The 48,466-nt window shown below is 72.6% G+C and carries 42 protein-coding genes and 2 pseudogenes; 14 read left to right on the top strand and 30 right to left on the bottom strand.

The genetic code is table 11. The annotated features are described in order from the left end of the window. On the top strand, positions 1 to 506 hold a 506-nt coding region (locus M8J73_RS40635; protein WP_249829759.1), incomplete at its 5' end, for an LAETG motif-containing sortase-dependent surface protein. A 98-nt stretch (positions 507 to 604) separates the two neighbouring features. Here M8J73_RS40635 and M8J73_RS40630 read toward each other — a convergent pair. After that, positions 605 to 1,474 (bottom strand): esterase/lipase family protein, encoded by an 870-nt coding sequence (locus M8J73_RS40630; protein WP_055537096.1) that lies wholly within the window; start codon positions 1,472 to 1,474, stop codon positions 605 to 607. Positions 1,475 to 1,650: 176 nt separating this feature from the next. Beyond that, positions 1,651 to 2,097 (bottom strand): MarR family winged helix-turn-helix transcriptional regulator, encoded by a 447-nt coding sequence (locus M8J73_RS40625; protein WP_055537095.1) that lies wholly within the window; start codon positions 2,095 to 2,097, stop codon positions 1,651 to 1,653. A gap of 93 nt (positions 2,098 to 2,190) precedes the next feature. Here M8J73_RS40625 and M8J73_RS40620 point away from each other — a divergent pair, with 93 nt between their 5' ends. Then, on the top strand, positions 2,191 to 2,565 hold the full coding sequence (locus M8J73_RS40620; protein WP_055537094.1) for a cupin domain-containing protein: 375 nt from the start codon (positions 2,191 to 2,193) through the stop codon (positions 2,563 to 2,565). Positions 2,566 to 2,634: 69 nt separating this feature from the next. Here M8J73_RS40620 and M8J73_RS40615 read toward each other — a convergent pair whose 3' ends face one another. Together M8J73_RS40615 and M8J73_RS40610 are read right to left on the bottom strand one after the other, a co-directional pair. Then, on the bottom strand, positions 2,635 to 3,603 hold the full coding sequence (locus M8J73_RS40615) for a DNA polymerase Y family protein (protein ID WP_055537093.1): 969 nt from the start codon (positions 3,601 to 3,603) through the stop codon (positions 2,635 to 2,637). After that, positions 3,600 to 7,160 carry a DNA polymerase III subunit alpha gene (locus M8J73_RS40610; RefSeq protein ID WP_055537092.1) on the bottom strand — a complete coding sequence of 1,187 codons (3,561 nt, stop codon included), beginning with the start codon at positions 7,158 to 7,160 and terminating at the stop codon, positions 3,600 to 3,602. The genes M8J73_RS40615 and M8J73_RS40610 overlap by 4 nt, the downstream gene beginning before the upstream one ends. 141 nt (positions 7,161 to 7,301) lie before the next feature. Here M8J73_RS40610 and M8J73_RS40605 point away from each other — a divergent pair, with 141 nt between their 5' ends. Then, positions 7,302 to 8,375, top strand: a complete 1,074-nt coding sequence (locus tag M8J73_RS40605) for a DUF3533 domain-containing protein (protein WP_249829758.1) — start codon at positions 7,302 to 7,304, stop codon at positions 8,373 to 8,375. A gap of 91 nt (positions 8,376 to 8,466) precedes the next feature. On the opposite strand, the gene M8J73_RS40600 is transcribed toward M8J73_RS40605, so the two are convergent. The 6 genes from M8J73_RS40600 to M8J73_RS40575 all read right to left on the bottom strand — a co-directional run bounded on the left by M8J73_RS40600 (position 8,467) and on the right by M8J73_RS40575 (position 17,014). Then, on the bottom strand, positions 8,467 to 9,546 hold the full coding sequence (locus M8J73_RS40600) for a S1 family peptidase (RefSeq protein ID WP_079049627.1): 1,080 nt from the start codon (positions 9,544 to 9,546) through the stop codon (positions 8,467 to 8,469). 319 nt (positions 9,547 to 9,865) lie between these two features. Continuing rightward, the gene (locus M8J73_RS40595) at positions 9,866 to 10,708 is read right to left on the bottom strand and encodes a slipin family protein (protein WP_055542220.1); all 843 of its coding nucleotides are present in this window, start codon (positions 10,706 to 10,708) and stop codon (positions 9,866 to 9,868) included. A gap of 241 nt (positions 10,709 to 10,949) precedes the next feature. Next, positions 10,950 to 11,852, bottom strand: a complete 903-nt coding sequence (locus M8J73_RS40590; RefSeq protein ID WP_055542219.1) for a S1 family peptidase — start codon at positions 11,850 to 11,852, stop codon at positions 10,950 to 10,952. Between the two features lie 267 nt (positions 11,853 to 12,119). After that, positions 12,120 to 13,289, bottom strand: a complete 1,170-nt coding sequence (locus tag M8J73_RS40585; RefSeq protein WP_249829757.1) for an LLM class flavin-dependent oxidoreductase — start codon at positions 13,287 to 13,289, stop codon at positions 12,120 to 12,122. 157 nt (positions 13,290 to 13,446) lie between these two features. Then, the gene (locus tag M8J73_RS40580) at positions 13,447 to 15,246 is read right to left on the bottom strand and encodes an FAD/NAD(P)-binding protein (RefSeq protein ID WP_055538120.1); all 1,800 of its coding nucleotides are present in this window, start codon (positions 15,244 to 15,246) and stop codon (positions 13,447 to 13,449) included. Between the two features lie 544 nt (positions 15,247 to 15,790). After that, positions 15,791 to 17,014 (bottom strand): DUF5685 family protein, encoded by a 1,224-nt coding sequence (locus tag M8J73_RS40575; protein ID WP_079054756.1) that lies wholly within the window; start codon positions 17,012 to 17,014, stop codon positions 15,791 to 15,793. A gap of 313 nt (positions 17,015 to 17,327) precedes the next feature. On the opposite strand from M8J73_RS40575, the gene M8J73_RS40570 reads away from it, so the two are divergent. Further along, complete coding sequence (locus tag M8J73_RS40570) at positions 17,328 to 17,771, top strand: cell division protein SepF (protein WP_055538119.1); 444 nt, start codon at positions 17,328 to 17,330, stop codon at positions 17,769 to 17,771. Positions 17,772 to 17,810: 39 nt separating this feature from the next. On the opposite strand, the gene M8J73_RS40565 is transcribed toward M8J73_RS40570, so the two are convergent. Continuing rightward, a complete protein-coding gene (locus M8J73_RS40565; protein WP_055538118.1) occupies positions 17,811 to 19,001 on the bottom strand; it encodes an acyl-CoA dehydrogenase family protein in 1,191 nt (396 codons plus the stop codon). A gap of 276 nt (positions 19,002 to 19,277) precedes the next feature. Further along, positions 19,278 to 20,879 (bottom strand): MFS transporter, encoded by a 1,602-nt coding sequence (locus tag M8J73_RS40560; protein WP_249829756.1) that lies wholly within the window; start codon positions 20,877 to 20,879, stop codon positions 19,278 to 19,280. A gap of 323 nt (positions 20,880 to 21,202) precedes the next feature. Between M8J73_RS40560 and M8J73_RS40555 the strand changes: the two genes are divergently transcribed. Both M8J73_RS40555 and M8J73_RS40550 read left to right on the top strand, forming a co-directional pair. Next, positions 21,203 to 22,432 (top strand): putative hexosyltransferase, encoded by a 1,230-nt coding sequence (locus tag M8J73_RS40555; protein WP_249829755.1) that lies wholly within the window; start codon positions 21,203 to 21,205, stop codon positions 22,430 to 22,432. Positions 22,433 to 22,670: 238 nt separating this feature from the next. Further along, positions 22,671 to 23,696: a phosphatase PAP2 family protein gene (locus M8J73_RS40550; protein ID WP_055541017.1), complete on the top strand. Its 1,026-nt coding sequence runs from the start codon at positions 22,671 to 22,673 to the stop codon at positions 23,694 to 23,696. Between the two features lie 140 nt (positions 23,697 to 23,836). Here the strand turns inward: M8J73_RS40550 and M8J73_RS40545 are convergent, their stop codons facing one another. Continuing rightward, a complete protein-coding gene (locus M8J73_RS40545) occupies positions 23,837 to 24,052 on the bottom strand; it encodes an I78 family peptidase inhibitor (protein ID WP_055512626.1) in 216 nt (71 codons plus the stop codon). A 378-nt stretch (positions 24,053 to 24,430) separates the two neighbouring features. Here M8J73_RS40545 and ctaD point away from each other — a divergent pair, with 378 nt between their 5' ends. Then, a complete protein-coding gene (gene ctaD, locus M8J73_RS40540; protein ID WP_055541018.1) occupies positions 24,431 to 26,164 on the top strand; it encodes an aa3-type cytochrome oxidase subunit I in 1,734 nt (577 codons plus the stop codon). Here ctaD and M8J73_RS40535 read toward each other — a convergent pair. From M8J73_RS40535 to M8J73_RS40520, 4 genes and pseudogenes are all read right to left on the bottom strand, one after another. After that, on the bottom strand, positions 26,073 to 27,083 hold the full coding sequence (locus tag M8J73_RS40535; protein WP_055541019.1) for a helix-turn-helix transcriptional regulator: 1,011 nt from the start codon (positions 27,081 to 27,083) through the stop codon (positions 26,073 to 26,075). The two genes, ctaD and M8J73_RS40535, sit on opposite strands and share 92 nt — an antisense overlap. A gap of 110 nt (positions 27,084 to 27,193) precedes the next feature. Beyond that, positions 27,194 to 27,448 (bottom strand): annotated as a pseudogene (locus tag M8J73_RS40530) (glycosyltransferase family 4 protein); the annotation flags it as partial. Between the two features lie 90 nt (positions 27,449 to 27,538). Continuing rightward, positions 27,539 to 28,837 carry an ABC transporter substrate-binding protein gene (locus M8J73_RS40525; protein ID WP_055541020.1) on the bottom strand — a complete coding sequence of 433 codons (1,299 nt, stop codon included), beginning with the start codon at positions 28,835 to 28,837 and terminating at the stop codon, positions 27,539 to 27,541. Further along, a complete protein-coding gene (locus M8J73_RS40520) occupies positions 28,812 to 29,390 on the bottom strand; it encodes an MTB12 C-terminal domain-containing protein (RefSeq protein WP_055541022.1) in 579 nt (192 codons plus the stop codon). The genes M8J73_RS40525 and M8J73_RS40520 overlap by 26 nt, the downstream gene beginning before the upstream one ends. Positions 29,391 to 29,519: 129 nt before the next feature. On the opposite strand from M8J73_RS40520, the gene M8J73_RS40515 reads away from it, so the two are divergent. From M8J73_RS40515 to M8J73_RS40505, 3 genes are read left to right on the top strand one after another with little or no spacing between them, the layout of a single operon-like run. Further along, a complete protein-coding gene (locus tag M8J73_RS40515; protein ID WP_055541021.1) occupies positions 29,520 to 30,017 on the top strand; it encodes a hypothetical protein in 498 nt (165 codons plus the stop codon). Next, positions 30,017 to 32,890, top strand: a complete 2,874-nt coding sequence (locus M8J73_RS40510; RefSeq protein ID WP_249829754.1) for an ABC transporter permease subunit — start codon at positions 30,017 to 30,019, stop codon at positions 32,888 to 32,890. Before M8J73_RS40515 ends, M8J73_RS40510 begins: the two co-directional genes overlap by 1 nt. Continuing rightward, a complete protein-coding gene (locus tag M8J73_RS40505; protein ID WP_055542518.1) occupies positions 32,887 to 33,525 on the top strand; it encodes an ABC transporter ATP-binding protein in 639 nt (212 codons plus the stop codon). The genes M8J73_RS40510 and M8J73_RS40505 overlap by 4 nt, the downstream gene beginning before the upstream one ends. 75 nt (positions 33,526 to 33,600) lie before the next feature. Here the strand turns inward: M8J73_RS40505 and M8J73_RS40500 are convergent, their stop codons facing one another. Then, on the bottom strand, positions 33,601 to 34,311 hold the full coding sequence (locus M8J73_RS40500; RefSeq protein ID WP_055542519.1) for a transglycosylase family protein: 711 nt from the start codon (positions 34,309 to 34,311) through the stop codon (positions 33,601 to 33,603). Between the two features lie 539 nt (positions 34,312 to 34,850). On the opposite strand from M8J73_RS40500, the gene M8J73_RS40495 reads away from it, so the two are divergent. Together M8J73_RS40495 and M8J73_RS40490 are read left to right on the top strand one after the other, a co-directional pair. Beyond that, positions 34,851 to 35,621 carry a DUF8842 C-terminal domain-containing protein gene (locus M8J73_RS40495; RefSeq protein WP_055542520.1) on the top strand — a complete coding sequence of 257 codons (771 nt, stop codon included), beginning with the start codon at positions 34,851 to 34,853 and terminating at the stop codon, positions 35,619 to 35,621. Between the two features lie 168 nt (positions 35,622 to 35,789). After that, complete coding sequence (locus M8J73_RS40490) at positions 35,790 to 36,140, top strand: hypothetical protein (protein WP_055542521.1); 351 nt, start codon at positions 35,790 to 35,792, stop codon at positions 36,138 to 36,140. A gap of 344 nt (positions 36,141 to 36,484) precedes the next feature. Here the strand turns inward: M8J73_RS40490 and der are convergent, their stop codons facing one another. The 5 genes from der to aroH form a co-directional block, all read right to left on the bottom strand. Next, entirely contained in the window at positions 36,485 to 37,945 is a 1,461-nt protein-coding gene (gene der / locus M8J73_RS40485) for a ribosome biogenesis GTPase Der (RefSeq protein WP_055542522.1), read from the bottom strand. 108 nt (positions 37,946 to 38,053) lie between these two features. Then, positions 38,054 to 38,788, bottom strand: coding sequence for a lysophospholipid acyltransferase family protein (locus M8J73_RS40480; protein ID WP_240501726.1), 735 nt, complete (start codon positions 38,786 to 38,788; stop codon positions 38,054 to 38,056). After that, on the bottom strand, positions 38,746 to 39,423 hold the full coding sequence (gene cmk / locus M8J73_RS40475) for a (d)CMP kinase (protein WP_055542524.1): 678 nt from the start codon (positions 39,421 to 39,423) through the stop codon (positions 38,746 to 38,748). The genes M8J73_RS40480 and cmk overlap by 43 nt, the downstream gene beginning before the upstream one ends. 142 nt (positions 39,424 to 39,565) lie before the next feature. Further along, positions 39,566 to 40,651: a prephenate dehydrogenase gene (locus M8J73_RS40470; RefSeq protein ID WP_055542525.1), complete on the bottom strand. Its 1,086-nt coding sequence runs from the start codon at positions 40,649 to 40,651 to the stop codon at positions 39,566 to 39,568. After that, the gene (gene aroH, locus M8J73_RS40465; protein WP_055514415.1) at positions 40,648 to 41,010 is read right to left on the bottom strand and encodes a chorismate mutase; all 363 of its coding nucleotides are present in this window, start codon (positions 41,008 to 41,010) and stop codon (positions 40,648 to 40,650) included. The genes M8J73_RS40470 and aroH overlap by 4 nt, the downstream gene beginning before the upstream one ends. Positions 41,011 to 41,177: 167 nt before the next feature. Here aroH and M8J73_RS40460 point away from each other — a divergent pair, with 167 nt between their 5' ends. Together M8J73_RS40460 and M8J73_RS40455 are read left to right on the top strand one after the other, a co-directional pair. Next, positions 41,178 to 41,600: a Rieske (2Fe-2S) protein gene (locus tag M8J73_RS40460; RefSeq protein WP_055542526.1), complete on the top strand. Its 423-nt coding sequence runs from the start codon at positions 41,178 to 41,180 to the stop codon at positions 41,598 to 41,600. 22 nt (positions 41,601 to 41,622) lie between these two features. Further along, positions 41,623 to 42,384, top strand: coding sequence for a nucleotidyltransferase domain-containing protein (locus M8J73_RS40455; RefSeq protein WP_055542527.1), 762 nt, complete (start codon positions 41,623 to 41,625; stop codon positions 42,382 to 42,384). On the opposite strand, the gene M8J73_RS40450 is transcribed toward M8J73_RS40455, so the two are convergent. The 7 genes and pseudogenes from M8J73_RS40450 to M8J73_RS40420 all read right to left on the bottom strand — a co-directional run. Further along, on the bottom strand, positions 42,301 to 43,062 hold the full coding sequence (locus M8J73_RS40450) for a nucleotidyltransferase domain-containing protein (RefSeq protein ID WP_055542528.1): 762 nt from the start codon (positions 43,060 to 43,062) through the stop codon (positions 42,301 to 42,303). The two genes, M8J73_RS40455 and M8J73_RS40450, sit on opposite strands and share 84 nt — an antisense overlap. 3 nt (positions 43,063 to 43,065) lie before the next feature. Continuing rightward, entirely contained in the window at positions 43,066 to 44,088 is a 1,023-nt protein-coding gene (locus M8J73_RS40445; protein WP_055542529.1) for an ADP-ribosylglycohydrolase family protein, read from the bottom strand. Further along, complete coding sequence (locus M8J73_RS40440; protein ID WP_249829753.1) at positions 44,085 to 44,813, bottom strand: NUDIX hydrolase; 729 nt, start codon at positions 44,811 to 44,813, stop codon at positions 44,085 to 44,087. The genes M8J73_RS40445 and M8J73_RS40440 overlap by 4 nt, the downstream gene beginning before the upstream one ends. 176 nt (positions 44,814 to 44,989) lie before the next feature. Further along, positions 44,990 to 46,063 (bottom strand): pseudouridine synthase, encoded by a 1,074-nt coding sequence (locus tag M8J73_RS40435; RefSeq protein ID WP_055541894.1) that lies wholly within the window; start codon positions 46,061 to 46,063, stop codon positions 44,990 to 44,992. Beyond that, positions 46,063 to 46,746: an SMC-Scp complex subunit ScpB gene (scpB, locus tag M8J73_RS40430; RefSeq protein WP_055541895.1), complete on the bottom strand. Its 684-nt coding sequence runs from the start codon at positions 46,744 to 46,746 to the stop codon at positions 46,063 to 46,065. Before scpB ends, M8J73_RS40435 begins: the two co-directional genes overlap by 1 nt. Further along, positions 46,743 to 47,735, bottom strand: a complete 993-nt coding sequence (locus M8J73_RS40425) for a segregation and condensation protein A (protein WP_372504096.1) — start codon at positions 47,733 to 47,735, stop codon at positions 46,743 to 46,745. The genes scpB and M8J73_RS40425 overlap by 4 nt, the downstream gene beginning before the upstream one ends. A 420-nt stretch (positions 47,736 to 48,155) precedes the next feature. After that, positions 48,156 to 48,466: pseudogene (locus tag M8J73_RS40420) on the bottom strand (hypothetical protein); the annotation flags it as partial.

Here is a 48,466-nt window from a genome sequence, read left to right as displayed (position 1 = left end):
TGCTGTACACGGTCTGGCAGCGCTCGGACAGCCCCGAGGCGTTCTACTCCTGCTCGGACGTCACCTTCGGCGGCACAGGCACGGGTACGGGCTCCGGTTCCGGCTCCGGCTCCGGCTCCGGCGGCGAGACGTCCGCGCCGCCGAGCGCGCCCTCCGACGAGCAGATCGCGGACGGCGCCGACAAGTCGACCGTCGAGCACGGCGGCCACGGTGACGACGACGCGGCCACGACGACGGACCCGACCCCGGCGAGGTCCGCGAAGTCCTCCCCCGGGACCGACACCGAGGGTACGGCCGCCAGGTCGGCCGACGGACCGGTCGACGGCGGTGACGCCCCCGGCGAGGAGGAGCCCGTCGGCGCCCGGGAAAACCTCGCCGAGACGGGTGGGTACGGCGTGACCCCGTATGTGGCGATCGGCGGCGCGGCGGTCCTGGCGGCGGGTTCCTCGCTGCTGTTCGCCGCGGCCCGCCGCCGTGCGGCCAAGGATGGCCCGCACGGCGGGTGACGGACTCCGGGGCCTGCCCGGCGGCTCAGGTCGGACAGGCCCCGGCGGTGTACGTCCGGGTCACCCGCGCCACGGGTGACCCGGCGTGTGGGCACGTGTCAGCCGACGACCGACAGACAGGTCGTCGGGGTGGCGCGGGCCGGGTCGAGGGCGTTGGTGACCTCGTGGAAGGCAATGCGGTCGAGGAGCCCGATCGCCGCGTGCTCGGAGAGGTCGACGGCGCACAGGTCCTGGATGACGACGTTGCGTACGTTCGGGCCGTCGAGGAACTGGGACCGGTAGGGCGTGACGACCTCGTCGTACTTGGTGGCGAGGACCGTGTAGGTGACGCCGGGCACGGTGTCGCCGCCCGCGTTGAGCTTCGTCAGGAACGGGGAGCCGACGACCTGGTCGGCGAGGGCGGGGGTGGCGGTGGACAGCAGATCGCCCGCGCCGGGGAAGTAGTCGAGGAGTTGGGTGAGGCCGCCCAGGGTGGTGCCGTGGTTGGAGGGGGCGATGCCGATGAGGGCGTTCACCTCCGCCGCCCCGCCGAGGAACTTGAGGTAGTAGCGGGGCATCATGCCGCCCTGCGAGTGGCCGACGAGGTCGACCTCGGCGGCGCCGGTCGAGGCGAGCACCTGGTCGACGAAGGTGTCGAGCTGTCGCGCCGACTTGTCGATCGGGCCGAGACCGTGGAAGAAGGGGACGCCGGGGAGCTGTCCGTAGTCGAGCGAGTAGACGCAGTACCCGCGGTTGACCAGGTACGGGGCGAGGCCCAGCCAGTTGTCGACGGAGTTGGCGAACGTTCCGTGGACGAGGACGACGGGGCGGGGGTGGGCGCTGGAGGGTTTGCACGCATAGTCGTTCCAGCCACGGCTGGAGGTGGCGGCCGTGTCGGCGGCCGCGGCGGAGGTGGCGGGGACGGTGGTCGCCGCGGCGGCGAGGAGCAGGGCGGCCAGCGGTCTGATCAGGCGCTTCCAGGGCAGCATCGGGTGATCTCCTTGCGGCTCAAAGGGGACGTGCGACGGCGTTCGCCCTGTGATCCGGATCACGAGGATGCTGTTCTATCCAGCCAAGTTACGGGTGGGTAGTAAAAGTGGGAAGTTACGCGTCAGTAAAAACTTCAAGCGGTGCCCGTGGATGCTGATAGAGGACGGCGAAACCGTCACCAGGCGGGCCTGATGGGGCCATAGGGGGCGATGCGCGCCAACTGTTCGCGCAGCGCCCGCACTTCCGCCTCCCCGCCGAGCGCGCCGCTCCACCCCTCGACCACCTCGGCCGCCGCCTCCTCCGCGGCCCGGGTGCAGGCCCATCCCCGCTCGGTCAGCACGACCAGCCGGGCGCGGGCGTCACGGGGGTGCGGCCGGCGCTCGACATACCCCTTGGCGACCAGTTCCTCGACGAGCTGACTGGCGCCCTGCTTGGTCACTCCGAGATGACGGGCGAGCTCGGTGACCGTCGCACCGTCCGGGGCGAGCCGGGTGAACGCGAACCCGTACGCGGGCCGCCCCTCGAAGCCGCGGGCGACGACCCCGTCATGGATGCGCTGCGTCAGCTCACCCGCGACGGCGAGCAGGGCGGCGGTGAGCCCGAGGGCCTCGGAGTTCTGCATGCCCGCATTGAAACACTCTTGACGAACTGGTCAAGCGGCTTGACCATCGAGGCATATAGTCAAGCTGCTTGACCATCTTTCCAGGAGGCCCGTATGCCCGTCGTCCGTTCGTCCGACGCCGTCGCCCATGAGATCCACGGCGCCCGCTTCGTCTCGTACGCCACGCCCCGCACCGGCAGCAGGGAACTGGCGGCCTGGCGGGGCGAGATCCCCGCCGGCACCAAGGCGCCCGCCCACACCGTCACCAAGGAGGAGATCCTCCATCTGCTCGACGGGGAGCTGCTGATCACGCTCGACGGCCGCACCGAGCGCGTCGGGGCGGGCGACACCCTGATCGTCAACGCGGGGGCGACCCTCACCGTGGAGAATCCGACGACGGAGACCGCCGTCACCTGGGTCACCACCTCCCTGGGCCTGGAGGCCGAGCTGACCGACGGCACGCGGATCGTGCCGCCGTGGGCCAACTGACGCCTCTCCCGTGGGGATCCCCCGTCGACGTCCCCCGTGGGGCTCCCCCGTCGGTGCCCCCTACGCGTGTCATGCCGCCAGCGTCCCCGGCAGGATCGCGCGTGGGCCGAACTTCGCCCGCGCCCGGTCCGCGACCTCCTCGATCCGGCGGAGCTTGTCGTCGGTGGGGTCGAAGGCGAGCTGGTGGGAGGCCTCCTCGGCGGGGGTGAGCCCCTCGGCGCGCAGGGCGATCGCGCGGACGCGGGCGCGCTGGAGGCCGAGGGCGCCGTACATCCCGTAGGCGGCGCGGGCGAGTTCCGGCGAGTGGGCGGTCGGCTCCGGGAGCGTGCGGGTGCGGGTCGTCGAGGACCGGTCGGCATAGCGGACGGTGAGGGTCAGGGTGCGGCACACCTTGTCCAGGGCGCGCAGCCGGGAGCCCAGCTCCTCGGCGTCGAGGAGCAGCGCGCGGCGGTGCCGGTCCGGGTTCAACTCGTCGTGCGGGAAGGGGTGTTCGGCGGCGAGGGAGCGCGCGACGGCGTTGGGGACGACCCGGCCGCGGTCGACGCCGTTCGCCTTCTCGTGCAGTTCGCGGCCGGTCCGCGCGCCGACCAGGCGCTGGAGTGCGGACAGGGGCGCGGCGGCGACCCGGCCGAGGGTGTCGAGGCCGTACTCGCACAGGGTGCGGGCGGTCGCGGTGCCGACACCGGGCAACGCGGCAACAGGCCGCTCGGCGAGGAAGTCCACGACCAGGTCCTCGGGGACCGCGCACGGTTCGCCGGGCTCGGCCTGGCCCAGGGCCATCCGGGCGAGCAGCGGTCCGGGCCCGGCGCCGATCACACAGTCGATGCCGTAGAGCGCGAGGGCGCGGACCCGGATCAGCCGGGCCAGCTCCTCGGCGCCCCGGCCGAAGTACCGTTCGGCGCCCCGCAGATCGGCCAGCGCGCCGTCGGGCGGCAGCGCCTGGACGACCGGGGTGAAGTCCTCGAGCAGACCGAGCAGCCCGGGCAGGGCGGCCTCGTACTTCGGCGGCAGCTGGAAACGTACGCAGAGGATCGTCATCCCGCACTCCCTGGACTCTGGTGCCACAACTTCCGTACTTTCGAGGGCTCTTCGCCCGCGGGCCGCAGATCGGCCCACGGGTGCATCTCGTAGCCGGTGGGCAGCTGGATACGGCGGCCGTGCGTCGGGTCGCCGCCACTCGTGGGCACCGGCTCCGCCAGTCGCGGGGCGACCGCGTCGAGGCCGCCCTCGCGCCGCAGCTCCACCAGCTCGGCGAGGTTCCAGGCGGCCGACCCCACCACGCTGAGGCTGCGCGGGCCGCGCCGCTGCACCACTCCGCGCACCAGGAGCAGCCAGGAGTGGAAGACGGTGTGGGCGCACGCCTCGTGGGAGTCGTCGAAGAAGGCGAGGTCGACCAGGCCGGTGCCGTCGTCGAGGGTGGTGAAGACGACCCGTTTGCCGGAGCGGATCGGCGGGGTCTGGGTCGCCGCCTTGGCACCCGCGACCAGCACCGTCTCGCCGTGGCGCGCCTCGCGCAGCCGCCGCGCCGACACCACGCCCAGCTCGTCGAGGAACACGCGGTGGTCGTCCATCAGATTGCGGGAGACGTCCATCGACAGCACGCCCAGCTCGGCGCTGAGCCGCTCCGCCGAGGAGAGGTCGGGCAGCCCGGCCGGGGCGGTGCCTCGGCCGCCGGACAGCGGGAGCTGTCCCCCGCCGCCGCCCATGCCCCGGGCGCCCCGGTGCAGTTCGGTGAGGTGGAGCTGCAGATCGCGCCGGTTGGCGCCGAAGGCGTCCAGCGCGCCGACCTGGGCCAGCCGCTGGGCGAGCGGACGGCTCGGCCGGGCCCGCTCCCAGAAGTCCAGCAGCGAGGCGTACGGCTGCCCGTCCGCGATCCGCGCCGCCTCGGCCTCACTGATGCCGTGCACATCGGACAGGGCCAACCGCAGCCCCCAGATTTTCGTGGAAGGCCCCTCCGGGGAAGGCCCTTCCGACCCCCTTGATTCAGACACCAGTTCGATACGGTGGGCGGCCGCCGACCGGTTCACGTCCACCGGGAGGATCGGCACCCCCCGCCGCCGCGCGTCCGCCAGCAGCAGCCGCTTCGGGTACATCCCGGGGTCGTGGGTGAGCAACCCCGCGTAGAACGCCGCCGGATGATGCGTCTTCAGCCACGCCGACTGGTACGTCGGCACCGCGAAGGCCACCGCGTGCGCCTTGCAGAAGCCGTACGAGCCGAAGGCCTCGACGATCTCCCAGGTCCGGGCGATCGTCTCCGCGTCGTACCCCTTCGCCGCGGCGTGCTGCGCGAACCACACCCGGATCCGCCCCTGCGACTCGGGGTCGGAGAGCCCGCGCCGCACCCGGTCCGCCTCGTCCCGGCCGCAGCCGGTCATGAGGTGCACGATGTCGATGACCTGCTCGTGGAAGACGACGACGCCGTACGTCTCCCGCAGCGGCGCCTCCAGATCGGGGTGCGGGTAGCGGACCGGCGCCCGTCCGTGCCGGGCCGCGATGAACGGCCGCACCATGTCGGCGGCGACCGGACCGGGCCGGAACAGGGAGATGTCGACCACGAGATCGTGGAAGGTCGACGGCTGGAGCCGCCCCACGAGGTCCCGCTGGCCGGGCGACTCGATCTGGAAGCAGCCCAGCGTCTCGGTGGACCGGATCAGCCGGTACGTGGCCGGGTCGCCCTCACCGCGCTCGAAGTCGAGCGCGTCCAGGTCGACCCGCTCCCCCGTCGCCCGCTCCACCTCGGCCACCGCGTGCGCCATCGCCGACTGCATCCGCACGCCCAGCACATCGAGCTTGAGCAGCCCGAGGTCCTCGACGTCGTCCTTGTCGAACTGCGACATGGGGAACCCCTCGCCGCTGGTCGGCATCACCGGCGTACGGGCGAGGAGGGAGGAGTCGGAGAGGAGGACCCCGCAGGGATGCATGGCGACCCCGCGCGGCAGGGCGTCGAGGGACTCGACCAGCTCCCACAGCCTGCCGTACTTCTCCTTCTCCCCCGCCAGCTCCCTGAGTTCGGGCAGCTCCTCCAGCGCCGCGCGGGCGTCGCGGGCCCGGATGTGCGGGAAGGACTTGGCGATCCGGTCGATGTCGGCGGGGTCCATGGACAGGGCCGCGCCCACGTCGCGGACGGCGTGGCGGACGCGGTACGTCTCCGGCATCGCCACCGTCGCGACCCGCTCGGCGCCGAAGCGGCCGATGATCGCGCGGTAGACCTCCAGCCGGCGCGCGGACTCCACGTCGATGTCGATGTCGGGCAGCACGACCCGGCGCTTGGACAGGAACCGCTCCATCAGCAGCCCGTGCTCGACGGGGTCGGCGTGCGCGATCCCGAGGAGATGGTTGACGAGGGAACCCGCGCCGGAGCCCCGCGCGGCGACCCGGATGCCCATCCGCCGTACGTCGTCGACGACCTGGGCAACGGTGAGGAAGTAGGAGGCGAAGCCGTGGTGGGCGATGACGTCCAGCTCCTGGTGCACGCGCTCCCAGTAGTCGCGCCGGGTGTCGTAGCCGAGCCGCAGCATGCCCGCCGCCGCCCGCGAGGCGAGGACGCGCTGGGCGGTGCGGCGGCCGGCGCCGACGAGGTGCGGCTCGGGGAAGTGGACGGTGCCGAGGCCGAGGTCGTCCTCCGGGTCGACCAGGCACTCGGCGGCCGTGGCGCGGGTCTGCTCCAGCAGGCGGTACGCGGTGTCCCGGCGGTAGCCCGCGGCCTCGACGATCCGTTCGGCGGCGGCCAGCATGGCACCGGCGTCCTTGAGCCAGGCCTCCCCGGAGTCCAGCTCGCCCCGGGGGTCGACGGGGACCAGCCGGCGGGCCGCGTCCAGCACATCGGCGACGGGACCCATACCGGGGTCGGCGTACCGGACGGCGTTGCTGAGCACCGGGCGGATCCGCTGCTCGGCGGCGAAGCCCACGGTCCGGGCGGCCAGCCGCAGCGAGCCGGGGCCGGTGCCCTGACGGCCGTGCCACATCGTCTCCAGCCGCAGGGCGTCACCGAACCGCTCCCGCCAGGGGCCGAGGAGCTTCGCAGCACGGTCGGGGCGCCCGGCGGCGAGCGCGCGGCCCACATCGGAGGCCGGGCCGAGCAGCACGGTCAGGCCGTCGCCGACGCACTCCGTCCAGGGCAGCAGGGGCGGCCCCTCTCCCCGGCCGGCGGCCGCGCCCCGAACACCGGTCGCGCCCCGTCCACCGGCCGCGCCGCCGCCCGTGCCCCGGCCGCCGTCCTCATCGCTCCCCCCATGCGCCGCAGAAACGATTCTGCACAGCTCGGCCCACCCTTTGGCCCCCTCGCGGGCAAGGAACGTCACCCGGGGAGTCGACTCATCGACAAAGGCACCACCCCGGACGGGAGCCCGGCGTCGCGCCTGCCGCGCGGAGGGCTCGGGTGCCCCCACCGCCAGCTCGGCCCCGAACAGCGGACGGACACCCTCCGCCGCACAGGCCTTGGCGAACCGGACCGCGCCCGCGAGGGTGTCCCGGTCGGTGAGCGCGAGGGCGTCCATGCCGCGCTCGGCGGCGCGCTCGGCCAGCCGCTCCGGGTGCGAGGCGCCGTACCGCAGGGAGAACCCGGAGGCGGTGTGCAGATGCGTGAAGCCTGGCACCGCACCTCCCGCACTCGATCAATCGAACATCAGTTCACAGCCTGCCCGTCTCCACCATAGACCACTTTTCGAACCTCTGTACGACATCCGTTCGGCCCCACCCCACCTGCGCAAACACGCGGCGCCTCGGACCGTGAGGACATGACACAGCCGGCCGACAGCCCCCACCCGTCCCCCGCCCCGGACCCGGCCTCCCCGCCGTCCTTCCTCGACGAGCTGCGGGACGGGGTCACCCCGCGGGCCACCCTGCTGGTCGTCGGCGTCCTCGCCCTCCAGCTGCTTTTCATCGCCTCGTACGTGGGGGCCCTGCACCACCCGAAGCTCCGGGACGTGCCGTTCGGCGTGGTCGCGCCACGGGCGGCCGCCGAACAGACGGTGGCCCGACTGGAGGGGCTGCCGGGCGAGCCGCTGGACCCCCGCACGGTGACCGACACGGCGGCGGCGCGCGAGCTGATCCTGGACCGGGAGATCGACGGCGCCCTGCTGATCGACCCGGCCCGCACCACCGACACCCTGCTGGTCGCCTCCGGCGGCGGCCGTTCCCTCGCAGGCGCGCTGGCCGCCCTCGTCGCCACGTTGGAGCAGTCCGAGGGACGCACCCTGCGGACCGTGGACGTGGCCCCGGCCGGCCTCGGGGACGCCAACGGGCTCACGTCCTTCTATCTGGTCGTCGGCTGGTGCGTCGGCGGCTATCTGTGCGCGTCGGCGCTGGCGATGAGCGCGGGGGCGCGGCCCACCAATCTGCGGCGCGGGGTGATCCGGCTCGCCGCTCTGGCGGTGTTCTCGGTCCTCGGCGGGCTCGGCGGCGCGGTGATCGCCGGGCCGGTGCTGGGCGCCCTGCCCGGAAGCGTGGCGGCGCTGTGGGGTCTGGGGGCACTGGTCGTCCTCGCGGTGGGCGCGGCGACGCTGGCGCTCCAGTGCGCCTTCGGGATCGCCGGTATCGGGGTCGCCGTGCTGCTGGTGGTGGTCGCCGGCAACCCGAGCGCGGGCGGCGCGCTGCCCCCGCCGCTGCTGCCCCCGTTCTGGGCGGCGATCGGTCCGGCGCTCCCGCCGGGCGCGGGCGTATGGGTGGCCCGCTCGATCGCGTACTTCGAGGGCAACGACACCACCGTCCCCCTGCTGGTGCTCTCCGCCTGGGCGACGGCGGGGGCCGCCATCACCTTGGTGATGGCGGCCCTGAAGAGGAAGCCGGAACGCCGGCCCTCCGAGGTGTGAGCCGTGGGCCCCGGTCGTACGGCAGCCCGCCGGCGTGCCGGGCTCTGCACCGATCCGGAGGCCGATCCGGAGGCCCGGCGCGCGCTCGGACTCAGCCGATCTGCGTGCCCGTAGCCGACAGCGCCTCGGTGACCGGCTGGAAGAACGTCTCGCCGCCCGAGGTGCAGTCGCCGCTGCCGCCGGAGGTGAGGCCGACCGCCTTGTCACCCGAGAAGAGGGAGCCGCCGCTGTCGCCGGGCTCGGCGCAGACGTCGGTCTGGATGAGGCCGTTGACGATGTCGCCGTTGCCGTAGTTCACGGTGGCGTCGAGGCCGGTGACCGTGCCGCTGTGGACCTGGGTGGTCGAGCCGCTGCGGGTCACCTTCATGCCGACGGTCGCCTCGGCGGCGCCGCTGATGGCCTGGGTCGAGCCGTTGTAGAGGTTGACCTCGCTGGGGTGGTCGACATCCGCCGTGTACTTGACCAGGCCGTAGTCGTCGCCCGGGAAGCTGGAGTCCGCGTTCTGGCCGATGACCTGGCCGCCGGCCGACCATGTGGAGATGCCCTCGGTGCAGTGACCCGCCGTCAGGAAGAACGGCTCGCCGCCCTTGACCACGTTGAAGCCGAGGGAGCAGCGCCCGCTGCCGCCGGTGATGGCGTCGCCACCCGCGACGAAGGTCCTGAACTCCCCCTTCGTGCGCTTGAGTTCGGCCGTGGCGCCGAGGCCGTCCACGACCTCGGTCAGTCTCGCCAGCTCGGCCTTGGAGACGGTGCGGTCGGCGGTGACGACGACCTTGTTGGTGGTGGGGTCGGTGGCCCAGGACGTGCCGGGGATGGTGGCGTCGTCCTTGAGGGTCGTACGGGCGCTCTTGAGCTCGGCGAGGGAGTTCTCGACGATCCGGGCCTTGGCGCCGGCCGCCTCGACGGTCTCGGCGGCGGCCTCGTCGAGCACGTTCACGACGAGGAGCTTGCTCTTCGCGTCGTAGTACGTTCCCGCCGCGTCGGCGCCGAGGTCCTCACCGAGGGTCGAGGCGAGCTTTCCGGCCGCCAGCACGGAGAGCGCTTTCGGCTGGGCGGTCGGCGCGGTCTCGCTCGCGTTCGCAGTCTGGAAGGTCACTCCCGCGGCGACCAGCGCGGCGATGCCCGCACCCGTCACGACGGCACGGCGCCTGGGTATGCGTCGGTGCTTCAACTCACGTCCTCCTGTGGGGGGTCGACCGAAGAGGTTGTGGGGACCCCGTTCGGCCGTAAGGAATACGGACATGGAGGCGGCGGACGATAAAAACGCCGCGTCCATGCCAACTGTGCGGCGCCAACTATTCCTAGGCGCACAGGGGGCACACAAGGTCGACTTCAGGACGAGCACACACCGTGGGCGCACGCCCCCCATGTCATTACCTTCCGGTAACGCCCCATGCGAATTCACAATGCAAACACAGGACGCAACGACCCCCTGCGCAATGGGTGAGGTCTAGTCCTGTCTTGAAGTCGCCCCTCCGAGGTCCGATTCCCTACGGGGCGCCCTGTGCCGGAAGTTGCTCCCGCACCGGCTCCGGCGCCACGGCCGGGACCGGCGGCACGGCGCTCGGCGCCGACTGCTGGGCCTTCTCCAGGAAGCGGAGCAGCTCCACCGGGAACGGCAGGACGAGCGTGGAGTTCTTCTCCGCGGCGACCGCCACCACGGTCTGCAGCAGCCGCAGTTGCAGCGCGGCGGGCTGCTCGGACATCTCCTTGGCGGCCTCGGCGAGCTTCTTCGACGCCTGCAACTCGGCGTCGGCGTTGATGACCCGCGCCCGGCGTTCACGGTCGGCCTCCGCCTGCCGGGCCATCGAACGCTTCATGGTCTCGGGCAGCGAGACGTCCTTGATCTCGACCCGGTCGATGGTGACGCCCCACTCCACGGCGGGGCTGTCGATCATCAACTCCAGCCCTTGGTTGAGCTTCTCGCGGTCGGAGAGCAGATCGTCCAGCTCGCTCTTGCCGATGATGGACCTCAGCGAGGTCTGCGCCATCTGCGAGACCGCGAACCGGTAGTCCTCCACCCGCACGATCGCCTCAGCCGGCGAGGTGACTTTGAAGTAGACGACCGCGTCCACCCGGACGGTGACGTTGTCCCGGGTGATGCCCTCCTGCGCGGGCACCGGCATCGTCACGATCTGCATGTTGACCTTCTGCAGCCGGTCGACGAACGGCACGATCATCGTGAACCCGGGCCCCCGCACCGTCGACCGGAGCCGGCCGAGCCGGAACACCACCCCCCGCTCGTACTGCTTCACGACCCGCGCCGCGCACGCCGCGTACGCCGTGCCGACCGATGCGAGAGCCACCCCCGCCGTCACGAGCTCCTCGACCATCACGGCCCCCCAGGGTCCGAAGTGGGCGTATGAGAGGGAGAACCGGCGCACACGGCGCACGGTGTCTCGACGGTAGTCCCGCCGCCGCGACAGGGCGAGCCCCCGCACGTCGTCACGTGCGGGGGCTCGAACTACTGACCGCGATACGCCGTACGGTCGGACGCGGGTGCCGGGGGAAGAGCACCCGCTCGGGGCCGGCCTGCCCGACCGTCACGGCGGCCGGTCGACTGATCCGGTCGGCCTAGTAGACGCTGACGCCGTAGGCGCCCAGGGCCTCGGTGACCGGCTGGAAGAAGGTCGTGCCACCGGAGGTGCAGTTGCCGCTGCCGCCGGAGGTGAGACCGTACGCGACGCCGTTGCTGCCGTAGAGCGGACCGCCGGAGTCGCCGGGCTCGGCACAGACCGTGGTCTGGATCATGCCGTAGACGATGTCGCCGCCACCGTAGTTCACGGTCGCGTTGAGAGCGGTCACGCGTCCGGTGCGGGTACCGGTGGTGGAGCCGGTACGGATGACGTTGGTGCCCACGCTCGGGGTGGCCGCGCTGGTGATGTCCACACTGCCCGCGGTGCCGTCCTTGGCGATGGACGTGTTGCTGTAGCGCACGATGCCGTAGTCGTTGGTCGGGAAGCTCGACCCGGCGGTCGGGCCGAGGACCGTCGTACGACCGGAGTTGGAGTACCAGGTGCCCGCGCCGTCGGTGCAGTGACCGGCGGTCAGGAAGTAGTAGGTGCTCCCGCTGCGGACGTTGAAGCCGAGCGAGCAGCGCCAGCTACTCGCATAGATGGCGTCGCCGCCCTTGATGAGCTTGTTGAACTTGCCCGGCGTCCGCTTGATCGTCAGAGCGCCGGCCTTGTCGCCCGCCGCTTCCTTGATCTTCAGCAGTTCGGCCCGGGAGACGGTGCTGTCGACGGTGACGACGAGCTTGTCCGTCTTCTCGTCGATCGCCCAGGCGGTACCGGGGATGTCCGCCTTGAGCACCGACGCGCTGGCGCTCTTGAGCTCCGCTGCGCTGAACGTTCGGGCGTCTGCCGCGGTGGCGGTGGGGACTGTCGCGGCGGCCGCGGCCACGAGGCCGGTGGCCACGGCGATCAGCCGGGTCCGTCTCGCGATACCGCTGCGGGGAGTGGTGCGCTTGATCCTCACTGTTCGTTCCCTCCTAAAGGGAAGTCGGGGGCCCGCGTGGGGTTTTGGGCCCGTGAGGCGCGAATCAGGGGCGCGTGTCCGAATGACAAACATGCCGTGCTCCTGACAAGGCGCTGCGGGGAAGTATTCGGTCGTAGCATCGATCCCCGCAAGAGTGCCTTTCGGCCGCTCGAACACCAATCGGCCCTCGCCGACGGAGTTGTGGAGATTCTGTGTGAATCCCGGACGCCCCACACCCCGTGCCGGCACGCCCATGACGCTGCCCGCTCATGACACCCCGTCGGGCAGGGCCGCCACGGCCCTGCGGCCGTGCCCGTCGGCCGGGCGGGCGAGGCCCAGGTGCTCCCTGAGGGTGCTGCCGGGATAGAAGGTGCGGAACAGACCACGGTGCTGGAGCAGGGCCACGGTCCCGTTGACGAGCCGCTCCAGGTCACGGCGTGGTTCGACGGGGGTGAAGTGGAAGCCGTCGACGACACCGGCCCGGTGCCAGGCGGTGGCCAGTTCGGCCAGGTCGACGGGCCCGCCCCGGTACAGCGGGCCCTGTGCGCTCCACCGGGGTCCTCCGCCGCCGTGACCCGGCTCAGCCGCGTGCTCACCGCCCCCGAGATCGACCCGCAGCGCCGCGAGTATCCGCATCTCGTCGGGGTCACGGCCGAACCCGGCCGCGGCACTCCGCACCTCCTCCCGTACGGCGGCGGCCTGCTCGGGGGCGGCGGCCCGCACGAGCACCACGTCCGCGCACCGGGCCGCGGTCCCCCGCGCTTCGCTCCCGGTCGCGTCGACGACCCGTACGGGGCGCCCCTGAGGCGACGGGGGCACGGCCGACGGCCCGGTACCGGGGCCTTCACCACCCACCACCCCGGCGGGCCGGGCGTATCTCTGCTCGACACCCCCCACGGCACCACCCTTGGCACCGCCCTCGGCGCGATCCCCCTGCGTCACGTTCCCCGTCTCGGCACGGCTGTCCTCCGCACCGTTCCACCACCGGCCGGCACCGTCCTCCGCGCTGCTCCACCACCGGGCGGCGGCGTCCGCGACCTCACCGGCCTCCTGCCACAGTGCTTCACCGAGCCGGGCGGGCCCGCGCCCGGGCGGCCGGGCCTCCGCGTCCGTGGCCGACACATCGATCCACCAGCCCGCGCGGCCCCGGCTGACCCAGTCGAGCGTCGCCACGGCGGCCGCCACCCGGAGCGGTTCGGCGTGTGTCGTCGTGAGCGCGGGCACGAGCCCGATCCGCCGGGTCTCCGGTGCCATGCGCGCCATCACCGCAGACGGGTCGGGCCCCGGCCGCCCGACCGTGGTCCCGAGCGTCACGAAGTCCAGGGCCCCCCGTTCCGCGAGCCGCCCCAACTCGACGAACGCGCCGCCCTCCCAGGCCCCCCGAAGATCCACCCCCGCCGCCAGATGCAACACCCCCCGCCCGAACCCCGACCCCATACGACCAGCCCCTTCCACCGCTCACCACCACCGCTCGACAACTCCCGACCGACACCCGCTCCCGCCCCACCGCCTCACCGCCCACTCACCCGGGTCGCCCCGCCGCTCCCCCGGCCCTCACAGGGCCCCTCACCGCAGCCGGCCCCTCCCTCTCCCCTCACGCCACCGCCCGATACGACGACTCCCCGAGGAACGCCAGGACGGCGCGGGCGGTCGCGTCGTTCTGGCGGAAGGCCGGGCCGCCGGTGCGCGGCCGGGTGAAGGCGCCCGGTGCGCGGCTGTCGGTGTACGGCCCGAGCGCGAAGCGCCGAGGGTGAGGGCGCCCCTTCCGGTCCAGCAGCCGTCCGTCCGCCGGGTCCACGGCGAGCAGCCCTTCCGGTGTCTCGGCCACATCCCCGTCGTCGTAGAGCTCGCGCAGCAACGCGTCCCGCGCCCGCGCGACCGTCGGCTCCGGCAGCCGCGCCTCCACCAGCGCCCTCGCCTCGACCGACACGCCGGGCACCGTGGGACTCGACGCGCGGAACACCCCGTCCTCCGCGGCGACGGCCATGTCCGCGCCGACGAAGTGGAGGACGCCCGCCCGCGACAGCGCGAGCAGTTGCCGCAGCCGGGGGCCGGGCGGCCCCGACGCGAGGTAGCTGAAGAACCCGTGCCACCAGGAGCCGATGTCCCCGAGCCGGATCAGCTGTCCGTAGACCGACAGCAGCCCGAGGAAGACGCCGAGGTCAGGGCTGTACGCCGGGTCGTGACGGCGCGCCAGGTCCCCCTCGACATGGGCCCGCAGGCCCTCCTGGAACTCCTCGTACGACCCGTAGCGCGCCCCGGCCAACGGTCTGTCCAGCGCGGCCAGGTCCAGGCGGTCGGCGGGGTCCGGCACCGCGGACGCCACCAGGACGGCCCGCTCCGCCGCGTCCGCGATCGCCGCGTACCTCTCCTCGAAACCGGCCCGGTCCATGGCCGTCCGCTCGGGGTGGGCCGTGTACAGCCGGTGGTAGTGCGCGAACCCCAGCTCCTTCTCGATCAGCGGCCACACGTCGCGGCGGAAGTCGAACCCGCCCTGACGCGCGAGCAGTTCGTCGACCTCGGCCGGTCCGAAGAAGCGGGGCAACGGCGGCCGCTCGCCCTCCAGCCCGTACCCGATCTTCGAGCGGTACGGCACCCCGCGCCGCGACCCGACGTGCAGGACGGGCTCCCGCCCGGACGGGACGTAGGTCAGCTCGCCGTCCGGGTCGCCCTCGTACCGTCCGCCGCGCCCCTCCGTCAGCAGCGCCATGAGGTCGACGAAGGCGAGCCCGAAGCCCCGCACGAGCACCGGTTCACCGGGCGCGAGCCGGGACAGGTCGCTGTCCGCGGTGAAGTCCGGCGGCAGATGGACCAGTCCGTGGGCCCCGGCGTACACACCCAACGCACGCTGCTCGTCGTCGAGTTCGGCGTCCAGATGGCCGAGCGCGAGGATGACGAGGTCCGCGGGGAGCGGCCGGGGACGTCCCTCCAGCCACACCCGCTGCCGGCCGTCACGGGGACCGTCCACCCGTAGGGCGCGACGCGGATGGTGGCGGACGGTGACTGCCGGCGGCAGGTCGGCGACGGCGCGCTCGTACACCCAGTTCAGATAGGCGCCCTGGATCCGCCGGTCCGGGAAGTGCCGGCCGTCGAGTCCGGCCCACTCGTGCAGTGTGGGCCCCTCCCGTACGGGGCCGTCCATCCGTACCGTCTCGTCGGTGAACATCGTGACGTCCTCGGCCTGCGAGTTCATCCACAGCAGCGGCGACTGGTCGGCCCGCCAGATGCGTCCGGCGCCCGGCGGATACGGGTCGACGAGATGGATGTCGAAGCCGGGTCCGTCGTGGGCCCCGCCCAGGTTGGCGGCGATGCGTTCGATGATCCCGGTCCCCCGCGGCCCGGCCCCGACGATCACCAACGACGGTCGCGGCGGGCTCCCCCCGGTCTCGCTCATCGCGACCGCCGGGACCCGGAGAAACGCCCGGGGGCAGCGGAAGCGGCAACAAGGCGGCCGGAAAGGGGAGGAGAAAATGCAAAGGGCATGCGAAAGGCTCCGAGGCACGTCGAGTCGAACACGGTGCCTTCACACGCGGCGCGTACCAGGACGCGCGCGACCGAGCCCCTCAGCAGCGGTCTGTGCCGAGAGTACGGGGGCGGTTCCCCGCGCTGTCAAGGCTGTCCGCACTGTGAGCGCTACGTCTCAAGTCGGTTGACGCGCAACCGGATGCCTGTTCCACTGGGGCTCATGTATGCGCAGCAGTGGCTGGTCAAGCGCTCCCACATCGACTTCGGTCGCGTGTGGTCCTCTTCCTGTTGAGCCGACCCCACCGCGCGCCCCGCCCGTGAGGCGGGGCGCCGCTCGCGTTCTCCCTCAATCCCGCACGCTCGCCTTCACACGCGCACCCCTCACCGCGCACCACGCATCGCGCACCACGCATCGCGCTCACCCGCGACGACGCACGCGCGGCCGGTAGCCGTACCCCCGGCCCGGCCGCGGGTCAGCAGTCGCAGCAGTCACACGCATCGCAGCAGTCGCAGTCCCGGCAGCAGCCCTCCCGCTTCTTCCGGGACCAAGGCCCTTCGTACTCCTTCGCACAGCACAACTGGCAGGTGCAGCACAGCAACCAGAACATCCCGCAACCGGCCCAGAACCCCCGCCGCCTGGGCGGCTGCGGCTGCGGCACTCCGCCGAAGCCGCCGGGCCCGCCACCGCTGCCGCCGTACGCGCCGCCGCCCCCGTACGGGGTTCCGCCGGGCCCGCCATAGGGATTGTTTCCGCCCGCCCCGCCGTACGGGTTCTGGGCGCCGCCCCCGTACGGGTTGCCGTGCTGCGGGGGCCCGCCGTGCTGGTGCGCCGCGCAGACCGGCACCGTGCCGAACGCCCGGTCGACGGAGCGCCGGAGTTCGTGCACGAGCAGCAGATGGGCCAGCTTGCCGTCGACGAAGTCGACCTCGCGCAGGGCGAGCCGGATGCCGTGCAGGGCGTCCTCGGCGAGCCGCCGGGCCTCGGGCAGGGACGTCCCGGTCGCGGTCAGCGGGTTCCACGCGCCCGAGGCGGCGTCGTCGGCCCGGTCCTCGACCGCGTCCAGCAGATGCGCGAGCCGCCCGAAGAGCCGGCCGGCCTCGGCGAGCGGTTCGAGGTTGTCCGGGCGTCCGGCGAGCACCGCGGTGTGCGCGAAGGCCGCCGCGGTCGCCGTCTCGGTCGGCTCGGTCACCGTCAACAGCGGTGTGCCCGGCCCGGCGAGCGCCTCGATGCCGAGCTGCCGGTCCACTGCGTCGACCAGCACCGCCGTGTCGAAGCCGAGGTCCGAGCCGGTGCGCGCGCCCGCGCGCCCCCAGCTCGTCGCGACCCGGCGCGCGGCGGACGCGACCGGCTTGCGCGCCAGCAGTCCGTCACCGTCGGCCACGTGGTCGCGCACCTTGGCCGAGGCGAGGACCAGCGAGACGGCGGCGGCTAGCCGCGCGCCCTCGCCCTGCGCGACGGACGCGGTGCGCATCCCCCGCAGCGGGCAGGGCCCGGCGGTGCGCCGCCAGTCGGTGGTCCGCTCGGCCTGAGCCTCCGTCAGAACCGAGACCAGCAGGCCGTCGTAGTTCGTGACGATGCGGGCGAACTGCCCGTGGTCCCCGCGCAGCGCGAGGCAAAGCCCGCACAGATGTGCCATCCACTGCGTCTTCAGCCCCTCACCGAGCCGATGGCTACAGGGCCTCACGATTCCGAACACGACATCCCCCGTGTCTGTCGCGCGCTCCGAACGGCCACGCGCACGTGCCTGAACTGCGCCGCATCGTAGCCGCCGGAACGTTCACCCGGACGCTCGACACTCACCCAAACGCCGCGAACAATATTATTTCACTCTCAGTCAGCAGACGTGTACGGCGCAGCCCTTGGGGCACATGGACTCTCGACGAATTCGTTCTGCACCAGTACCGTCACGAAACCCCCGTGCGGCGTCTATCCACTTGGCGAGACATCCGCATCATGGACGACGATAGGGATGCGGAAAGAGAAAAAGACCGCTGTGAGAGGAGGCGTCCATGGGATCGGTGCGCAAGGCGAGTGCCTGGCTTGGCCTCGTCGACGACAACGATGACGAGCGTTACTACGACGACGACTACGCCGATGAGCGGGAGTCCGGGTCCGGCGAGGCATGGGTCACCGACCCTCGCGTGAAGGTCGCGTCCGAGTCCGCCCACGAGCAGGGCCGCCGGATCGGCACGGTCACCCCGGACAGCTTCCGCGACGCACGGCACATCGGCGAGCTCTTCCGGGACGGCGTCCCGGTCATCATGAACCTCACGAACATGGAGCCCGCCGACGCCAAGCGTGTCGTCGACTTCGCCGCCGGCCTGATCTTCGGTCTGCGCGGCTCGATCGAGCGGGTCTCCAACCGCGTGTTCCTGCTGACCCCCGCCGACACGGAGATCGTCAGCGGCGAGGCCGTCGGCCGTCCGGCCGACGGCTTCTTCAACCAGAGCTGAGGCAGGGCGGCTCACCGCCCTGCCTTCCGGTGCCCCCGGTCACCGGAAGGCGTCGAGTCCGGTGAGCGCCTTGCCCAGCACGAGCTGGTGCATCTCGACGGTGCCCTCGTAGGTGAGCACGGACTCCAGATTGGTCGCGTGCCGCATCACCGAGTACTCCAGGGAGATCCCGTTCGCACCGAGGATCGTGCGGGCGGTACGGCAGATCTCGATCGCCTCTCGTACGTTGTTCAGCTTGCCGAAGCTGATCTGCTCGGGACGGAGTCGTCCCGCGTCCATCCGCCGCCCCAGATGGTGGGCGAGCAGAATCCCCTTGTACAACTCCACCGCCATGTCGGCGAGTTTGGCCTGGGTGAGCTGGAAGCCCCCGATCGGCCTGCCGAACTGCTCCCGGGTCCTGGCGTAGTCGAGCGCGGCCTCGAAACTCGACCGCGCCGCCCCCATCGAGCCCCACACGATCCCGTACCGGGCGTGCGACAGACAACTGAGCGGCCCCTTGAGCCCCTTGACCTCCGGCAGTACGGCATCGGCGGGCAACCGGACGTCGTCGAGGACGAGCTCGCTGGTGACGGAGGCCCGCAGGGACCACTTGTGCTTGATCTCCGGCGCCGAGAACCCGGCGGTGTCCGTCGGTACGGCGAATCCGCGGATGCCCTCGTCCGTCTGCGCCCACACGACGGCGACCCCGGCGACGGACCCGTTCGTGATCCACATCTTGCGCCCGTTGAGGACCCAGTCGGTGCCGTCGCGCTTGGCGTACGTCCGCATCGAGGCCGGGTCGGACCCGTGGTCGGGCTCGGTCAGCCCGAAGCATCCGATGATCTCGCCGGTCGCCATCCGCGGCAGCCAGTTCTCCTTCTGCTCCTCGCTGCCGAACCGGTGGATGGCGTACATGGCGAGGGAGCCCTGCACGGAGACGAGCGACCGGATCCCGGAGTCCGCGGCCTCCAGCTCCAGGCAGGCGAGCCCGTACTGCACGGCGCTCGCCCCCGCGCACCCGTACCCGTCGAGGGACATGCCCAGCGCCCCGATCGCCCCCAGCTCCCGGGCGAGCTCGCGGATCTCCGGCAGCTCGCCCCGCTCGTACCACTCCGCGACGAACGGCAGCACCCGGTCCGCGGCCCAGCTCCGCACGGTGTCCCGCACCGCGAGATCCTCGGGTTCGAGCAGGTCGTCGATGCCGAGCGGGTCGGCGGGGTCGAAGGAAGGCGACTTCGCGGGCACGGACATGAGGGCAACCTCCGGCTCACTAAAACTAGCAACGCTAGGCAGGTTACCCACACGCCCCGGCCACGCCTAGGGCCCTTCTGATCGACCTCCGTGGGAGGAGGAGCGGCGTTCGGTGCGTGCTCCCGGTGCGCCGGACGGAAGCCCTCGTAGCGGAGCGACCAGGGCTTTTGTCCGGTGCGGCGGGTGGCGGTACCCCCTGCTCGAAGAGCTTGGGGGAACGTGCCGGGCGTCGCGACGCCGCGGAGGTCCACCAGAAGGGCCCTGGTGCCGGACGGCTCAGCGCACCGACTCCGCCCGGACGGGCGTCGCCGTCGCCTCCCTCGGCCCCGGGACGTCCGCCTCGCACTCCATGGCCCGCGGCAGCCGCAGCGCCATGACCGCGCCCAGCGCCAGCAGGCCCGCGCTCACCAGCAACGTCACATGCAGACCGTGCACGAAGGAGTCCCGGGCCGCGTGCCGCAGCGCCTCCCCCGAGGGCCCGCCCAACCGCCCGGCGACCTCGTACGCCTCCCCGAGCGAGTGCCCCGCCGCCGTGGACGCCGACGAGGGCACCCCCGGCACCGACGACAACCCGGGCGCGTACGCCGCGTTCATCACGCTGCCGAGGAGGGCGATGCCGATGCCCGCGCCCAGTTGGTAGGAGGTCTCACCGATCGCCGCGGCCCCGCCGGCGGACGACGCGGGCGCCTCGCTCAGCATCGACTCGTACGCCGCGAACAGGGTCGTCTCCAGGCCGAAGCCCAGCAGGACGAACCCGGTGAGCAGCAGCGCCGCGTTGTCCTGGCGGCCCATCGCCGTGAGCAGCACCACCGCGAACGCGGTGAGGCAGAAGCCCAGTGACACCATGCGGCGCGGGCCGAAGCGGTGCAGCAGATGGGAGCCGACGAGCCCGGCCGCCATCGCCGCGATGGTCAGCGGCAGCAGCCGCAGCCCGGTCTCCAGCGGGGAGAGCCCGAGGACCAGTTGCAGATACTGCGCGGCGATCAGTTCGAGGCCCACCAGCGCCAGCATGGCGAGGACGATGCAGCCGACGGACGTGCTGAACGCGGGCCGCGCGAACATCCGCAGGTCGACCAGCGGATGCCTCCGGCGCCGCTGCCGGCGCACGAACGCGGCCAGCAGGACGCCGCCCCCGAGCAGCGCCACCGCCGTGCCCGGGTCGAACGGCGGGTGCCCGCCGCCGAGCCGCTTCACACCGAGGACGACACCGAAGAGTCCGACGGCCGCCATCAGCGCGCCCACGACGTCCCACGGTCCGTCGCGGTCACCGGTGGACTCCGGCAGCAGCAGGCGGCCGACGGGCAGACTGACGAGCATCAGGGGGATGTTGACGAGGAAGACGGAGCCCCACCAGAAGTGCTCCAGCAGGAACCCGCCGAGCAGGGGTCCGACGGCCGCGCCGACCGCGGCGACGGCGCTCCAGACGCCGATGGCGAGGGCCCGCTCGCGCCGGTCGGGGAACACCTGCCGCAGGATCGACAGCGTCGCCGGCATGATCATCGCGCCGCCGACGCCGAGCAGTGCCCGGGCCGCGATCAGGACCTGCGGGTTCTCGGCGAAGGCGGCGAGTGCGGAGGCGACACCGAAGAGGGCGTAGCCGAGGAGCAGGACGCGTCTGCGGCCGACGCGGTCGCCGAGGGTGCCGAAGAGGATCAGCAGCGAGGCGCAGACGAGCGGGTAGACGTCGACGATCCAGAGGAGCTCTATGGCGCCGGGCTTGAGGTCCTCGGTGACGGCGGGCACCGCCACGTGCAGCACGGTGGCGTCCACGGCGACGAGCAGCAGGCTGACGCAGAGGACGACGAGGACGACCCATCGGTTTGCACCGGCCCCGGCCTCCCTACGGCATCGCGAGGCGGCCGTGGGCGTCCCGGACATGTACGTACCTCCCAGATGCTCTCGCGTTCGGCGGGACCGCGGGGCGGGGACTCCCCGGCGGCTGCGGCCCGGGAGAGCGGCGGCCCGGACCCGCGCAACGAAAGGCGAGTGAGCCGTCAGGGTACGCGAGTTCCGGCCGGTGAAGCGTGGTGGGTGTCTCATGGAAGGCTTCCGCGGTGTGTGGCGTGCGACACCCCGCCGACCGTCCACGCGTTCTCCGCGGCTCCTCCATCGCTCGTACGTGGGCCGTCCGTCACGGTCCCTCACCGACCATCACGTGCGGACCACCCGGCCGGTTCCGGGCACCGCCGATAATCGAGCGCGTGACCGATCTTGCTACGCGCCCGGCGCCGCCCCTCCTCCGGCGGGCCGCCCCCGCACTCCTCGGGTACGCCGCGGTGCGCGCCCTGGGGGTCGTCGTGCTCACCCTGTGGAGCGCGGCGCGCGACAAGAGCGCCCTGACGCTGCTGTCGGCCCGCTGGGACGCGCTCTGGTACACGAGGGTGGCCGAGCTCGGTTACGGCTACGAGGTGCGCCTGCCCAACGGCGACGTCCACTCGAACCTCGCCTTCTTCCCGCTGCTGCCGTGGCTGGAGCGTGGGGTGTCGGCGGTGACGCCGCTGTCGTACGCGCACGCCGGGCTGGCCGTCGGCACACTGGCCTCGCTCGGGGCGGCCTGGGGGATCTTCGCCGTCGTCGACCTGGTGTACGGCCGGCGGGCCGGGGTGTGCGCGGTGCTGTTGTGGGCGGTGCTGCCGGTGGGGATCGTGCAGTCGATGGCGTACACGGAGGCCCTGTTCACCGCGCTGGCCGCCTGGTCCCTGTATGCCGTCCTGACCGGCCGCTGGGTGACGGCGGGCGCCCTGGCCGCCCTCGCGGGCCTCACCCGCCCGGTGGGCCTGGCGGTGGTCGCGGCGGTATGGACGGCGGCGATCACGTCATATGTACGGCAGCGACCCCACGCCCCGACCACGGCGCCCTCCCCGGCCGGCGCCCCCGACCCCGCTCCCTCGTTCGTACGGAACCGGAGTCCGGAAGCGTCGGGGGGCACTCCTTGGTGGCCGCGCGCCCTCGGCATGCTCCTCGCTCCCCTGGGGGCCGCCGGTTACGTGCTGTGGGTCGGCGAGCGCACCGGCAAGGGGCCGCTCGGCTATCTCGACGTCCAGGCGGGCTGGCGCAATGGCTTCGACGGGGGCTACGCCTTCGCCCGGTTCGTCGCCGACAAGTTCACGTCGTTCCCCTCGGCCCTGGCGGGCGTCGGCCTGATAGCCGGAGTGGCGGCGGTGGTGTGGCTGTACGTGATCTGCGTCCGGCAGGGCCAGCCGCTCCCGCTGCTGGTCTACGCGGGGGTGGTGACCGCGCTGGCCCTGTGCGCGTCGAGTTACTTCGGCTCGAAACCGCGGTTGCTGATGCCCGCCTTCCCGCTCCTCCTCCCCCTCGCCCTGGCCCTGGCCCGGGCGAGGACCCCGAGGTCGGCGGCGGTGCTCGGCGGCGTCGCGGCCGTGTCGGCGGTCTACGGGGCGTTCTGGCTGAACGGCTCCGGTCCGCCCTGAGCGTCACCCGGCCGCGGGAAGCGGTTGCGTAATTCGGCGCAAGCGGACGGTGAACGAATTCAAAAGGACCGCAAAACGACGGCCCCTCATTCGGCCATGGAATTGAAGGCCGAGCAGCCCATCCATTCACCATTCAGCAGAAATAAACATCAATCTGAGAGCAATCCCACATCACGGCGTCATCACAAAGCCGGTGATTCACGCCGCACCGGAGCTCACTCGCTGTAACGTCGATTGAGTGCGTACCGAACTAAAGCCGACCCGTCTGGACCGGGTCTTCTCCAGGCTGGACCGCGAGCCTGAACGACCGGCCCACATCGACGTGCCGGTGATGACGCGGCACCGCGTGGTGCTGTTCTCGTCGACCCTCGCCTTCTACGGGGCCATCGTGTGGGCCGTGATCATCACCTCGTGGCTCGTGCGGCTCGACTGGCAGATCATGTTCTTCCGGCCGTACCAGCAGTGGCCGGAGATCCACGCCTTCCTCGACTACTACGTGGTCCTCGGCCAGCGCGGCCCCACCGCCGTGATGGTCGCGGCCTGGCTGGGCTGGCGCTCCTGGCGGCAGCACACCCTGCGCCCGCTGCTCGCGCTCGGCGTCTCGCTGCTGCTGCTGAACATCACGGTCGGCGCCGCCAAGCTCGGCATGGGCAGACTCGGCCCGCACTACGCGACCGAGATCGGCTCCAACGAGATGTGGCTGGGCGGCGACATATTTCCTTCGGGCCACACCGCGAACGCCGTGGTGACCTGGGGCATCCTGGCGTATCTGGCGTCGACCCCACGGGCCAGGCGCTGGCTGTCCGCGCTGTCGGCCGTGACCTCGCTCGGCGTCGGCCTCACCACCGTGTACCTGGGCACGCACTGGCTCAGCGACGTCCTGCTGGGCTGGGCCGCGGGTCTGCTGATCCTGCTGGCGCTGCCCTGGTTCGAGCCGCTGATCTCCCGCGCCGAGGCCTGGATCTTCTCGCTGCGGGACACCTGGCGCGACCGCCGTACGACGGCCCCCGCGCCGGCCCCGACCCCCGCGCCGGTGGGGACGAGCACGCTGCGCACACCCGGCGAGGAGGCGGCGGGCGTCCGCGACACGGGGATCGCGGCCCGCGCCGCCCACGCCCCGATCGGGCCGCTGCACCTGCCCTCCACCCCGCATCTGGCCAGGTCGGAACGGACGCCGATCACCCCGCTCGGCCACCGTCGGCCGCCCCACGCGGACCGTATGACGCGAGGGACCTCCACGGCCCGACCGGTCGCGGGCGGCTGACACGAGACAGCGGGGCAGGTACGCACACTCCACGCCCCGCACCGCGAAGGCCCGGCTCACCACGAGCCGGGCCTTCGCCCGTTCTGCCTTCTGGCTTCTGCCTTCTGCCTTCTGCCTTCTGCCTTCTGCCAGGCCGGGGATCAGCCCTTCCAGGCGCGCTTCACCCGGCCGTCCTCGACCTCCAGGTTGAGCCGGCCGAAGCGGTACTCCATGGTGATGATCGCGCCCGGCGGCAGCTTTCTGACGGTGGACCAGCCGTGTTCCAGGGCGCGTCGCTCGGCGCTCGGCGCCTCCAGACCGACGTAGGAGTCTGGGTTGTCCCGGGGCTCTTCGGGCGAGTGCGGAATCGGTGCCATGCCCGCCACGTTAGGCGGCCGAAGGGGGCGCTGTCCCCCCGCAGTCACGCTTCTGTCACAGAACGACGACACGCGTTTCGGCCCAACTTCGTCACACGTACGAGCGGTTCCGCGGGCCTTGCCCGCGCTGGCGAACACAATTCCGGAGCGCTTCGGCACCATCTCGAATAGCCCGTAGGAAAGCAGGTCCGGGGCCGTGTGCGCGGTGCATGTCCGGCCTTTTCCCACCGATTCCCGGACGGCTCCGGGAAGCGGGGACCTCATGGGAAATACACGGTTCCCGCACACTTCCCCCGTACGCCCCCTGTCGGAGCGGCCGGGGCGCGAGCATCATGGCGTGCATCACGGGCCCGGGACGCGGCAGCGAAGGGGCGAGCGATGGGGACCGAGACCGTATCGGCGTCGGCACGACCCGTACGGAGGGGCAAGCGGCCCGGCCGGCTGGTGGTCGACTGGCTGACCACCACGGACCACAAGAAGATCGGCCACCTCTATCTGGTCACATCGTTCCTGTTCTTCCTGGCGGCCGGCCTGATGGCCCTGGTGATGCGAGCCGAACTGGCTCGGCCGGGCCTGCAGATCGTGGACAACCAGCAGTTCAACCAGTTGTTCACGCTGCACGGCACGATCATGCTGCTGCTCTTCGCGACGCCGACCTTCGCCGGGTTCGCCAACGAGATCATGCCGCTGCAGATCGGCGCGCCCGATGTCGCCTTCCCCCGGCTGAACATGCTGTCGTACTGGCTGTTCCTCTTCGGCGGGCTGATCGTCATGGCGTCGCTGCTGGTGCCGTCCGGTCCCGCCGCCTTCGGCTGGTTCGCCTACGCGCCACTGAACAGCCTGGAGCGGTCACCGGGCATCGGCGCCGACATGTGGATCATGGGGCTGGCGCTGTCCGGGTTCGGCACGATCCTCGGCGCGGTGAACTTCCTGACCACGATCATCGGGATGCGCGCCCCCGGGATGACGATGTTCCGGATGCCGATCTTCACCTGGAACACGCTGTTCACGTCGATCCTGATCCTGATGGCGTTCCCGGTGCTGGCGGCGGCGCTGCTCTGCCTGGAGGCCGACCGGCGGTTCGGCGCGCAGGTCTTCGACTCGGCCAACGGCGGCGCGCTGCTGTGGCAGCACCTGTTCTGGTTCTTCGGGCATCCCGAGGTCTACATCATCGCGCTGCCGTTCTTCGGGATCATCACGGAGATCATCCCGGTCTTCAGCCGGAAGCCGATCTTCGGCTATCTCACCCTGGTCGGCGCGACGATGGCGATCACCGGGCTGTCGGTGGTGGTGTGGGCGCACCACATGTTCGCCACCGGGGCGGTGCTGCTGCCGTTCTTCTCGTTCATGAGCTTCCTGATCGCCGTGCCGACGGGGGTGAAGTTCTTCAACTGGACGGGGACGATGCTGAAGGGCTCGCTGTCGTTCGAGACGCCGATGCTGTGGGCGACCGGGTTCCTTGTGTCGTTCCTGTTCGGCGGTCTGACGGGGGTGATCCTGGCCTCGCCGCCCCTGGACTTCCACGTCACGGACTCGTACTTCGTGGTGGCGCACTTCCACTACGTGGTGTTCGGCACGGTCGTCTTCGCGACGTTCGCGGGGCTGTTCTTCTGGTGGCCGAAGTTCACCGGGAAGATGCTGGACGAGCGGCTCGGCAAGATCCAGTTCTGGACGCTGTTCGTCGGGTTCCACACCACGTTCCTGGTACAGCACTGGCTGGGCGCGGAGGGCATGCCGCGGCGGTACGCGGACTATCTGGCCGCCGACGGCTTCACCGCTCTCAACACGGTCTCGACGATCGGCGCGTTCCTGCTGGGCCTGTCGACGCTGCCGTTCCTCTACAACGTCTGGAAGACCTCCCGGTACGGCGTACCGGTGCGGGTCGACGACCCGTGGGGCTTCGGGCGGTCCCTGGAGTGGGCGACGTCGTGTCCGCCGCCGCGGCACAACTTCGTGACGCTGCCCCGGGTCCGCTCCGAGTCCCCGGCGTTCGACCTGCACCATCCGAGGTTCGCCGCGATCACGCCGCCCCAGACTCGGAAGGGCCAGGAGCGGACGCCGCATCCGCGCTTCGGTCAAGAGCGGCCGTCAGACGGTCGCGAAGGGTCCTGATCGTCTCGGTCAGCGCCTGCGGTTCGACGACCTCGAACGCGATGCCGGTCATCATCACGTGGATGGCCATCACGTCGAGGTTCGCCGCCCCGGTGCGCAGCAGACAGCTGTCGTCGTCGAAGGGCTCCAGGGTGCCCGCTGCGGGCGAGAGCCGAGCGGCGGCCTCCTCGGCGGGGACGAGCAGTCGGACGACGGCGTGGGCGGCGTACGCGCGCGTGGAGATCCCCTCGGAGACGTACGCGGCGAGGTCGGCGGCCGGGGCCTCGCGGGGGGTGAAGCGCGGCCCGTGCGGCGGCCTGGGCGTGACGCGGTCGACGCGGAAGGTGCGCCAGTCGCCGCGGTCGAGGTCCCAGGCGACGAGGTACCAGCGCCGCTCGGTGCACACCAGGCGGTGCGGCTCGACCGTACGGCGGGTGGTGGCGCCGCCGTGGTCGCGGTACTCGAAGCGCAGGCGTTCGGCGTCCCGGCAGGCGTTGGCGAGGTCGGTGAGGACCGCCGGGTCGACGGCGGAGGGCTGGGGGCCGCGCAGCAGCGGCACGGTGAAGGCGTTGAGGGCGCCGACGCGGCGGCGCAGCCGGTTCGGCAGCACCTGTTCGAGCTTGGCGAGGGCCCGTACGGAGGACTCGCCGATGCCCTCGACGCCCTGGCCCGCGGCCGTGCGCAGCCCGACGGCGACGGCGACCGCCTCGTCGTCGTCCAGCAGCAGCGGCGGCAGCTGGGCGCCGGCGCCGAGTTGGTAGCCGCCGCCGGTGCCGGGGCTGGCGTTGACGGGGTAGCCGAGTTCACGCAGCCGGTCCACGTCCCGGCGGACCGTGCGGGCGGTGACGCCGAGGCGGTCGGCCAGCTCGGAGCCGGACCATTCGCGGTGGGCCTGCAAGAGCGAGAGCAGCCGCAGCAGACGTGCCGATGTCTCCAACATGGGGGCGAGTCTGCCAGCGGTCGAGGACAGTTACTGTCCTCGACCGTCGCCGGCTCTGTGCGGCTCGGCCCACGGCGGCGACCGTGACCGACAGATCGTTGTCGACCGTGTAGTGCCGCCAGCCGGACGCCGGGCAGCCGCATCTTGGTGCCGTACGCGCGGGCGTCGGCCTCGGTGGCCGTGGTGAACCCGTCCAGCCGGGGGTAGGCGCCGCGCAGGGCCGGGGAGTGGCTGTCCAGGGTGAGGTGTTCCTGGCCGACGCGCACCGGGCCGCGGCGGGTCTGCCGCTCGCGGATGTCGACGAGGGCGCGGAGCCGGACTCTCGGGTCGTGCCGGAAGACCGGCTCGTCGCGGTGGCGGAAGAGCGGGGGATGGTTGGGCTTCCACATCAACTTGTCAGAGAACGGTTGCGCGATCGGTAGCCGGTTTCGGGAAGCCGTCGGGGCCGTTTCGCATCAGGGCCGGTAGGGCAACTGCGGTACCACGAAGCAGTTCTGGTCCATGTCCCCCTGGCTCACCCAGCCGCGGTCGTCCTGCCAGCGACCGACCGACAGACAGGTCCTGCGGGTGGCCGGCGGCTCGGCGAGCCGCTCGAAGCGGACGGGCAGGAGGAGTCCGTCGGCGGTGTACGGCTCGTCGCGGTTCATGAACCGGTCGACGCACGCGCGCGTGACGCCCTCCTCGGTGCCGGCGCAGGAGCGCGCCGCGTCCGTGAACCACATGGCGGCGGCCCAGCCCTCCAGCTGCCACTGGGAGTGCGTTTCCAGTCCCTCGGTGGCGTCCCTGAACTCCCGTACGGCCGCCTGGCCGGTGTCCTCGTAGTTGCGGCTGGAGCCGGTGGCCCACAGGGCGTTGCGGCAGCGCGGGGCGTCCGCGTAGTCCTCGGCGACCGTGGAGGTCCAGTTCTGCACATGGGTGACCTTGGCCGTCACCTCGGCGCCGACCTCGTCCATCGCCGCGCAGAGCCGGGCGTTGCCGTGGCCGTCGATGGCGTCGAAGACCAGGTCGGCGCCCCGCTCCTCGATGTCGGCGGCGGCCGCGCGGAAGTTGGGCAGCGCGAAGTCGAGCTGCTCGGTGACGACCTCGTACCCCTCGGCCTTCAGTCCGTCGACGATCAGCCGGGCGTACGCGGCCGACGCGGCCTGGTTGTACGACACCACGGCGGCGGTGCGGGCGCCGTGCTCGCGCTTGAAGTAGCGGTAGACCTCGGTGCCGCCGTACTGCTTCCCGTCCCAGCCGGTGGTGCCGTCGCGGGGCGCGAGGCTTCCGTAGATGCCGTAGAGGTGCGGGTAGGTGTCGTAGGCCGGGCCGATGGGCTGGCCGCCGATGTCGGGCACGCGCGCGTGGGAGACGCGGGGGGCGCCCGCGTAGTCGAGGGCGGTGGTCGCCACCAGGGCGACCACCCGGTCCTCCTCGACGAGCTTGTGGACGCACTCGTTGTTGCCGACGCCGCTGCCGCCGTCGTCGCACTCGCGCACCTCGACCTCGCGGCCGTCGATGCCGCCGCGCGCGTTCAGGGCGGTGAACCAGGCCTTCGCCCCGTCGCGCGGCCCGGTGAAGGCGTCACCGCCGACGGGGCTGGTGGCGCTGGCGATGATGCCGACGCGGATCGGGGCGCCGGCCCGCCCGGTGGCCGGCGGCGCGGTGGACCGGTCCTCGAAGTCGCTCTCCGGGAGGCGGCTGCCGCAGGCTGCGGTCAGCAGCAGGAGCAGGGCCGCGGCGACGGTCTCAGCAGCCCGGGACCGCCGACGCACCGCTCAGCCCCACCAGCCCGCAGAGTGTCTTGACGGAGACCTTCCAGGTGCCGTCCTGCTCGACGGCCGTGCCTGACGAGTCCGGCAGGACCGTGGCGCCCTTCATCAGGAGCGAGTACGTCACGTCCGCGTCCGTCGCCGACGTGAACTCGACCTTCGTGACCTTCGCCTCGACCCGCTGTCCGCGTTCGTCGCCGCTGAAGGCGTCGAGGACCGGGCCCAACCGCTCGCCGTTCTCCAGGACGGCCTGCCGGTCCTCCTTGGAGCTGGTCGGGTCGAAGAACGTCGCCCAGTTCTGGCGGATCTCCTTCTCGGCCGCCGCCGCGTCCGCGGGTCCGCTCGCACTCGCCCCGTCCGGCTCGCCCGTCGTCCGCTCCACCGTGGGGGTGGGCGGTGTCGCGTCGCCGCCCCCGCCGCTGTCGTCGCTGCACGCCGCGAGGGCCGGAGCGAGGAAGAGGGCCAGCGCGGCGGCCAGCGCCGTGGCCTTCCCGCTTCCCCCAGGGCCGCGGCCCCGCCGTGCGTTCCCCCGCCTGAGGTCGCTCCCGAGAACCATCTGGCTCACCACCGGGTGTCGGTCCGGGCGGTAGGCGCCCGGTTCTTTCAGGGTCAGCTCGCACAAGGCATAGTGCAACTCCATCGGCATATCTGAGAACCCGTCAGACACGACGTGTGGGAGCCCCGGATGCGGACACCCCTTCCACGGACCGCGCACCCCGTCCTCTGGGCCGGCTGGGCCGCGCTCGCCGGCGGCGCGGTGCTCTGTGTCGTGGGCTGGTACGGCGTCTCCGGCGAGCGCTTCGCCGAACGCCAGCTGCCGTACCTCGCCTCCTGCACCGTCCCCGGCGCCGCCCTGATCGTCGCGGGCGCGGTCCTCCTCGCCCATGGCCGGGACGCCCTGGCCGCGACCCGGGTCGAGGAGCTGTACGGCCTTCTGGTCGCCACCGAGCCCGCCGACGCCGACGCGTCCGGGCGGGCGGCGGCCACGCCCCTCGCCACCAGCGACGAACTGCTCCGCGTACCCGGCGGCACCCTCTGGCACCGGGCGGACTGCCCGCTGGCCGCCGGGAAGGCCGACGCGGTGCCCGTGGACGCGGGGGCGCTGCCCGGGAGCGGACTGCGCCCGTGCCCCGTCTGCGACCCGCCCGGACGCGACGACCCGGCCGGCCCACCGGAGGGCTGATGGCGTCCCTGACGTACGACCTCACCCTGGCCGGTCTGTCCGTCGGCGGCGCGGCCGCCCTGACCGGGATCGGCCTCGTCGTGACCTACCGGGCCACCGGGGTGCTCAACTTCGCGCACGGGGCGATCGCCATGGTCTGCGCGTATCTGCTCCGCCAGTTCACCGTCGAGTGGCACTGGCCCCTGTGGCCGTCCGCCGTGGTGACCCTGCTGGTGGTGGCCCCGGCGATCGGCCTCGCCCTGGAGCGTTGCGTGTTCCGCCCGCTCGCCGTGCTCGGCGGTGACCCGGCGCAGACCCTGGTGGCCTCGATCGGCGTGTTCGTGCTGCTCGTCGGCGGGGCCGCGCTGCTGTGGGGCCAGGGGGCGCGGGACGACGCGCCGACACTGGTGGCGGCCGACCCGTGGGGGCAACTGGGGGTGGCCCTGGCCGTCGCGGCGGTGGTGGGCGCGGTACTACGGCCTTCCGGCGGGCGCTGGGCGCCCCGGCGCTGGACGCGTTTCGGGCGGGAGCTGAGAGCGGTCGTGGACGACCGGTCCCTCGCAGTCCTCGGCGGGATCGACGCGGACCGGGTCGCCGCCGCGGGCTGGGCGTTCGGCTCGTTCACGGCCGGCCTGACGGGCGTCCTGCTCGCCCCCTACGTCCGCCTCGACCCGTACGGCATGCCGCTGCTGGTGATGGAGGTGGTGGCCGTCGCGGTCGCCGCCCGGATGCGCAGCCTGCTGGTGGCCGTCCTGGTGGCGCTGGGCATCGGCGTCGCGCAGAGCCAGCTGACCCGGTTCCATCCGTCGGGGCGGGCGGAGCCCCTGGTCCAGGCCGTGGGCGCCAACCTCTTCGTCGTGGCGCTCCTCGTCGCCGCCCTGGTCCTGCCCGGCGTCGGCACCCGCGACGCGCTGCCGCGCCCGGCGACCGCCCGCGCCCGGACACCCGCCGGGGCCTGGATCGTGGCGGTGCTCCTCTTCCTGATCCCCCTCGGCTTCGCGGGCCGCGACCTGCACACGTCCGTCCAGGTCCCGGCGCTGGGCGTGATCCTGCTGTCCCTGGTCGTGGTGACGGGCCGGGGCGGCCAGATCTCCTTGGGGCAGGCGGCGTACGCGGGCCTGGGCGCCCTGTTCACGGCGCTGGTGGCGGCGGGCCGCTTCCCGCTGCTGCCCTCCCTGCCGGAGCTTGCCGCCCTCGTGGTGGCGGTCCTGCTGGTCGCGCCGCTGGGCCTGCTGACCGGCTGGCCCGCCATCGGCCGCCAGGGCCTGGCCCTGGCGCTGGCGACCTTCGCGGTCGGCGTCGGGGTGAGCCGTTTCGTCTTCGCCCAGCCGTACGCGACGTCCGGCCTGACCCTGGACCGCCCGGCGGGCCTCGACGGCGACCGCGCGTACTACGTCCTGGAGCTGGGCCTCCTCGGGTGCGCGCTCCTCGCCACGCACGCGTTGCGCCGGGGCCGCACCGGCCGGGCCCTCGCCGCGATGCGGGACGACGAGGCCGGGGCCGCGGCCGCGGGCGTCCCCGTCCCCTCCCTCAAAGTGGCCGCCTTCGTCGCGGGCGCCGCCCTCGCCGCCCTCGGCGGCGGCATGCTCGCGATGGGCGTCCGTGCCTTCGACCCCACCGCCTTCGACCCCGTGCGCGGTCTCCTGTGGTTCGCCGCGATCGTCGTCCTCGGCGCCGACAGCACGCTCGGCGCGCTCGCGGCCGCCGCCCTGCTCGTCGGCCTGGACGCGGGCACGCGGGGCGGCGTCGCCGCCGCGGTGATCGGCGTCCTGGCCGCCCTGATCGGCCGCTTCCCCAGCGGCCCCTACGAGGCGGCCCGCACGGCCCTCACCCGCCTGCGCCCGGAGCGGAACCCCACACCGACACCGCTGGGGGCCCGGGTACGGGCCAGACTGCGGGCCAGGGCGGGGACCGCTCGTCGTCCGACGTCCGCCGCACCGGCGAGCGGGGCGACGGCGGCGGGCCCGGAAGCGGTACCGAGGGGCTTCGCAGGGCCGGACGACCGGGCTGGGCCGGTGGGCGGGCGGAGGGCCGAGGAGAGCAGGCGGGGACACGAGGAGAGCAGTCCCGGAGACGAGGAGAGCAGGCGGGATCACGAGGAGAGCGGGCGAGGAGACGACGACAGCGGGCGGGGACGCCGGGAGGAACCCTCCGTCCCCCGCCAAGAACCCCCCACCCCCCTCCAGGCCCGCGCCCTCCGCGTCAGTTACGGCGGCTTCATCGCGTTGGACGGTGTCGATCTCGATGTCCTCGCGGGGCGGGTCAGTGCCGTCGTGGGGCCCAACGGGGCCGGGAAGAGCACGCTCTTCCACTGTCTCGCCGGGACGCTGCGGCCGAGCCGGGGAGAGGTGCGGCTCGGCGGGCGGGACGTCACACGCGTGCCCGCGCACGCCCGGACCCGGCTCGGTGTCGCACGGACGTTCCAGCAGCTGGCCGTCTTCCCGTCGTTGACGGTGGCCGAGAACGTGAGGGTGGGCGCCGAACAGGGCCGGATCGCCGACCCCGGGGCCGTGGAGCGGGCGTTGCGGCTGCTCGGGCTGGACGGGCCGGTGCGGTCGCTCCCGGCCGCCGCACTGCCGACCGGCACCCTGCGCCGGGTCGAACTGGCGCGGGCCCTCGCCGGGTCCCCCCGCGTGCTGCTGCTCGACGAACCGGCAGCCGGGCTCGACACCGACGAGGTCGCCGCCCTCGCCCGGGTCCTGCGCGCCCTCGCCGACGACGGCACGGCCCTGTTGGTCGTCGAGCACGACCTCGACCTCGTCGCCGGGCTCGCGGACGTCGTGCACGTCATGGCGGCGGGCCGGATCGTGACCTCGGGCCCGACCTCCCAGGTGCTGCGCGCCCTCGGCTCCACCGACCCGCGCGACCCTCTCGACCCGGCGGCCGGACGATGACCCTCATCGCGCTCCGGGGCGCCCGCGTCCGCTACGGCCCCCTGGAGGCCCTGCACGGCCTCACCGTCGCCGCGCCGGGCCCCGGTCTGACCGTCCTGCTGGGCCGCAACGGCTCCGGTCGGACGACCGCGCTCGGGGCCCTCGCGGGCACGGTCCCGCTCTCCGCCGGGGCCGTGGAGTGGGACGGCACCGACATCACCCGGCTGCCGGCGTACGAGCGGGCCAGGCGGGGCCTCGTCCTCGTACCCGAGCGGCGGGCGGTCTTCGGCTCGCTCACCGTGCGCGAGAACCTCGAACTCGCCGCGCGGGACGTCTCCCCCGCCCTGGAGGCGTACCCGGCGCTCGAACCGCTGCTCCCCCGCCGCGCCGGAACCCTCTCCGGCGGCGAGCAACGCATGCTCGCGCTCTCCCGTGCCCTCCTGGCACGCGCGCGTGTCGTCCTCGTCGACGAGCCGGCCCAGGGCTTGTCACCGGCGGTCGCGGCCCGCACCTACGCCCTGCTGAGCGGTCTGGACGCCTGTGTGGTCGTCGCCGAGCAGCGCCTGCCGTCGGCACTCCGGGAGGCTTCCGCGCTGGTCTACGAGCTGCGGCGCGGCACGGTGGCGTTCTGCGGCGAGGCCGCCGAACTGCCCTGAGCGCGGGAGAAGGGCGCGGGTCCCGTCCGGGCGGCGCGCCGGACGGGACCCGCGGGCACGGTGCCGGGAGGGTGCTCAGAGGTCGAGGCGCTGACCGGGCACGATCAGACCGGGGTCGGCCCCGATGACGGCCTTGTTGGCGGCGTAGATCTTCCGCCAGGTGGTGCCCTGCCGGGCGGCGATACCGCTCAGGGTGTCGCCCCGGCGGACGGTGTAGTCGCCCCGGGAGGCGCTGCGGTCCGGGTGGCCGGTGGAGCGCGACGGCGTCGTCGACGGGGCGTTCTTGGAAGGCTTGGCGGCGCTCCCTGCACTGTCGGCCGGGACGGACCTGGTGGTGGCCGAACCGTTCGAGGGCGCGGCGGGGGCACTGCCGTACGCTCCGGCGCGCGCGGAGCAGACGGGCCAGGCGCCCCAGCCCTGGGCGCGCTGGACCTTCGTGGCGATCGCGATCTGCTGGGCCTTGGACGCCTTGTCGGCGGTGGGCGCGTAGGCGGTGCCGCCGTAAGCGCGCCAGGTCGTGGCGGCGAACTGGAGTCCGCCGTAGTAGCCGTTGCCGGTGTTGATGCGCCAGTTGCCGCCGCTCTCGCACTTGGCGATGCGGTCCCACACTCCGCTGTCGGCCGCGGCGGCGTTGCCGGCGGCGGTGAGCAGTCCCAGCGGGGCGAGCAGTACGGCCCCGGCGACGACCGCCGTCGTACGTGTCCTGCGGGCGTCCTGCGCCTTCGCCCTACGGGCGTTCCGCGTGGTGCGAATGTTCTCGCGTGTGTTGTCGGCACATGCGGACATGTAGTTCCCTCTCGAAGGACTCGGGGTCCCCCAAGGCGGGGCGCGCTCCGCGTCGCACAGGACGTGGGGGCGCGCTCAGCCCCGTCCGCCAGCGGGGTGGTGCGGTCGAGCTGGCTGTGGTGCGGCCGGCGGACGTACCCGAGCGGTGCTCGTTGCACACGGCGGGGAATCTAGGGAACTTGACTGGTTGTCAGCAACTGATCGCCCGTCCTCCGAGGCCAGTTCATCGTTACCGCCAGTAGCGACCAATTCCGGCCACCCACTTCATTCGCTGATTTCCGGATTTGTCGGCCAGGTGCCTTGATGATCTGTGAGCCACTTCACCGGGGCAAGTGCCTGGACAGTTCAACGAGTTGACGCGGAGTAACCGATTCCGCGAGCGGATTCACCCTGCGCGCCGGATGGTTCGATTCCATTCGTTCTCGAGCGTGACTCCGGCCACAGAAAGCCCGTTGTCTCCTTCATGAGCCGGAACCTCCGCGCTCACGGGCCGGGCGCCACCCGGCATCCGACACGCACCGCATCCCGAGGAGCCACCCGTGCCGCGCATGCTCGAGGTCAGCGACGAGGTACGCGCCGAGATCGGCGACGAAGAAGCCGACCGGCTGCTCGCCGGAGAGAACGCCCCCGGCAGCTACGACTGCACGTCCTGCCGTACCCCGGGGGACTCCGAGCAGGAGCGCACCAGCACCGTCCTGTTCGTCGGCGACGAGACCGCCGTGCTCGCCTTCGCCCACGCCACCTGCCTGCCCTCCCAGGTCGTCCAGGTCACCGAGGAACAACTGCAGGGCGCCGCCCGGTCCATCGCCGGATCGGCGGCCCCGCAGGCCGCCCCCGAGCAGGCCGTGCTCGGCGTCACCAGTGGACTGATCCTGCTCAGCGGTGAGTTGCACCCGGCGCTGGTCGTCGAGCCGACCGCGCCGATCGCCCGCCCGGGCACCACCGGCGCCGGCGACGACTTCCTGCCGCTGCTCATCGAGCAGGGCTTCATGCCGCTCCCCCAGATCGACTCCGTCCCGCCCGTGCTGCACGGCTGGTCGGTGCTGCTCGCGATGGGCCAGCTGCACGCCATCCTGCAGCCGGGCCCCGTCGGCGGCACCCCGGTCGCCTGGTGGCAGGCGCACCAGGCGCTCCAGGTCGCCGACAGCTGGCGGGCCGCGGCGAACAAGCACCAGCAGGTGCTGCTGTTCGCGGCGCCGGTCGGGTCGATCGGACGGCAGCCGCGGGAGGACCTGCTGCGGGAGGCACTCGACAAGGCCGCGGCGAACGGCAAGTTGGTGGCCGCGACGCTGCCGCTCGCCGGGACCTGACGGCCGGCCCGACCCCGGGCAGGGCCCCGCGGATCCCCGCACGGGGCGCGGTCCCGGGCCGGAGGCTGAATGGTGTACGGCCCGCATCCCTTGCCCGGCGGGGTCGTTGGCACAGACGTGCACGCATTTGACGTTCCCCGCCGCCAGTCCTACTCGTCGATCCCGTCCATGCGGCCGGCGCAGGACCCTTCGGGCGGCCCATCGACCACACCGATCTACGACACGCTCTACGCGGAGTGGGTCAGGTCCTATCGGGCCCTGCCGGGTGACCGGCACGGCGAGGAGGAGCTGGGGTTCACCGGGTTCGGGAACCTCCAGCACGGCTCGGGCGGCCAGCGCACCGGCTCGTACGGTTCCCGGCACTCGACCGGGCACCTCGCGACCCAGCGCGACAGCCAGTCCGCGCAGACCACCACGACGACCACCGTGTGGCAGGCGGTCGCCCGTATCCCCACCGGCCACACGGGAATGCACCACATCCCGTCCCCACTGCCACCCAACCCGCGCCGGGGCCTCTAGGCCGTGTCCGCAAAGTCCCGTCTGCCCCGCGACGCCTGGCACGTCCTCCCGCCGCACCGGACGAAAGCGCAAGTACATCCAGTACGAGGACTTTCGCCCGGCACTCCCCCAAGCTCTTCGAGCAGGGGGTACCCCCAGAGCACGCACCAGACGCCGTGGGGCCCGCCCTCCGGGCGGACGACGCGACTTTGCGGACACGGCCTGGACCGGGGACTCCCGGCGACGCGGACACGTACGAGGAGGGCGGCTCCCCGTAGGTCGGATGACCTGGGGGGAGCCGCCCTCCTCGTACGTGTCCGATCAGACGTGTACGCCCATGCGCCCTCGGGCGTGCCCCGTCGCCGTCACTTCTTCTTGCCGCGCTTCTCGCGCACGCGGACGGAGATGTGGATCGGAGTGCCCTCGAAGCCGAACTCCTCACGCAGCCGGCGCTCGACGAAGCGGCGGTAGCCCGCCTCGATGAAGCCGGAGGCGAAGAGGACGAAACGCGGGGGCTTCGTGCCCGCCTGGGTGCCGAAGAGGATACGGGGCTGCTTGCCGCCGCGGATCGGGTGCGGATGGGCGGAGACCAGCTCGCCGAGGAAAGCGTTGAGGCGGCCCGTCGGCACCCGGGTCTCCCAGCCGGCGAGGGCCGTCTCGATCGCGGGGACCAGCTTCTCCATGTGCCGGCCGGTACGCGCCGAGACATTGACCCGGGGCGCCCAGGCGACCTGACCGAACTCGGTCTCGATCTCCCGCTCCAGGTAGTAGCGGCGCTCCTCGTCGAGGGTGTCCCACTTGTTGTAGGCGATGACCATGGCGCGGCCCGCCTCGACGGCCATCGTGACGATCCGCTGGTCCTGCACCGAGATCGACTCGGAGGCGTCGATGAGGATGACCGCCACCTCCGCCTTCTCGACGGCGGCCGCGGTGCGCAGCGAGGCGTAGTAGTCGGCGCCCTGCTGGAGGTGGACGCGCTTGCGGATGCCCGCCGTGTCGACGAACTTCCAGGTGACGCCGCCCAGTTCGATCAGCTCGTCGACCGGGTCGCGGGTGGTGCCCGCGAGTTCGTTGACGACGACGCGCTCCTCGTTCGCCACCTTGTTGAGGAGGGAGGACTTGCCGACGTTCGGGCGGCCGATCAGGGCGATCCGGCGGGGGCCGCCGACGCCGGTGCCGAAGCTCTGCGCGGGGGCCTCGGGCAGGGCCTCCAGGACCGCGTCCAGCATGTCGCCGGTGCCCCGGCCGTGCAGCGCGGACACCGGGTACGGCTCGCCGAGGCCCAGCGACCACAGGTACGCCGCGTCGGCCTCGCCGCTCGGGCCGTCGACCTTGTTGGCGCACAGCACCACGGGCTTGCCGGCCTTGCGCAGCAGCCGGACGACGGCCTCGTCGGTGTCGGTGGCGCCCACCTTCGCGTCGACGACGAAGACGACGGCGTCGGCGGCCTCGATGGCGTACTCGGCCTGGGCGGCGACGGAGGCGTCGATACCGAGGACGTCCTGCTCCCAGCCGCCGGTGTCGACGACCTTGAAGCGGCGGCCCGCCCACTCGGCCTCGTAGGTGACACGGTCGCGGGTGACGCCGGGCTTGTCCTCGACGACCGCCTCACGGCGGCCGATGATGCGGTTCACGAGCGTCGACTTGCCGACGTTCGGGCGGCCGACGACGGCGAGGACGGGCAGCGGGCCGTGGCCCGCCTCGTCGAGGGCGCCCTCGACGTCCTCCAGGTCAAAGCCCTCTTCCGCGGCGAGCTCCATGAACTCCGCGTACTCGGCGTCGCCAAGCTCTCCGTGCTCGTGCTCGGAGGGAAACTGGTCGTTCATGAAGTCCGTACCTCGTCGTTCATCGTGGTGATCGGTGGAGCGGCCGGCAGGTCCGCCGGCCAATCCACTACTCAGTGTCGCCCAGCGCCCGATCGGACGCCCGGCGTTTTAGGCGCGGCCGGTGAGCCGCCGTGCGTGGTCCAGGTGGGCGCCGAGCTGCTTCTGGATGCGCTCGGTCGCCTCGTCGAGGGCCTTGCGCGTCCGGCGGCCGCTGCCGTCGCCCGCCTCGAACGGGTCGCCGAAGACGACGTCCACGCGGGAGCGCAGCGGGGGCAGCCCCTTGATCAACCGCCCGCGCCGCTCCGTGCTTCCCAGGACGGCCACCGGGACGATCGGCGCGCCGCTGCGGACGGCGAAGTAGGAGAGCCCGGCGCGCAGCGAGGCGAAGTCGCCCTCGCCCCGGGTGCCCTCCGGGAAGATGCCCAGCACACCGCCGTGCTCCAGGACGGCGAGCGCCTGGGTGATGGCGGTGCGGTCGGCGGTCGAACGGTCCACCTTGACCTGTCCGATGCCGAGCAGGAAGGGGTCGAGGGGACCGATGAACGCCTCCTTCTTGATGAGGAAGTGCGTCGGCCGGGGCGCCACACCCATGACCATGGGGCCGTCGATGTTGTGGGAGTGGTTGACCGCGAGGATCACCGGGCCGGTCGTGGGGACCTTCCAGGCGCCCAGCACACGCGGCTTCCACAGCCCGTACATCAGACCGACGCCGATGCGCCGGCCGACCTCGGCGCCCCGTACCGAGGGGGCCTCGGCAGACCGGGTGCGGCCCGAGGGGGCGCGTTCCGAGGACGCCTCGCTCACTTCGCCGCCCGCTTCTCCTCGACGAGGGTGACGACGCACTCGATGACCTGCTGGAGGGTGAGGTCCGAGGTGTCCACCTCGACCGCGTCGTCCGCCTTGGCGAGCGGCGAGGTCTTGCGGCTGGAGTCGGCGGCGTCCCGCTTCAGGAGGGCCTCGCGGGTCGCCTGGACGTCGGTGCTCTTCAGCTCGCCGCTGCGGCGGGCCGCGCGGGCCTCCGGGGAGGCGGTGAGGAAGATCTTCAGGTCGGCGTCCGGCAGCACGGTCGTGCCGATGTCGCGGCCCTCGACGACGATGCCGTTCTCGGCGTCGGCGGCGATGGAACGCTGGAGCTCGGTGATCCGCGCGCGGACCTCCGGTACGGCGCTGACCGCGCTGACCTTGGAGGTGACGTCCTGGGTGCGGATCGCGGCGGCGACGTCCGTGCCGTCGACCGTGATGGTCGGCGCGGACGGGTCGGTGCCCGAGATGATCTCCGGCTTGCCGGCCACGGCGGCGATGGCCGACGGGTCGTCTATGTCGATGCCGTTGGTGACCATCCACCATGTGATCGCCCGGTACTGGGCGCCCGTGTCGAGGTAGCTCAGCCCGAGCTGTGCGGCCACGGCCTTCGAGGTGCTCGACTTGCCCGTGCCGGAGGGGCCGTCGATGGCAACGATCACTGTGGCGCGTTCCACTGGGGGGCACCTTTCCTGTTCCGAGGTGGCGGGGCGAGACGGAAGGCGCCCCGGACAAGGGTACTGGGTGCGCGTAGCCCGTCCGGCCCTGCCCGCGACGGCACCCCCGCTCCGGGCCGCCCGACGAGCGGACGGGCCGGTGTCACTGCCGCAGCGCCCACCCGCGCTCGCGCAGGGCGCCCGTCAGCACCGGCACCGCCTTCGGCTCGACCATCAGCTGGACCAGGCCGGCCTGCTGGCCGGTGGCGTGCTCGATGCGGACGTCCTCGACGTTGACCCCGGCCGCGCCGGCGTCGGCGAAGATCCGGGCGAGCTGGCCGGGCTGGTCGTCGATGAGGACGGCGACGGTCTCGTAGACGCGCGGCGCGGAGCCGTGCTTGCCGGGGACACGGACCTGGCCGGCGTTGCCGCGGCGCAGGACGTCCTCGATGCCGGTGGCGCCCTCGCGGCGCTTGGCCTCGTCGGAGGCCTGGAGGGCGCGCAGGGCCTGGACGGTCTCGTCGAGGTCGGCGGCGACGTCGGTGAGGAGGTCGGCGACGGGGCCGGGGTTGGCGGAGAGGATGTCGATCCACATGCGCGGGTCGGAGGCCGCGATGCGGGTCACGTCCCGGATGCCCTGCCCGCACAGCCGTACGGCGGCCTCCTCGGCGTGCTCCAGTCGCGCCGCGACCAGGCTGGAGACCAGGTGCGGCATGTGGGAGACCAGGGCGACGGCCCGGTCGTGGGCGTCGGCGTCCATGACGACGGGCACGGCCCGGCAGTGCGAGACCAGTTCCAGGGCGAGGTTCAGGACCTCGGTGTCCGTGTCGCGGGTCGGGGTGAGCACCCAGGGCCGGCCCTCGAAGAGGTCGCCGGTGGCGGCCAGGGGGCCGGACTTCTCCCGGCCCGACATGGGGTGGGTGCCGATGTAGGCGGAGAGGTCCAGGCCGAGCTCCTCCAGCTCGCGCCGGGGGCCGCCCTTGACGGAGGCCACGTCGAGGTAGCCGCGGGCGAGGCCCCGGCGCATGGCGTCGGCGAGGGTCGCGGCCACGTGCGCGGGCGGGGCGGCGACGACCGCGAGGTCCACGGGCCCGGCGGGCGGCTCGTCGGTGCCGGCGCCGAGCGCGGCCGCCGTCCGGGCATGCTCGGGGTCGTGGTCGGTGAGGTGGACGGCCACACCGCGCTGGGCGAGGGCGAGCGCGGCGGAGGTGCCGATGAGGCCGGTGCCGATGACGAGTGCGGTTCTCACTGGGCGATGTCCTTGCGGAGTGCGGCCGCGGCGCCCAGGTAGACGTGCGCGATCTCGGAGCGGGGCCGGTCGGACTCGATGTGGGCGAGGATCCGTACGACGCGGGGCATCGCGCCCTCGATGTCGAGTTCCTGCGCGCAGATCAGCGGGACGTCGACGATGCCGAGCTTGCGGGCCGCGGCGGCCGGGAAGTCGCTGTGCAGATCGGGCGTGGCCGTGAACCAGATGCTGATCAGGTCGTCCTGAGTGAGCCCGTTGCGCTCCAGGACCGCGGTGAGCAGTTCACCCACCCGCTCGTCCATGTGCGCCGCCTGGTCCTCGTCGAGTTGGACGGCGCCCCGGACCGCTCGTACCGCCACGGTTTGGCTCCTTACCTGCTGTGCGTCACGGCTCCTTGCCCGTCCAGCCTAGTGAGCCCGCCCTGACCGGGCGCGCGGCGCCCGCCTGCCGAGACACCTACAGGTGACGTCATTTATGGCACTCTGTCCTGAATTGAAGCTTCTGCGGTGTTCTTCGGAGTGACGACATGACGATGGGTACGACACGGCGCGCGGTGCTGGCCACCGGTGCGGCGGGCACGGCGGCACTGCTCGCGGGCTGCGGCGGAGGCGGCGACGGCGGCTCGGACGGGACCTCGACCCCGGAGGGCACGGGCGGCGGGGGCGAGGCACTGGCGAGGACGGCCGACATCCCGGTCGGCGGCGGCAAGATCTTCAAGGACGAGAAGGTCGTGGTCACCCAACCCCAGGAGGGCGACTTCAAGGCGTTCTCGGCGGTCTGCACCCACCGTGCCTGCCTCGTGACCACGGTGGAGGACGGCACGATCAACTGCCCGTGCCACGGGAGCAAGTTCAGCGTCACCGACGGCGCGGTGGAGCACGGCCCCGCCCAGCGGCCGCTGCCCTCCGAGCAGATCACGGTCTCGGGTAATTCGATTCGGCTGGCCTGAGCCGGCCCCGTACGCTCCCGGCATGCAGCCCTCGCACGCCCACGCCCTGGTCCGCGACCACACGATCTACTCCTGTGTGATGGGTTCACGCGCCTTCGGTCTCGCGACGGACGACAGCGATACGGACCGGCGGGGTGTGTTCCTGGCGCCGACCTCCCTGTTCTGGCGCTTCGAGAAGCCGCCGACGCATGTGGAGGGGCCGGCCGAGGAGCAGTTCGGCTGGGAGCTGGAGCGCTTCTGCGAGCTGGCCCTGCGCGCCAACCCGAACATCCTGGAGTGCCTGCACTCCCCCCTGGTGGAACACCTCGACGACACGGGCCGCGAGCTGCTGTCCCTGCGCGAGGCGTTCCTGTCCCGCGGGGCTCATGAGACGTTCGCCCGCTACGCCCTCGGCCAGCGCAAGAAGCTGGAGGCGGATGTCCGCACGCACGGCGCGCCCCGCTGGAAGCACGCCATGCATCTGCTGCGCCTGCTGATGAGCTGCCGCGACCTGCTGCGCACGGGCACGCTCACCGTCGATGTGGGCGAGCAGCGCGAGCCCCTGCTGGCGGTCAAGCGCGGCGAGGTCTCCTGGGAGCGGGTCGAGGCGTGGATGGCCCGGCTGGCCACGGAGAGCGAGGAGGCGGCGACCCGCTCCCCGCTGCCGGTCGAGCCGGACCGGGCCCGGGTTGAGGACTTCCTCGTCCGCACCCGGCGCGCGTCAGCCCTGCGGTCCGTCGAGGCGGACCCGGATCACGAAGTCGTGCAGGGCGTCGTACGCGGAGGGGTTCTCGGGAAGCGCTGACAGGGCCTGCTCCTCGTCGAGCGTCTTGTGCAGCCGCTCCACGTCCTGGGCCACGCGGTCCTGATCCACCTCGGCCTTGCCGTGCTCCTGTGCCACCTTCGCCGCGACGAGGTCCGGCAGATACGCGGGGGCCTCCTCCACCAGCGGCAGCAGGCTCGGCAGATGGGCCTGCACCTCCCCGCCGCGCATGAGGTGGATGCCGGTGAGCAGCACCCGGAACGTGTAGAGCAGCGGCTTGAGTTCACCGGTCTTCTCGAACAGCCGCCACTGGGTAATGGCGAAGCCTCGGTAGTGGTGGGCGTGGTGCCGGGTGAGGACGCCCGGCGCGAGGGAGATCAGTTCGCGGTGCGCGTCGCCGGTGTGCACGACGAGCGGGGAGAGCAGCTGCTCCAGCACATAGCCGTTGCGGCGCAGCATCAGCCGTACGAACTTGCGCAGGTCGTGCGTGACGAGGTCCATCTCGACACCGTCCCGGTCCCACATCCTCGACCGTGTCTCTTCGGGCTCCGTCAGTCCGACCAGGTGGGCGGCGGGCAGGAGATGCACACCGCGCAGGTCGACGTCGGAGTCTCGGGAGGGGAAGCCGTACAGGTGGGCTCCGGAGACGGTGGCGAACAGCAGGGGATCGGGCTGTTCGGCGACCACCGGTGCCAGGTCGATGTCGAGGGCGTCGGTCATCCCTCAAGCGTCCCAGAGCGCCCCCAGCGACACGAGGTCGCCCTGGTACTCGATCCGGTCGGCCCACTCCACGGGCCAGGCGGCCGGGCCGTGGTGGGCGCCCGCGAAGGCTCCGGTGAGGCAGGCGATGGAGTCCGAGTCGCCGGAGGTGCAGGCAGCGCGGCGCAACGCGGTGACGGGCTCGTCGACGAAGAGGAGGAAGCACAGCAGTCCGGTGGCGAGGGCCTCTTCCGCGATCCAGCCCTCCCCGGTGGCGAGGCACGGGTCGGTCTCCGGGGACGGGGTGCGCAGGGCCTGCTGGACACGGTCCAGGGCGTCGAGGCACTCGTCCCAGCCGCGGGCGATGTACTGCTCGGGCGAGGGGTCCTGGCTGTAGGTCCACAAGTCACCGAGCCAGCGGGCATGGTAGCGGGAGCGGTTCTCGTAGGCGTACGAGCGCAGCTGTCCGACCAGGCCGAGCGGTTCGACGCCCTGGGCGAGCAGGCGTACGGCGTGGGCGGTGAGGTCGGCGGCGGCGAGCGCGGTGGGGTGGCCGTGGGTGAGGGCGGCCTGCAACTGGGAGGCGCCGGCGCGCTGTTCGTCGCTGAGCGGGCCGATGAGGCCGAGGGGCGCGACCCGCATGTTGGCGCCGCAGCCCTTGGAGTGGATCTGGCTGGCGAACTGCCAGGGATGGCGCTCCCGTGCGAGGAGGTCGCAGGCGACCAGGCAGGTCTGGCCGGGGGCGCGGTTGTTCTCCGGGGAGCGGGACCAGTCGACGAACTCCTTGCGGACGGCCTTCTCCAGGGCCTCGGGGCCGAGCACCCCGCGGTCCATGGCGGCCCGCAGCCCGTGGCCCAGGGCGAGGGTCATCTGGGTGTCGTCCGTGACGATCGCGGGCCTCGGCAGCTCCATCTTCCGCCAGGGGCCGAATTTCGCGAGGATCGAGGGTACGTCGTTGAACTCGGTGGGGAAGCCGAGCGCGTCCCCGAGGGCGAGGCCGAGCAGGGATCCGGTGGCGGCGCGCTTCGCGAGCAGCGTCATGGTCATCGGGGCCGTCCTTCCGTGGTGGGTCGCAGCAGGGGCGGGTGCAGGGCGGTGGCCCCACCCGCTCGGTACAGCGCGGCGGGCTTGCCGCGTCCGCCGGTCAGGCGGGCGGCGCCGGGCACCTGTTCGACGAAGCCCGGCGTGGCCAGCACCTTGCGCCGGAAGTTGGGCCGATCGAGGGGAGTGCCCCACACGGTCTCGTAGACCTGCTGCAATTCGCCGAGCGTGAACTCGGGGGGACAGAAGGCGGTGGCGAGACAGGTGTACTCGAGCTTGGCGCCGACGCGTTCGTGGGCGTCGGCGAGGATGCGGTCGTGGTCGAAGGCGAGCGGTCCGACGGCGTCGAAGCGCAGCCACTGGGCCTGGGCGGCGTCGCCGCCGCCGTGCGGGACGGGCGGGTCGGGCAGCAGGGCGGCGAACGCGACGGTGACGACCCGCATCCGGGGGTCCCTGCCGGGCTCGCTGTAGGTGCGCAACTGCTCCAGGTGGAGCCCCGAGGCGTCCGTGACACCGGTCTCCTCCGCGAGCTCCCGCCAGGCGGCCTCCTCGGCGGACTCGTCCGGCAGCACGAACCCACCGGGCAGCGCCCAGCGGCCGGCGTAGGGCTCCTCGCCGCGCTCGACGAGCAGCACCTGGAGGGTGCCCGCGCGGAGGGTGAGGACGGCGAGGTCGACGGTGACGGCGAAGGGCTCGAAGGCGTACTTGTCGTAGCCCTCGGGTGAGGTCATGGCCGTCGCCCCCTTTATGGTCACCCTGACTAATAGTCATGCCGACTATAAATGCGTGGGGGTGGGGGCACAACCCCTTTACGGAGAAAGGAACGCCAGGACCGGGGCCCGAAACGGCAAAGGGCCGGCCCCGGGCACAAGACCCGGGACCGGCCCACCGCTGAACTCCGGGAGGTCTAGAGGTCGACCTCCCCCATCAGCATCCCGACCTCGGTGTTCGACAGGCGGCGCAGCCAGCCCGACTTCTGGTCGCCGAGGGTGATCGGCCCGAAGGCGGTGCGGACCAGCTTGTCGACGGGGAAGCCGGCCTCGGCCAGCATCCGGCGCACGATGTGCTTGCGCCCCTCGTGGAGGGTGACCTCGACGAGGTAGTTCTTGCCGGTCTGCTCGACGACCCGGAAGTGGTCCGCGCGCGCGTACCCGTCCTCCAGCTGGATGCCGTCCTTGAGCCGCTTGCCCAGGTCACGCGGGATCGGTCCCACGATGTGCGCGACGTAGGTCTTCTTCACCCCGTACTTGGGGTGCGTCAGCCGGTGCGCCAGCTCGCCGTGGTTGGTGAGCAGGATGACACCCTCGGTCTCGGTGTCCAGGCGGCCCACGTGGAACAGCCGGGTCTCCCGGTTGGTGACGTAGTCACCGAGGCACTGCCGGCCCTCCGGGTCCTCCATGGTCGACACGACCCCGGCGGGCTTGTTGAGGGAGAAGAACTGGTACGACTGCGTCGCCACGGTCAGACCGTCGACCCTGACCTCGTCCTTCTCCGGGTCGACCCGCCGGCCCTGCTCGGTGACGATCTCGCCGTTGACCTCGACGCGGGCCTGCTCGATCAGCTCCTCGCAGGCACGCCGGGAGCCGTAGCCGGCGCGGGCGAGCACCTTCTGCAGCCGCTCGCCCTCCTGCTCGGCGCCCGGGAAGGTCTTGGGCAGCTTGATGTCCTTCTTGCCCGCGTACCGCTCCCGGTTGCGCTCCTCGGCGCGCGCGTCGTACTCGCGCGAGGTCGCCGGGGCCGAACGGCCGCGCCCGCGGGGCTGCTGCGCCTGTTTGGGGCCGCCCTTGGCGCCGCCGCGCGCGGAGGCGCCCCGCCCGGACTTCGGGCCGTCCTGCGTCCCGCCGGGGCCCACGTCGTAGCGGCGCTCCTCGGGGCGGGGCTTGCGGGGACGGCCCTGGCCGCCCTGCTTCTGGTCCCTGTTGTTGCCGGCACCGCGGTGGTTACCGCGCCCGCCGCTCTTGCCGCTACCGCTGCTTCGCATCAAAGTTCCGTCGTCGTCGTGTCAGTCATGGCCGACGTGGGTCCGTCGTCCGCGTCCGGGGCATCCGGATCGAACGACGGTACGGCTTCCTGGGTCTCGGCCTCGATCGCCTCGGCCTCCGGGAGGAAGGGCGCGAGTTCCGGTAGCTCGTCCAGGCCGCGCAGGCCCATCCGCTCCAGGAAGTAGTTCGTCGTCCTGTACAGGATCGCACCTGATTCGGGTTCCGTGCCCGCTTCCTCGACCAACCCGCGCTGGAGCAGGGTCCGCATGACCCCGTCGCAGTTGACCCCGCGCACCGCGGAGACGCGGCTGCGGCTGACCGGCTGGCGGTACGCCACCACGGCCAGCGTCTCCAGCGCGGCCTGGGTGAGCCGGGCCTGCTGACCGTCGAGCACGAACTTCTCCACGGCGGCCGCGTACGCGGGGCGGGTGTAGAACCGCCACCCCCCGGCGATCAGCCGCAGCTCGAAGCCGCGCCCCTGCGCGGTGTAGTCGTCGGCCAGTTCCCGCAGCGCCTTGGTGATCTGCCGCTTCGGGCGCTCCAGGATCTTGCTCAGGTGCTCCTCGGTCGCGGGTTCGTCCACGACCATGAGGACGGCCTCCAGGGCGGGCTTGAGGTCGAGGTCGGCGACGGTACGCAGCCCCCCTGACGCCACGGTCGCCTCGGTCGTCTCCTCACTCACGCCTTCTCCTCCTTCGGGGGCTCGGGCGGCCGGTCGAACTCGTCCGTGACCACGGGCTCCGCGTCGCCGTCGCCGCCCGTCCAGCGGACGATCAGGTCGCCGAGGGCGGTCTCCTGGTCCAGGGCCACGGCCTTCTCCCGGTACAGCTCCAGCAGCGCCAGGAACCGGGCCACGACAGTGAGGGTGTCGTCGGTGTCCTCGACGAGCACGCGGAAGCTGGCCTCCCCCAGCTCCCGCAGCCGCGCGACGACGATCCCGGCCTGTTCCTGCACGCTGACGAGGGGCGCGTGGATGTGGTCGACGTACACCTGCGGCTTGGGCTTCGGCTGCATGGCCTTCACGGCCAGCCTGGCGAATCCTTCCGCCCCGATGCTGATGACCACCTCGGGCAGCAGCTCCGCGTGCTGCGGCTCCAGGCCGACGGTACGAGGGTAGCGCCGGGCCTCCTCCTCCAGCCGCCCGTTGAAGATCTCCGCGATCCGTTTGTACGCCCGGTACTGCAGCAGGCGGGCGAACAGCAGGTCCCGGGCTTCGAGGAGCGCGAGGTCGCCCTCGTCCTCCACCTCGGCGGCGGGCAGCAGCCGGGCCGCCTTCAGATCGAGCAGCGTCGCGGCGACGACCAGGAACTCGGTCGTCTCGTCGAGGTCCCAGTCCGGTCCCATACCGCGGATGTGCGCCATGAACTCGTCGGTGACCTTGGACAGCGCGACCTCGGTGACGTCCAGCTTGTGCTTCGAGATCAGCTGAAGCAGCAGATCGAACGGCCCCTCGAAGTTGGCGAGCCGAACCTTGAAGACCCCGTCCTCGACGCCCTCGCCTTGCCCGGCCCCGACGGGGGCATCGGCCCCGGCCCCGACGAGGGCATCGGCCCCGGCCCCAGCGAGGGCATCGGCCCCGGCACGAGCGTCCATCTCGGACTCCGGCGCGCCGGTCACCACCAGCGACCGGGCAACCGCCGACTCACCCCCGGCATCGCCCCCGGCGACCACCTCGGTCCCGGTCCCCGCCCCGGCCCCGTCCCCGGTCCTCGGCGCGGCGTCGGCGTCGGCGTCGGCGTCGGCGTCGGCGTCGGCGTCGGCGTCGGCCGCGGCGTCGGCGTCGGCGTCGGCGTCGGCGTCGGCGTCGGCGTCGGCGTCGGCGTCGGCGTCGGCGTCGGCGTCGGCGTCGGCGAGGGGATGCTCGTCACCGCCGCTTGCGTTGGGGGCAGTCGTTCCGCGGGGCGGAACGGGTGGGCACAACGCCCCACCGGCCTCGGCCGGGCCACGCTCCTCGGCCGACGACTCGCCCACCGGCGAACCCGGCGGAGCCACCGGCCCCCTCCCCAGCGCACGCCGACGGCCGGCGGGACCGCCGGGGGGCGCCGCCGACGACGAGGGGTCATACGAGGTCATAGCCCCCGCAGGCTACCCCTACCGCCCCCGCAGCCGTCGTACGAGGATGCTCGCGTCACCGCGGGACTCCAGATCCGCCAGCACCACGGCGACGGCCTCCCGGACGATCCGCCCGCGGTCGACGGCCAGCCCGTGCTCCCCGCGCAGCACCAGCCGCGCGTGCTCGAGGTCCATCAGCTCCTCGGCGGACACATACACGGTGATCTTCTCGTCGTGCCGCTCACGTCCACTGGGCCGGCGCCCGGCGGCCCGCCCCCGCTTGCGCGGCGCGGCCCCGGCGGCCGCGCCCGGCGCGGCAGAACCTTCCTGCGGCTTCGGCTGGCGCCCGG

This window comes from Streptomyces neyagawaensis (genome assembly GCF_023516595.1).
Lineage (GTDB): Bacteria > Actinomycetota > Actinomycetes > Streptomycetales > Streptomycetaceae > Streptomyces > Streptomyces neyagawaensis.
The sequence above is the reverse complement of the archived record's forward strand: the minus strand, read 5'-3'. Positions and strand labels throughout refer to the sequence as shown.

Coding starts and splice junctions, on each gene's coding strand:
- M8J73_RS40580 (WP_055538120.1), bottom strand. CDS start 15,246: ATGAGCGAGACCGGGGGGAGCCCGCCGCGACCGTCGTTGGTGATCGTC.
- M8J73_RS40510 (WP_249829754.1), top strand. CDS start 30,017: ATGGCGTCCCTGACGTACGACCTCACCCTGGCCGGTCTGTCCGTCGGC.
- M8J73_RS40625 (WP_055537095.1), bottom strand. CDS start 2,097: ATGCAGAACTCCGAGGCCCTCGGGCTCACCGCCGCCCTGCTCGCCGTC.
- M8J73_RS40435 (WP_055541894.1), bottom strand. CDS start 46,063: ATGCGAAGCAGCGGTAGCGGCAAGAGCGGCGGGCGCGGTAACCACCGC.
- M8J73_RS40450 (WP_055542528.1), bottom strand. CDS start 43,062: ATGACCGACGCCCTCGACATCGACCTGGCACCGGTGGTCGCCGAACAG.
- M8J73_RS40615 (WP_055537093.1), bottom strand. CDS start 3,603: ATGACGATCCTCTGCGTACGTTTCCAGCTGCCGCCGAAGTACGAGGCC.
- M8J73_RS40545 (WP_055512626.1), bottom strand. CDS start 24,052: ATGGCACCGATTCCGCACTCGCCCGAAGAGCCCCGGGACAACCCAGAC.
- der (WP_055542522.1), bottom strand. CDS start 37,945: ATGAACGACCAGTTTCCCTCCGAGCACGAGCACGGAGAGCTTGGCGAC.
- M8J73_RS40570 (WP_055538119.1), top strand. CDS start 17,328: ATGGGATCGGTGCGCAAGGCGAGTGCCTGGCTTGGCCTCGTCGACGAC.
- M8J73_RS40440 (WP_249829753.1), bottom strand. CDS start 44,813: ATGACCTCACCCGAGGGCTACGACAAGTACGCCTTCGAGCCCTTCGCC.
- M8J73_RS40560 (WP_249829756.1), bottom strand. CDS start 20,879: ATGTCCGGGACGCCCACGGCCGCCTCGCGATGCCGTAGGGAGGCCGGG.
- M8J73_RS40515 (WP_055541021.1), top strand. CDS start 29,520: ATGCGGACACCCCTTCCACGGACCGCGCACCCCGTCCTCTGGGCCGGC.
- M8J73_RS40520 (WP_055541022.1), bottom strand. CDS start 29,390: ATGGTTCTCGGGAGCGACCTCAGGCGGGGGAACGCACGGCGGGGCCGC.
- ctaD (WP_055541018.1), top strand. CDS start 24,431: ATGGGGACCGAGACCGTATCGGCGTCGGCACGACCCGTACGGAGGGGC.
- M8J73_RS40455 (WP_055542527.1), top strand. CDS start 41,623: ATGCAGCCCTCGCACGCCCACGCCCTGGTCCGCGACCACACGATCTAC.
- M8J73_RS40565 (WP_055538118.1), bottom strand. CDS start 19,001: ATGTCCGTGCCCGCGAAGTCGCCTTCCTTCGACCCCGCCGACCCGCTC.
- M8J73_RS40505 (WP_055542518.1), top strand. CDS start 32,887: ATGACCCTCATCGCGCTCCGGGGCGCCCGCGTCCGCTACGGCCCCCTG.
- M8J73_RS40500 (WP_055542519.1), bottom strand. CDS start 34,311: ATGTCCGCATGTGCCGACAACACACGCGAGAACATTCGCACCACGCGG.
- M8J73_RS40620 (WP_055537094.1), top strand. CDS start 2,191: ATGCCCGTCGTCCGTTCGTCCGACGCCGTCGCCCATGAGATCCACGGC.
- M8J73_RS40630 (WP_055537096.1), bottom strand. CDS start 1,474: ATGCTGCCCTGGAAGCGCCTGATCAGACCGCTGGCCGCCCTGCTCCTC.
- M8J73_RS40460 (WP_055542526.1), top strand. CDS start 41,178: ATGACGATGGGTACGACACGGCGCGCGGTGCTGGCCACCGGTGCGGCG.
- M8J73_RS40490 (WP_055542521.1), top strand. CDS start 35,790: ATGCGGCCGGCGCAGGACCCTTCGGGCGGCCCATCGACCACACCGATC.
- M8J73_RS40445 (WP_055542529.1), bottom strand. CDS start 44,088: ATGACCATGACGCTGCTCGCGAAGCGCGCCGCCACCGGATCCCTGCTC.
- M8J73_RS40585 (WP_249829757.1), bottom strand. CDS start 13,289: ATGGGGTCGGGGTTCGGGCGGGGGGTGTTGCATCTGGCGGCGGGGGTG.
- M8J73_RS40605 (WP_249829758.1), top strand. CDS start 7,302: ATGACACAGCCGGCCGACAGCCCCCACCCGTCCCCCGCCCCGGACCCG.
- M8J73_RS40595 (WP_055542220.1), bottom strand. CDS start 10,708: ATGGTCGAGGAGCTCGTGACGGCGGGGGTGGCTCTCGCATCGGTCGGC.
- M8J73_RS40535 (WP_055541019.1), bottom strand. CDS start 27,083: ATGTTGGAGACATCGGCACGTCTGCTGCGGCTGCTCTCGCTCTTGCAG.